Below are 57,671 nucleotides of genomic sequence, written 5' to 3'. Positions count from 1 at the left end.
AGGTTTCGAGCACGACAGCCGGCGTTACCTCCACCTTATTGCTCCCGTAATAGCCCGTAAATTGCCCCTCGCTGTTAAACTGCATGAGACCGTAGAACTGCCCTTCGGACAGCACATAAATGCGCCCGGCTTGATCGGCAGCCACCTTCGTCGGCTTAAACTTAAAGCCCGCTGGAATGAGCGGATCGGTTGGCTTCTCAATGACCAGCTGCACCTTCTTATCCGCGCCAACTCGCAAAATGCGGCCGTTATCCTTATCGGCGATATACATCGTGCCGTCACCTGCAACAAACAGTCCCATCGGCGAAGCAAGCTTCATCTCTTTGCCGCCTAAATCCAGCTTGTCAATGATGTCGACGGTCTCAAACCGGTCATTCAGCTTTACGATCCGTTTATTTCCGGTATCCGCGATGTAGATATTGCTGCGCTTGTCAACGAACAGATCCTGCGGCTCGCTGAAGGTCCCGGCTCCTATCTCGTTTCCCGAATACGTGCGCTCGGGCAAATAGCTGGCGGGGGCCGCCTTCGATGTATTCCATTCGTCGTAAACATAAGACTGGTAAGGCGCCTCCGCCTTTACCACTATCGGCGCTGCGGCCAAAGTCGGGAGAAGCAGCGCGGCAGCCAGCACAAGTTTGATTTTCATGGCTTCACCTTTACCCTCCATCATTTGATCCCGGCGAAGGTCATCGTCTCAACAACCTTCCGCTGCAGTAATATAAATACGATAATGGGCGGAATCATCAGGATGACCGCTGCGGCTGCTCCGGCACCCATCCTTGCTATAGGGTCGCCTGTTACGATTTGCTCAAGCGCCATTCGGAACACCTTGAGCGATTCGTCAAAAATGAGCTCCTTCGGCGCATAGTTCCATAAATTAATAAATTGGAAGATGACGACCGTCATAATGGCAGGCGTCGAATTCGGCCAAATGATCGAGAAGAACGTACGAAATTCGCTCGCCCCGTCAATGCGCGCCGCCTCCAAAATCGCGTCAGGAAGCTGCTCGATGAACTGCTTCATGAGGAACAGCCCAAGCGATGCGCCAATCCAAGGCAGCACTAACGCCACATAGGTGTTTACAATGCCCAGCTGCGACATGAGCACGAACTGCGGAATGAATGTCACCTGCGGAACGAACATCAGCGCCATGACGATGATGGAGAACAAAACATTTCTTCCCGGGAACTTATGCTTCGCGAGCGGATAGGCCGCCATTGCCGCGAACAGCACATGCAGCGCCGTACCTACAATCGAGATAAAGGCCGTATTAAAAATGTACCGGGACAGCGGCACCCACATATTGGATGCCAGCTGGAACAAATCCGTAAAATTATTGAATGTCGGCCTCATGACGATTAGGCGAGGCGGGAATTGCAGCAGCTCGTCAATCGGCTTCAGCGATGTTATGACAGCGAAGATGAACGGAAACGCGGAGAAAATACCGAGAAGCGCCACGAATCCGAATATCGCGATGTTGCCGGCAAGCGAGCGCCTTGCTTTCGTGCCGGATTTTTTAGTAGTAATCGTGAACATGGATGTCCTCCTGCGATCAAATTCCGACCTTCTGCAATATTTTCGTAACGAGCCGGTTCGTAAATACCATCATGAAAAACAAGACGACCGCCATCGCGGATGCATAGCCCATCTCATAACGGATGCTGCCGTAATCCATAATGTGGGTGACCAGCGTTTCGCCTGCATACTCCGTGCTTGGAAAGCCTGCAAGCTGTATGGAAACATCGGCGACGCTGAAGGAGATAACGATTTGCATAACCGCTCCGAAGATCAACTGCGGAATCATCGAGGGCAGCGTAATATACCACAGCTCCTGGAACCGATTTTTGATGCCATCCATAACGCCCGCTTCATAGAGGCTGCGGTCCACCGTTTGCAAGCCTGCCACGAAGGCCAGGAAGCTTATGCCTAGACTCATCCAAAGCTGAACGACGATCAGAATGAGCAAAATGTACTCCTTATCAAGCAGCCATGCGATAGGGTCGCTTATGATTCCTAGCCCCATCAGCATGCCGTTCAAATAGCCGTAAGCATCCGGGCTGAATATGAGCCGCCACATCGGGAATACCGATATCCCAATAATAGTCGGGATATAAAATACCGTCGTCGCGATGGAGCGCAGCGTCTTCGACAGATCGTTAATCATCCAAGCGACCAGGAAGCTAAGCAGGTAGCTTAGCGGACCCGTCACGAAGGCGAAGAACAATGTGTTTTTCATCGCGACGATAAAGATGTCATCATCCAGAAACAACCGGATGAAGTTATACCAGCCGATAAAGCGCGGCGGCTCAATCATGTTGTAGTAGGTAAAGCCCAGCACGATCGATAGAACGACGGGAAGTATGGTGAAGAGCAGAAAGAAAATCATGTACGGCGTCATCAGCAAATAGCTTTCCTTATGTCTGCCGATCGTTTGGCTTATTGACCTTTTCATTGCTCCACCCCGAATTCATACCTTTTTCGTTTAATTTCTTCATTGATGCCCTTATTCCAATAGAAGAGGCTCTCCCTCGCATTGCCCATTTGGAACACGACCTCGCGGAACGCATTATCGATGTTTCGTGACGTATAATAGCCCCCCGGAAGCTCTGGAATTTCGTTGACCTGCTTCCACTGCTCGGTTAGATTTGCCTGCTCGGCGCGGCTCCAATTGGTCGATTCGAACGAGATCAGATTGGCTGGCACTCTTCGGCCCAGCACGCCCATCTCGTTTTCCAGCTCGCTTGCGAACTGGCTTTGGATCTCCGGCCGGTTGAACCATTTCATGAATGCCCACGCATCATCCTTGTTTTTGGCATCCTTCAAAATGATCGAAGCCGTACCCGTCGCGCCGGTCGAGCGGTCAATCGTTCCGTCCGTTCTTTTCATGCCCGGTATCGGCACCATATCCCATGTGCCGGTTATTTCAGGCGCTGCTGCCGCCAAGCGGGTATACAGCTTATAGGTCGAGACGACGATCGGCATCTCTCCTGTACGGAAACGGTTAAAGTCATCCTTGTAGAGCGGATAATCGTAAAGGTTATAAAAGTCCGTCCACTGTTTGAAAGCGGTGAACGCCTGCGGCTCGTCGAAGCGCGTACCGTCCTCCTTCTCATTGTAGATGCTGCTGCCGTTTTGCATGAGAAGCGTCGGGAACAGATTAAGCGAGCCAATCCCTTTCGTCAGCAGCTGAAAGGCATCCAGATTCTCGTATGGCAAGCCGATTTGCATATTGTTGTTTTGCAGTACGGGAGCGATTTTGAGCAGCTCCTCCCAGGTTTGCGGAGGCTCGATGCCAAGCTCCTTCAAGACGTCTTTCCGGTAGAACAGCATAAAAAATTCCTGATCATCCGGTATGGCGAAGGTACTGTCCTTGTACTGGTACGGAATGAATGCCGTATCCATGTATTCCTTCCTCATCGAATCGAATTCGCTGAATGAATCAAGGGGAGTCAGCGCTCCGCGTACAGCTAAGTTCATCGTATCGCCGCGGCTTGTGAATAGATTGACATCCGGCCCTTCTCCCGCCATTACGGCAGTCACAAGGGAGGTTCCGACCAAATTCAAATTGACGCTAATGCCCGTTTCGGGAATGAATGACTCATCAATCAATCGCTTTAATACAAACGCTTGGTCGCGGCCGAGTCCCGTCCATACTTGAATGGAGCGCTCCGCGTCCTCGCTGCCTTCCATGGAATCGTAGTTTTGCAGAAACGAGCCTGCGAATGCCCGAATTTCATGCATGCTTTGCGCGATAAGTCCCGCTTCCGCCTGCGGACGTTCCTGCTCCTTCGAGGCAATATACAAATAATCAAGCTCAAGCGGCTGCTTCATGGCGCTTAGCATCCAATCGGCTAGCGCCGTAATGTTTGTTTTGTAATTTTCCAAACGCTTCGGTATTTGGTCCGGCCGGTCGATGAACCCATCCAGCTGAAGCGCAAGCAGCTTTAAATTGCGGGAGCCTGCATTCGCTTGCCCTGACAATTGATCAAGTCTGACTGCTTCCTCTTTCATTTGCGCGGACAGTTTTTCGAACTGCATGATCAAGCCCGGTACGCTTTTGTCGATTTCATAATCGCGGTAGATATCAGGCTTGACGCCCGTAATCATCACGATTTTGCGGTACAGCTGATTGAGGTCGTAGACCATTTGCTGAATGCTTTGCGCCGCCGGCGCAAGGTCGCCAAGCGTAACCTCCAGCTTAAGCTCATGCTCGCCCTTCGCCATATAAAATAAGTACGGCTTGCCAGCCTCTTCCCCCAGCTCCTTCACATCCCATTTCAATTCATAGGGGAAACGAACCGCATTCAGCTCTTGGAACGGGACGCTGCCGTCCAGCTCGATCTTCCTGGAGACGAATGAGCCCTTCACCTCATTCTGATGATAACGAACGCCGATTTTGTAAAGTCCGTCCGCCGGCACCTCGAATTTATAGCTGATCCATTGGCCGGGGGCATCCCAGTTGCTGCCGCCGATCGTGTTGATTCGAAGCTTCGTCGGGCTATAAGGAGTCGTCAACGGCGATGTTCTGTCGGTCGTCGGAAACAATCCCGATGCCGACTTGGCATACGCGTGCTCCGCTTGAACCGTAACGAAGGTTTTGCCGCTTCCATCGGAAGCATTCGATGCAAGTGATGCTTTGTACTCCGCATAGTTTTGCGTATTCGTTACCTTCGTCAGCTGGAGGTAATCCACAACCGCGCTCTCCCTCACATTTTCAAGCCGGATCACATGCTCGCCCTTCTTCAGCGAGAGGCGAAGCGGCCCATCCTCCAGCTCTCCTGCGGCCGCCACTTTCGTGTTCAGCCATACTTCTCCTTCAAGCTGCTTCGGCCGAAGCTCGTTCCCGCCGCTTCTCTTCAGCGCGCCCGGCTCGTCGTAGAACAACCGGTTCAGCTCAAAGGGCGCATACGGATCAGAAATCGCCTCACCGTCGACATAGAGCATAAACTCGATCGGCTGCCCATTTCCTTTAAGCGGATAATAGCCGAGGGATAGCTCAAAATCGGCATCATCCGCTACGTTAACCGTCCATTCAAGCGTCTCGCCCTCATTCCACTGCGCGACTTGCTCTCGTCCCTGCCACTCTGGCAGAACAACCGCACTCGCTTGCGCAGCGTTTATGCTGCCCGCACCGAGCAAAATGCCATCTGTCGGACGCTTGGCACCCGTAAGCTTGTATGCTGTTGCGCTAGCGGCCTCCTCCTCGGAATAGGAGAACACTGCCGCCGCGCCTATCGTTACAATGAGAAGCAAGCACATCACGCTGTAAAAGATCCAATTTTTATTCACGGCCAACCCCCGAATTCGTTTTTTCCGCTCTCCCGCCCTGAATAATCAGGGTGAGGGCTCCTTGAATTTCTGCTGCACGATCACTATATCAAAAAGAAATCGGCACTAATTTCACTATGCTCGGGTTCGGACTTTCAAAGTTTTTGGTTCAAACAAAAAAAAAAGAGGCTATCTCAAAAGTAGTAAGCTCACTGGAGAGATAGATTCGCTTTGAACGGAAATGTTGGAAAACATGAAAAATAGCGGTACAGGGGGCTATTCCTGTACCGCTATTTTTCTATTCTGGTCTATGGTTGCTTGCTTCATGAGATTATGGGCATGCGAAAGCCACCCCACTTCCAAGCTTACTTTTGGCAAGCCACGAAGCAGGAATCGGCGGAATCCGGTTATTCTTTATTTGCCGAATACACTTTCGGGTTCAATCATTCATGCCAGTTCCTTTCGTAAGCCGGGAGAGGTATTTGACGCTGATCCTTCTTGAAGGGCTTCACGCGGCCTTAGTGACCGATTGCTTCACTTTAATTCCTTATTACAATCAAGAAACACCTATTCAGAGGTCATTCATTATTTTAGAGAAAATTACAATGCGAAGCTGCAAAGCCTTCTATTCATTTTACTCAATCGAAACGGTTGAGGATGCTGGTTAATACGAATCACTTCCCCGTCTTAACCCTATTATGCAGCTGCACTGGCGATTGATGTGCTGAGAATGGGGCTGCGACCTCTAGAGACAGCATTAACGTGAAAAACTCCCGTTATTTCAAGTGTTTTTGAGCGAAAGTCAGGTTTAGATGGATTTTCTCCCGTTAATTTATCGCTTTTGACCCTCTTTCGGTGAAAGTGAGCCGATTAACGGGAGTTTTTCCAGCTAAATGATCGATCTGCCATCTCAAAGGGAAAATAGATGGAGCTTTTCCTGTTAATTCCACAAAAATGAAATAATTTGGGGTTTCTTTTTATTTCTAACTTATGAATTAGAACAATGAGCGCTAGAATAAGCGAAAGATCTCGTGGAAAGTAAGGTTAAGGAGCGAATGACAGAGACTCAAGGAGCTCCGGGGGCTCTCAACTAACTGGTTAGAAAATTTTATAGTTAGGAAAAGGCAATGGAGCAGAATAGGGCTGTCCCAAAAGCCAATTCATGATTTTTTATGCTCCACTTCGACCTCGTCCCCACTTAGCAGTGGGTTAAGAGGTCCCTTCGCTTATAAATCGGGGTGTTCCCACTTTTGAGACAGCCCTTTTCATTAATGGGTATATCGCATATCTCTATAAATCTGTAAGGCTTCGGAGAGAAATTTTTTATCATATCCCGTTTTTTGATTTATTCTCAAACACCATTGTTCAATATCTTCTGTTTTTGGCTCATCAACTAATCCTTCTGTTGTGCTTAGAATACTTCCCCAATTGTAAAATTCCCAATGTGCGGTTTCAGCCTTATAGGGAATCCTGCATTCTAACAAAGGTATCGTTTTTATCGTATTTTGGGATATTTCAGCAGCTCTCCATAAATCAAAGCTATTAATCTTGGTAAGATCAAAGCTTTGCTTACTCATTTTCCCGTTTGGTCTATGGTAATGAACGGTGAACAAATCACCTTCTGCATTCACTTGGATTTCTGCCGCAGGAAAGAAACCTTTATATTTATGCTCACTGCCCGCTTCTATTTGGATTGGGTTTAGCCACTGGTCTCCTAAATCGCAAAAATAACGTTTCCCTTTCTCATCTTTCGCTATTACAGCAACGTGTGCATCCGGTGTTCCAAGATCATGACCAACGGGATAAGCTTCAATACCCTCATTTTCAAACTCATGCAGCAGCCAAATGGTGAGGTCAAAACAATTGCCCGTTATGCCATATCGCTCGTAATGCTCCTTCATGAGAGTTACTTCTCTTTGTTTTTTTGCGGTATTCTGTTTATAGAACCAAGCTTTTGTTAATGTTTCCATTGGAAACCTATCGAATTTTCTCCATACTCTTAAAATTTCATCAGCAGCAAACATATGCGGTTCTCCTTTCTAAGCGTTTTATTTCAGCTTATGATATTACTGCGCCTCGCCTTTATGCCTACTAAAAAATACGCAAGGTAGCCCAGCACATTGAATAAAGCAAAACCGATGATCCAGCCGGCGTTCAAGCGTTGATGGTGATAGGCATTGATCGTAGCCCAAATCGTAAATAAAACCGCATAAATCGCAATGCCTGCTGTGAGAAGGTAACCAACTAGCGTAGCCAGATTTTTGGACTCCAAATGGATAAACCATTTATCGCTCTGCGCATAATAGAAGTCCATTACGGAAGAAGGCCGCATTTCTCTAACGTACCGATAGATAGGCTCTGCTTGATGATTGAAGTAAGATACGCTGCCCTCAGCTGTTACTGTTTTGACCTCGCTCGTCTTATAGATTTGAACGTTTGTAATTTGTTTTGCATCTCTTACTATAGCTTTAATGGTCTTGTCCGTCTGCTCTGAAATGACTGCTTGTTTGTCTAGCACATCATACAAGGATCTAGAAATAGCAGCGTTTTCAGCTCTATTATCCGTTTCAACCTTCCATATCACGCCAGACGCCACCAGACTAATAAGAAGAAAGGCAAAAGCGATATACAGCACCCTTTTAGCGAAAATTTTCTGTGCTTTAAACAATTGGCCGACAACAACGCGCATTTCCTTTTCCCCGCCGAATCGTTCGATCGCAATCGCTATCGCATCCTGCTCTGATTTTCCTTCTATTTTCAATTCATGGACGGCCTCTAGCAAATGGTTTTTCATTTCCGCCTTTAATTCTTGGATCTCTTTCTTGTTTCCTCCTGCATTTTTATAGACCGAGTCTACAAACAGCTCAATTTGACCCATCTTATTCTCCCCCTCCTATAAACGAATCCATCATTTTTTTCAAAAATTGCCACTCCGAACGTTTTTGTTCAAAGCCCTCTTCACCAAGCGAAGTTAGCTTATAATATTTCCGTCTTCCCCCGGGACCCTGTTCTTCGCCCCAATAAGATGTGATCCATTTATTGTTTTCCAAACGCTTTAATGACAAATAAAGCGTGCCTTCTTTCAGATCAAATTGACTTTCGCTTTTCTCCCGAACAAGCTTTGCCAGCTCATACCCATATCTGTCCTTGCTATGTAACAACGAGAGGATTAGCGTATCGATATGACCCTTAAGCACCTCTTTGTTCAATTCCATCCTTTTCACCTCCTAGTTGTACTTTAAAATATAATACTCTATAATGCAAGGTATTCATTCAAAAAAACACTTCAGCTGTCACTAAAGCAAAAAAAACAGCCTAGGCTTATGCCTAGGCTGTTCGTTATTATGATCTTGCGGTATTGCTCCGTCCCGGCAGCACGATGTTCCGATACAACCTCACCGTTAAGAGATAGTAACCCGAATAAATAGCAGCAAATAATGCGATTGGAATCCAGATGCGATAGTACGGCTCGGCCAAAATGAACGAAAATAGGTTCATCCCGACTAGTACATGCAAGAGACCGGCGATCCCAGGGAACAGAAACACGAGGAACAGCTCATGATAGATCGAGCGTGACAGCTTCTCCCGCCTTACGCCCAGCTTGCTTAGCATCTCATAACGCTGGACGTCTTTAGCAGCGCCTGACAAAATTTTAAACATCAAGCAGCTTGCCATCATAGCGAGGAAAGCTATGCCAAGGAAGAAGCCCATGAAGAGGGTGCCGGTCGCATTGCCAAGGGCATACTGGTAATACTGATACTTGCTCCATGACATGTAATCATCATTATTTTTATCAATTGCAAGCTTGTCGAGCGCTTCCCAGGAGGAGCGGTTAGCCAAAAAATCGCTCGTCTTTCCGATGACGATAACCTTTTCGTCTGATTGAAGCTTCTGCAAGGATTGCTCATCGACAATACGGTAGCTTAATGACTGGTCCGGAGTTATCCGCGACAAAAAATCTTGCCACTCCTCACTATAAGGCGTCGCCCTATCGTCCGCACCTGTCGGAAGCGCCTCTGTAATTCGATTGAGCGGATCGCCGTATTTCTGATTACTTGTCAGACTTGCAAATGGGCGGTGGCTTTCGAGATCTTCCTTTGCGAAATAGATTAGCTCATTCTCGATTTTATAACGGTATTCCAGCCGCTCCGTGAATGGGATTTCAGCAAGAACAGCCTCCACTTCAGCTGTTGGATCATGCACAATGGCGTCATATACGCTATAGCTCTCGCCCTTAATTTTGGCATCGTTTACGAAAGCCATTCCACCGGAAATTGCGCCCGCGCCGAGCGCGATCAGCATGGCAACAGTTGCCAGCAGCTTCGTTAGGCCATTGATTCGGAAGGATAGCTGTCCGTAAGTAAATGCCTTTATTCCGCGCGTGTTGTTGCTTTTTTTCCATTTTGCTACAAGCGGCGGGAGCAAAGTCATGAACAACAGATAGGTGCCGAGCGGTGTCATGACGGTCGCGGTATACAGACCAATTTCCCGCAGCTGCTCCATAAAGGTCAGAGAAACATAGCCTAGTCCCAAGGCGATGAGCCCTACAACAGCAAGCAGCACTTTCCAGAAGCTGCTCTGCCACATCCGGTCCGCTTGAACACTGCCATGCACAAGCTGCAGCACCTGCAAACGAGCCAGCTTCAGCTGGTTCCAAATGGCAGACAAAGCGAACAGGATGACAAAGAAAAAGGCTGTAAACAAAACAGCTGGCATATACACTGCGTGGTAGCCGGATAAGTTCGCATTCAGCTGCTTCGCAATCAGCTGTCCGACAAGCTCGGACAACCCGAACCCAAGCGCAAGTCCGGCCGCGAGCGAGATAAAACCAAGCGCGATCGTCTCGATAAACATAAGCGAGCGTATTTTGCTTTTTCTCGCACCGAGCACCATATAAAGACCGAATTCACGCTGGCGCAGCGAAAGCAAAAATCCGTTCGCATAAAGAATGTAAAAAAACGTAATCGACGAGAGCAGCACCGAGCCTAGTATATACACTAACTGTATCGAATTAATGATTGCGTTCTCTTCCGTGAAGCTGCGGTTCCACGCCATCGTCTGAAACATATAAAAAATGGAGATCGACATGACGAGTCCCGCGAGAAGCACGATATAATCCTTGTATTTGCTTTTCATACCGGATAAAGCTAATTTCATTAACATGATGTCATCTCACTGCCTTTCCGATCCATGCCACTGTACCGCAGCCGCTGCAGCAGCCGATGCCCCATAATCGCCGAGCATATCAAGAATTTGCTTGTAAAAGGACTCCCGGCTGCCCGTGCGGTGCAGCTCCTTCACCAGCTCTCCATCCTGTATGAACAGAATTCTGCCACAGTAGCTTGCGCTGAACGCATCATGGGTCACCATAAGAATCGAAATGCGCTGCTCCTCGTTCAGCCTTTTCATCGTCTCCAGCAGGCCGACCGCATTTTTCAAATCGAGCGCTCCCGTTGGCTCGTCGCCGAGCAGCAGCGCTGGTTCGTGAACGATTGCGCGCGCCGCAGCCGTTCTTTGCCTTTGGCCCCCGGAGATCATCGCCGGATATTGCTCCGCCAGCGCTAAAATGCCGAGATTCTCCATCACACGCTGAACCCGGCTGCGTATCTCGCTCGCTGGCACGTTCTGCAAGGACAGGGGCAGCGCAATATTTTCAAAAACCGTCAGATTGTCGAGCAGATTAAAATCTTGAAAAATAAATCCTAGCCGCTGCGCCCGAAAGTCAGACAACTCATGAGCTTTCATGCGCGTAATATCCGTGCCGGCAATGGCGATCGTCCCCTCCGTCGCATTATCAAGCGTTGATATAACGTTCAGCAGCGTCGTTTTGCCGGAACCGGACGCGCCCATGATGCCAATAAATTCCCCTTCCTGCATCGTGAACGAAATATGGTTTAAGGCATACACCTGATTCTCTTTCTTGCTTCCGTATATTTTGGATATTTGCCTTATATCGATAACTGGCGCTTTTGTCGTCATTGCTGCATCTCCTTCTGTCTTGGCGCTTGAAGAGCTCCGCCATAATATTCAGTATAAGGAAGACGCCTAAAGCAAACGTAATGTAACACTAAAGAATTCTTAAAGATTTCCTTAATATGAGGAGTGCGGCGCATCAAACGAAAAAAAAACCGAAGACAGCGGCTCGCGCTATCGTCGGGTTAAAGCGGCTTTCAATAACTCCTTTAAAGCCGTCCTGCTCATCTTCTTAAAGTCTGTGTTATCTGAAATCTGGTCTATGCTGCCAATCAAATGATTTTGCGATAGCCGTTGAATATCCGTATCTTTAATTTCGTTAGCAATCAGCCTTGCGATTCCTTCCCCGTTCATCACTTTAAAGGGGCGATCATAAAAAAAGGATACGTCATCAGCAACCTTTTCAGTGATCCCCAGCAGGTTGTGCATGCTGGATAATTGCCTGTAAGCATGGTTTAAGGCAAACTCCCGTTCTCTCCATACTGCTGCCGTTTGAACGGTCCAAAGGTAAGGCATCATTTGCTCCGAGCATTTTAAACGCTTGAATGCAGTGCCGAACCATTTGGGGTAAGGGGCATATTGACGCTCGATGAGAAAGCAAAGATTCATCATATCGCGCACTAGGCGCGATGCGATAATCGATGAGCCAAGCTCGTCGCCGATAAAGCCTGCACGAAGCATCAAATGCTCTTCTTGGCCGATCCGCTGCCAGGTGGATGCCATTAAGTACAACCAAATATCGTGAGGGTAATACGCGTATTGCTTACGCAATGCGGCAAGCTCGCCATTGTCGTCCCTGTATACTTCGCCTCTCGTTATTTCAAGAAGGGACTGCGAAGAAAAGGTCAGCCAATCCAATCGTTCTAAGCATTCATCCTCGTCGACAGCTAGATAACTTGCAATAAAACTCGGAACAGTTGTAATTACGCTAGTGCTCAGATCAATGGGGAAGCCATAAAATCGTTCTGGAGCCCGCTCCCGCAGAGCGGATTTTATTCGGTCCGCATACAAGCTATCATGTCGGCCCAGAAACAAATAGACACGAGGCCCCCAATCATGATCAGTGGACATCTCCGTATCATAACCAAGCACCTCGCTGCCTGGACCGATGAGAGCTGACGAATAATTCAAGCACGGGTAATTGTCCGCCATGACGGGCTCTACGATTTCCTTATGAAATCGACGGCACAGCTCTATTCCATTGATAAAGGACATCGCTATTACCTCCAAATCGATGGACATCTGTCCTCATTTTTATTCATTTTGCCGCTCCCGGTATTCCTTAGGGCTCAGCCCATAGAACTTCCTGAACGAAGTGCTGAAATAGCTGGAGCTGGATATGCCGACAAGCATCGCGATATCCGTCAGCTTGAGGTTGCTTTGCGCCAGCAGCTCACCCGCCTTGTTCATTCGTAAGCTCGTCAAATATTCGCTGAACGTTACGCCCACATGCTGCTTGAACAGCCCTGACAAATACGTTTCGTTCAGATGGAACATCCCAGCCAGCGAAGTCAGCGTAAGCTCATACGCGAAGTTGTCGTCTACATATTTTTGGATCGCTTTAACGATCGTCTGGCCGCTTGAGCTGCGCGTTTTCATCGCTTCCTTCATCACAAGGCGGGCAAGCTCCTCCAACTGCTCTAATACTTGCTCGCGCGAATGCAAGTCGCCGATCGTCATTTGGCAATCCCAAAGCCGCTTTTGCAGCACCGTGTCCCCCGCCTCATACTTTTTGGCGATGGAATGAAAGAGCAGCAATATACGCGATGCGATAAACGTAAAGGAGAACATCGGATAATCAATTCCGCGCGGAATAATGTGCTCAATGAGTGCGGAATAAGCTTTATAGTCGCCGTTTTCAACGGACACGACAAGCTGCCTCTCCATTTCCGGCGAGAACGCCGCGATCAAATCCTTTACCTGCTGATCGCCCGCTCCATTCGTGCCATGAATCGTGCTGCGGCTCCACGAGAGCATGCTGGACGAGTAGCCGTTTTTGAATTGCTTTACGCCTCTGACTGGCTCTCCGACCCCGATCACGGAGTCGAGCCTCAAATATTTTAGTATATTCGTTTTAATTTGGCGAACAAACCGTTCCGTTAAGTCTGCTCCTAGGCATGCTTCCTCCGCCTGAGTCTGCACTAGGAAATGCATCATCGAAGGGTGGCTGGCATCGTAAAAAGGATGAATGCCTGTATACTTGTTCGCCGTTTCCCGGCATAACATCTGGAAAGCCATGTGCAGCAAATCAAGATGCTCACGCTCATCGCCGAGCCTTCCATGAGGCACTCGCATTTCCACGGCAACGAAACGGACTTGAAGCAGTTCATCGATGAAAGCCGACAAGCTCAGCTGCTCCAATCTTTCCTTTATGACGAATAGACTGTAGAACTCCTCCTTCACAAGCCGAAGCAGCATTTGCTCCTGCAATGCAAACATCTGCCGCTCTCTTTGAAGCTGCTCCGCTCTTTGCAGCAGTTCATCAGACTGCTCCAACGCAATTTCCGCCGACAGCTTCTCCATCAATGCAGTCAGCTCTCTTCGCCCAACCGGCTTGAGCAAATAATCCTTAACGCCAGCTTGAATAGCTGCCTGCATATAGGCGTAATCCGAATAGCCGGACAATACAACGATCTTGAGCGACGGGTACAGCCGCTTGCAGGCAGCAATGAGCCCAATGCCATCCATCTGAGGCATGCGGATATCCGTAATGAGTACATCTGGAAGCTTTCGAGCCTTCAACAGCTCAAGCGCTTCCTCGCCATTTGACGCTTCAGCCTCGATTTGATAGCCTGCCGCGTTCCAATCTATTTTTGCTTTTATGCTGTTTCGTACACCCGCTTCATCATCAACCAATAGTATGCTGTACATCTGTCTCACCCCTTAACTGCGGGAATACTGATTTGAATCTCCGTTCCTTCGCCACGCTTTGATTTGATGCTGACAACAAGCTGTTCCCCATAATAGAGTCGACAGCGTGACAACACATTACGAAGTCCAATGCTATCCCCGCCGCTGTACAAAATATCAACCGAATCGCTGCTGCCGCTAAGCTCCCCCATCAATTGGGATATCAATTCAGCATCCATGCCAATCCCGTTATCTGCAACGGCGATGTGAAGCCTATCCTGCTCCGTTCTGACACGAAGAGAAAGGTTCGCCACACCGCTCACCTCCAAGCTATATTTAACAGCATTCTCTACGATCGGCTGCAATATAAACTTAGCGATCAGCAGCTGGCTCGACGCCATATCCTCTTCGATCTCGACATGCAGCCTCTCCTCGTACCGCAGCTGAAGGATAAACAAATAATCGCGGATGTAGTTCATCTCTTCCTTCACTTTAACTAAATCGCTATTTAAGTTCAGCGAGTAACGCATCATTTGGCCAAGCGCTTCCGTCGCGTCCATTAATACATCATTTTTTTTCATCGCAGCGAGGCCGCTTATAATTTCTAGCGTGTTATTAAAAAAATGCGGATTGATTTGCAGCAGCAGCGCTTTATACTCGGCGTTTTTGCGGCGCAGATTCGTCTCGAATTCCGTCTCGATCAAGTAACGCAGGCGAGTCGTCATATTCTCGAAAATTCTCGTCACATAGCCAACCTCGCTATGTCCGGTGCGAACGGACGGCATCATGCTAAGCGCCTGCGCGAACTCTCCACGCTCAACATGCTTCATCGCTCTAGCCATCGACGTTAGCGGCCTCGTAATGCCAGAGGAGAGCCAATAGGCAACAAAAATGATGAGCAGCAGCAAAATGACGCTAACAAACAGCATCATGCGGCGGATTTGATCGATCTTAATGAATAGCTCTTTCTCAGGCACCTCTCCAATGACATACCAATCCTGCTCCTCAAAATAACGATAAAACAATAAATAGCTGTCGTTTTCCTGCTTAATCGGAAACACGCCGCTCGTCGCATCGCTCTGAGCCGCTTTAATTTCTGCTAAGCCTGCCGACAATATTGACAGGCTGTCCTCCGGCACCTGCTGATTAAGCACGCTGCTTCCGTCTGTATCGAGCAGGAAGGCACGTCCGGTTTTGCCGAAGCGGATTTTCTCAATCGCATCACGCAGGACGGAGGTCGGATAATTGATTTTTACAAATCCTGATTTTGTAAACGATTGCAATTGTACCAACGGCAGCAAATAACTGTTAACTAGTCTGGATTTCATGATCGTATCCGCCTGATCGGGGTCCGAATGCGCCTTCGTCCAGCGCTTGTCCTCCTCTGTAAACCACTTATACCAATCCTGCTCCAAGTATGTTCGATCCTGCGTCCATACGCCGCCCCCGAAGTCAGAGAAAACGCCGATTGAAATGCCGCTGGAATTGTTGATCGAATAGGAGGATACATATTCCATTAGCCTCTGCTTGGCGAGAAGACGCTCCTCCACCGTGCTTTCCGGGCTCATTTGAGCGGTTATCCACTCCTGCGTCACCCTGTTGCTCATCACTTGGTTGCCAATCTCCTCAACCTGGGTCATAGACGTATTGAGATGCGAGCCAAATTGCTCGATCGTCTGCGAGGTCGAGGTCTCGATGGACTGCCGGATAAGCTTTGCCGATTCTTGACTTAGCACGAGCACAAGCGTAATAAAAGGGACGATCAGCAGCAAAGAGAAAGCGGCCATTAGCCGGCTTCTTAATGAGAAAAACACTGGGCAGCCCCCTCTCTATCTATCTTCTTTATTTCATTAACGCTTCTGAATCGGCGTACGCTTTATCAATGGTGCTGATCGCAGACTGAATCGCCTCATCCAAATCCCGCTTCTCCAGCGCTACTTCCTCGAACAAATTTTTGACAGCCTCCGATACTTGCGGAAATACGGGCGTAATCGGCCGCGGCCTGCCATATTTCTGGTTTTGGATGACAAAAATATTTTTCGGATACTCATTGAGCTCCGTAAATTCCTTAGCGACGGAGTACCTCGCTGGAATGTCATGCGTAATGCTTGTATACATTTTCAAGCCCTCATAGCTGGTCATCCAATTCACGAACAGCCAAGCCTCATCCGGATGCTTGCTCTTTGTCGATATGCCTAGTCCCCAGCTCCCATTGGCAACCGCTTGCTTCTTCCCTTTCGGCAGTGGAGCAACGTCGAAGTCCTTGCCCAGCCTGAAGTCGGGAAAGTTCTCCGCAATATGCGAGAGCGTCCATGTCCCGTCTATCGTAATGCCCAGCTTGCGGTTAGGGAATGCATCTACGGGATATTCAAATGATGCCACCTTATATTTCGTGAACAGGTCGGTATAGAAGGTTAGCGCCCGCTTCGTTTCAGGCGAGTCCAAATAACCCTTCGCCGATGTTCCTTGCGGATTCATCACTTCTCCCCCGAATTGCCAAATGATCGGATATTTGAAATAAGCGGTCGCTCCTGCGTTCTGAAACCCCTGCGCAGGATCAATGCCATAAATGCCATGAGCCGGATCATTGATTTTTTTCGCTGCCTCCAGAACCTGATCCCAAGTCCACGCTTCGTCCGGATTGCGCGAAGGCAGAGGAATGCCGGCAGCCTCAAACATTTTTTTATTATAAAACATCGCGATCGACGATTCTGTTACCGGAGCCAAATATATATTTTGCCGATACGTATAGCCATCGATCGTCGTTTGCGGAATATCCTCCATATGCCCATTTCGATTGAAGCTTTCGGTCAGCGGCAGCAATGCGCCAGCTTCCGCGTAGGACGCTAGATTCGGCGCATCGATAGCCATAATGTCGGGCGGATTGCCCGCTGCGACCGACGTTCTAAGCTTCGTATCGTAATCGCTGTACGGAAATGGCATCATTTCTATTTTTATCGCCGGATGCTTCTCCATAAATGAGGCTATCAATTGGTCATATGCCGAATTTTCAGCTTTGTTGCCGGAGTTTCGCCAAAAAGTAAGCGTTACCGGTTTTTCAATCTCGACCTTCTCTTGCTGTCCGTCATTTACCGAAGGAGTGCCGCCGCCTTTCGTGCAGCCTGTCATAAGCATCATTGCTAACGTTATCGCCAGGCCGATTGTATATTTTTTCCTTCGCATGGCATGACTCCCCCTTTGCTCCTTGCGATCTGCTGCATCATTTCATCCATTCAGAATAACAGATTCCGAGACTAATATCCTTTTCATTTTTTCTGTATTTTTATTTAAATATGCTCTGGTTAGCCGTGCTGGCAGATTATTGTACTCGTATAAAAAATAAGCCAACCGGCCCGCTTGGGGCTGAATTGGCTTATTTAAGCAAATGATAGCTATTCATGTCGCAGAGCTTTATTGCTCCATGAAGAAATGCTGCTGCTGCCAGCCTAGCATTTCTTTGAGCTTGGCGTTGGACAGAAAGCTCGCTCGTCCTGGCAATTGCTCGGCATACTCCGCGAGCTCAGGCATGAACTGATTGATCAGCTCTTCGCTTGGCAGATTGGTCGAAGTGTCATCCGCTGCGAGTATAATCGCCTGAGCGCCCAAACCATCCTTCTCCACCGCTAATCTGCAGGCAGCAGCCATATCCCTGACATCGATATAGCTCCAAAGAATGCGAACGCGCTCTTCAGGCGTTTCAAAGGTTTGCCTCACTCTCGGGTAATCCTTAGGCTCAAGAATATTGCCAAGGCGGAAGGAAATGACCTGCATGCCTGTTCTTCTGTGGAACGCTTCCCCCGTCATTTCATTGACCATTTTGGATAAACCGTAGCTATCCTCGGACAATTGCGGATGGCTTTCATCGATTGGCAAATAGTTCGGCGCAAAAAACTGATTCGCAAATACGATCCCATAGGACGACTCACTGGATGCTAGGACCACCTTGCTAATGTTCAAATTAGCGGCAGCCTCCAAAATATTGTAGGTGTTCATCACATTATTGCGGAACGTGACATCGTTCGGATAAATGAAGGCTTCCGGTATAGCGGCAAAATGAATCACAGCCTCAACGGGCTGCCTGTCCCTGATGCTCAATTGCGATAAAGCATTGTGAACCTGACCCAAATCGTTAAGATCTACAATTAGCGTCTGGCATAAACGCTCTTCCGGCAGCTTCCAATCCAAATTCAGCACCTCATATCCGTGCTCAATCAAATCTTTAATGATCCATTTGCCTGCTTTCCCGCTGCCGCCGGTTACAACTATTCTCTTTTTCATCCAAACATCGCTCCATCCATCTTCATTTGAACAAAACGTTATATTTTAACGGCTCTTTACCAGCAGTTCCATCGCTTCTTTGACGACTTTTTCGGTATCTTTGCCAGCCGCTATTTCCTCAAGTATACATTTCTCCAAGTTTACCGCTACGATATAGGCAATTGCTTTATCTGCTGCGCTTCGAATGGCGGACAGCTGACTCACAACGTCCTTGCAGTGCTTCTCCTCTTCCATCATGTTCAGAACGCCTCGCGCTTGTCCTTCGATCCGTTTTAGTCGTTTCTTTACATCATCATCATATTTCATCCTTACACGCTTCCTTTCCGTTTCTTTATTATTTCATCGCATGCTTTCCACGTGCAGGCTTTAAACCCTTATATCGAATAGGCAATTTCCATATCCTGTTGACATGAAATAAATTATATACCTAGTTAGGTATGGAGACAATGGAATTGAGCTTCCATGACAAGAAGAAGCTATCACGCGCAGTGATAGCTTTTCGAATCGGCGATGCATCCATAATCAACCTTTTTTAATTAAAAAGGTAAACACGCCATTCTCTTCTTTCGTCTCTAGAAGCTCATTCTGCGATTTATTGACCCATGCTTGAAAATCGATAAGCGAGCCTTTATCCGTTGCTTGAAGCTCCATAATCTGTCCCGTTTGCAGTGAATCCATTCCTTTCTTTGCTTTAACAATCGGCATCGGACAAGCAAGTCCCTTTGCATCTACAAAAAGATCAGCCATTTCATTATTCCTCCTCAAAAATGATATAACGCTAGCTTTCAACCTTTTCTATGGAACCCGTCCACTCTGCCATGCCCGGCTTCACATTTTTCACTTTTGCGAATCCTCTTTCCAAGAGCAATTGGCAGGCCAGATCGCTTCGGATGCCCGTTCGGCAAACGACCGCATATTCATCGTCCGGCGAGAGCTCGCCAAGCCTGCCTTCCAGCTCGCCAAGCGGTATCGATATGGCACCGGTCATATGTCCAAATGCATATTCCGCCGGCTCTCGCACATCGATAAGGTTGATTTTGTCCCCCGCCTTCAGCTTCTTTTGAATATCCTCATTCGTCATGATGTGGGGGTATTGAAGCTCGGCATTCCTATCGGCCGCTTCCACCTTGCGGATAAAATGATGGAAGACGCCATTTACTTCCTTCAGGCCTATATATTGATGCCCGATCCGTTTTGCCCAGCCTTGAAGATCGGCAACGGAGCCTTTATCTGTAGCCGTCACCTCCAGCACCTCGCCGGCATTCATTTCGTCCATTTTCTTTTTGGTTTTGACGACGGGCAGCGGACATGCAAGACCAACACAATCTATGCTCAGATCAACTTTTATAGCTGACATTTGCGGTTTGCCTCCTCTACTCATTTCAATAATATATCGAGCCAGATTTTGACGACTGTAGCGACAATGAGAACAGCAAGAATCCACTGCAGCAGCTTGGCATTCAGCCCTTTGCTGATTTTAGCCCCGATTGGTGCCGCAATAATGCTTGCAATGATCATCACAATTGACGGGGCAAGCAGCATATGCCCACCCATCACCTTACCTGCTGTTGAGCCGATGGAGGAGATGAAAGTAATGGCTAAGGAGGACGCAATCGCGATGCGAGTAGGTATTTTCAAAATGACCAGCATGACTGGAACGGTTATAAAAGCGCCCGCTGCTCCAACAATGCCCGATACGACCCCAATGACAGCGGCAAAAAATGCGGCGAGCGGCTTATTGAACGTCAGCTTGGCATAGTCCCTTTTCTCTTCGCCCTTTTTCGGAAGAAACATCATTATCGCGGCAATAAGCGCCAAAATCGCATACGTCATATTGATGAACGAGTCCGTCAAAAACTGGGAGCCGTAGCCTCCGATAAAGCTGCCGATTACAATCGTTGATCCCATAATCGCTACAAGAGATTTATTGATGTAGCCGCCCTTTCGGAAAGCCAGCATGCCGGAGAGTGTAGCAAAAAAAACTTGAACCGCACTAATCGCCGATACCTCCTGCGCGCTGAATGCTGCAAAGCCCAGCGCTGGCGGGATATATAACAGCATAGGATACTTGATGATGGAGCCCCCAATGCCAACCATCCCGGAAACTAATGATCCAATAAACCCAATTGCGAGCAGCAGGATAATCCATCCATAATCCATAACGATCTCCTTATACATATACCTGTACAGGTATAAGAAATAGCTAAAAAAAATCAACAATCAGTCCTTAACTTTTGCTCATTGTTCTACCTTCGATCAAATAAACAAATTAACCCTCGCATCTGCCGCATCTCCCAGATAGGCCGCAACGCCCGCATATTCGATGCCATCAAGCAATTCGCCCTCTTGCAGTCCTAACAAATCCATCGTCATCGTACAAGCGACCAATTTCACGCCTTGCTCACGAGCAAGCTCAATGAGCTGCGGCAGCGTTAGCGCATTATGCTTTTTCATTACGTGCTTGATCATTTTAGGCCCCATTCCGCCAAAATTCATTCGAGAGAGACCAAGCTTATCTGCCCCTCGCGGCATCATCCAACCAAACATTTTTTCCAGCCAGCCTTTTGGAGCAGCTATTGCTTGATCTTTGCGCAGCGTATTTAGACCCCAAAATGTAAAGAAGATCGTTACCTCATGATCATAGGCAGCAGCCCCATTGGCAATAATAAACGCAGCGATCGCTTTATCCAAATCTCCGCTAAATAGCACAATTGTTGATTTTTCCTTTGTATTACTCATTCATGAGCTCCTCCTCAAATCGAACCATTTATTTATCGTGAATGGCGCAGCGATTAGGGCCGAGCTCCATCTCTCGCTGCTCTTCATCCGAAGGAAATGTTTTTCCCATATTGGTTTGTCTTATCGCTTCATACGCATTGGGCTGAGGCGGCAAGCTTTCCGTAACCGCTGCTCTGAACTTAGCTTCATCTTGGATGTTTAATCCTGGATTCATCCGATATAAATCACCCAAGCGGGCTGATACTTTGCCTCCATCTCCAAGCTCGGTCGCTTGGCCAAAATGAGCAGGTAATACGGTCAAATCCTCCGATAATAATTTATAGCGGTTATATAAGGTGTTTCGAAGATCGCCGACCCAGTCCTCCGCCTTGCCGGCCAAATCAGGACGACCTATCGATTGAACAAATAAGCTGTCGCCTGTAAGCAAGTATTGATCGTCAACAATTAGCGAAGTGCTGCCAATCGTGTGGCCTGGCGAATAGACAGGCTGAATGCTGATCGTTGATTTTCCAACCGTAATCGTCGAGCTTTGGCCAAGCTTGTGATAGAAAAATACGACTTCATCCGCGTCTTTTGGCGGCAGCCAGTAGGAAGCGCCCGTTGATTCCGCTAATTTGCGGCCGCCTGATATATGGTCTGCATGAAGATGCGTATCGATCGTATGTTTAATCAACACACGGCGATCATGGGCGAAGCTCTCATATACCTCCGTCATACGAACCGCATCAATGATTGCTGCTTCATCCCCAGATATAACCATATAGGAAAGGCATCCCTTTCCTATCCGTACAAATTGATAGATGGTGCCTCCATCCTTCAACTCGCCCACTTTTACTGGCTCCAAATGCTCGCTCCATGCTTTCATCCCGCCATTTAGAAAAGAAACATTAACCTTTCCTTGCTCGGTCAACTGCTCCGCTACAAAGATGGATGAGCCTTCTTTCGCACAAACGACTAGCACCTCTCGGTCGTCCGGTATTTGATCCAAAATATTTTCTACGCCATCCAGAAGCTCAAAATACGGGATATTTACCGTCTGTATTTGCTTGCCTTCTATTTTCCAATCGTTAAAATCCGCTTCATTTCGCACATCTAAAATAAATAATGGCTGATTGCCGAGTATCTTCTTCGTTAATGCTGCTGCGGTCATGCCTCGTACTTGAGATGGATTTGTCGTCATATTCTTCTCCCCTTTCTTGCATCTATGCTATATACGTATACCCGTATGGGTATAAAATGAATATAAATGATTTTGTTCGCTACGTCAATCCCGCATCGGCTGAAGCTCATGGCAAAGCCCATCCTATGGCAGATCGACTGCTTTAGTTGAATTGGGTTTCCTTTAAAAAAAGAAAGAGACTGCCCTCAGCTCCGTTTAGACCTGATTGGGCAGTCCCACACTCGTATCGTTACTAAGATAAACCTTGCCATTATTGCTGCTCGGCTTGCTGCTTCTCTTTTATCAACATGACCGAAATGTACTGAAGCACAGCTGTAGTGAACAGCACAATCGGCATCCATATCGAACCCAAATCAGAAGCAAGCAATATAAGGACGCTTATTGAGATGACCCTCCCTACGTTCAAGAACAGCTCCCTCATAACAACGGATTCAACGCGGAGCTGTCCTTTGAGCGGAAGCGTTCCAATGAGACGATAGTAATAGGAGGTAAGCGTGTTGACTGCGAGCGGATTGCAGATCGAGAACAATATCATAAATACGGCAACAGACCAAAATGCAACTTGGAAGAGCAGCAATGCGGAGCCTATCGCAACGCCAGTCGTAGACAGCATCAAATATTTGCGTACCTGCTCCTTTTGTGCCTTCCTTGAAATGACATAGCCGGTCGCAACGGTCAGCGAAGAGAAGAAAACGCCCATGTAGCCTACCCAATCCTCACGGCCAACCGTTTGATAGAGCATAATATTGGGCAGAAACAGCATGATTCCTTGGAACAGCCCGAGCACAAAGAAGCTGAACAACGCCTTCAGCCAGCGCCGGTTTTTGTTCATCACAAGACCCATAAACTTTAAATAATAGGCTTTATGGTGAGAAGGCACCATCGGAATGCGGAAGCTGACGAACGCAGCTATAAGAAACATGATGAACGCAAGTGTGAAAATAACCACATAACCGTGCAGCCCCTCGCTGCGCTGAATGATAAAACCGGCAAGTGCTGGACCTGCTAGCCCCGACGCATTAAAGAAGATCATATTGATTGCCAGAAACCGAATCCGGTTCGCTTCCGTCGAGACATCATATTGAATGACTAAGTATCCGGTCCAATACAGCCCGGCAGCTACGCCGTTAAAGATGGCAAACCATATGTAATATTGAGCGACATGCTCCTGTGCAATTACGACCATTAAGTAAAAAATAGCGATCATGACGATGCCCAGCCGGTATGTCACCATTCGGTCACGCTTCTTGGCAATCCAGCCTCCAAGCGCGAATGCAGGCGGCGTCAGTAAGAAAACTACGATGTTATAAATCCCGTTTACCGTTAAATCCTGTGTCAGCCTCCACAAATATAAGTTGAGAAACAAGCCTGACATCGATGCGCCGAACTGAAAGCAGCAATGAATCGTTAAGGCAGTTACAGCGTCCTTGCCGAGCCTGCTTTCTGGCGGAATCTGCGAACCTTTGAATAGATTAAATCTGCTCCAAAATCTGGTCTCCGTCTGCATATGCTGCATCCCCCGTTGTTTCTCAACTAATTAACCTATCTTTTTAATTAGTTTATCACATGGATATCATATACCCTCGGCTTTAGAAAGCGCTCTCTCCTTCAAATTAGCCGCTATCCTTGCATATGGAGCGATCAAGTAACCGTATTCATTGTTTTTGTCCATCGTTCGCATGATTAGACTTGCCGACTCGACTTGAAAATGGTAGACATCGCAGTTAAAGGATTTAGACTAACAAATATTAACATATATTCAATCATGGATTGCCTTATCGGGGCTGCTTATAAAATTAAAAATAGGGTTAGCCATCCTTTTGTTGCTGGCTGCTGGATGCATCCCTCCTATTCTTTTGCCTAACCCTGAATAGACAGCTCCCCTCCAATCACAAAATACAACCATTACTTCGAAAGGGGGGAACCTACAATGGCGAAGCAGCAAGGTCACGCGACCAAAAACACGACGACAAAAACTTCTGATAAAAAAAGCAACGGATCCGGCAACAACCACTAACCGATTCAGAAGCTCCCGCTAAAACACAAACAACCCATTACCGGCTTAATAAGCCCTGGTAATGGGTTGTTTCGTTTGCGCAATAAAAGGTTTTTTATCTTTTTTGTCGAATTATTTCATAAACGATAGTACCTTATTACAAAAAAAAGTGGTGAATCTACTATGACTAATTATTCTTATACTGTTATTGATTTTGAAACGAGCGGCCTTGATCCGAAGAAGGACCGGGTTATAGAAATGGCAGCTATCCGCTGCGTGAATGGCGAAATCGCCAGTGAGTTCAGCACGTTAGTCCAATATGACGGCAGGCTTTCCGCGAAAATAACGGAGCTGACCGGCATTACCGACGAAATGACCGCTACCGGCATGGATGAGGATACCGCATTTCGTATATTAAACCGCATGCTGGGCGACAACATCTTGATTGCACATAACGCTGCCTTCGATCTCGGCTTCCTGCACCATTCCTTGCTGCGCATCGCCGGCAGATCATTTACGAACAGCTTTATCGATACGCTGACGATTAGCCGTACAAGGCATGTCTATCCGCATACGCTCAAGGACATGTCGGATCGTTATGGCATTCCGTTAATTGGCGGCCACCGCGCGCTAAATGACGTGATCGCCTGCTGGGAAATTTTCAAAAAAATGAACGATGAGCAATCGGTTGATAGCTACATAAATACACTGGGATATCTGAAAAAGTTCGGCCCGCCTGCTTGGAGCCCGCCCGGAACAAGGCTCGAGGCTACAGAGCTGAAATATGCGCGCTAGACGCGCTCCTTCCCCTTATCCGATTCACCGGCATTTTTGTTTGCGGCATCCCGGTCCTGCTGCATTTCCTCCACCGTCTTAACCTTGAGGCGTGCCGCTCCGGCATAATCGCGCGTAGGAATCAGCGGGCCTTCCGTTAGCCGCTTTTTGGCTGCGGCGATCGAATCCGAATACTGCGGCAGCCACTGCTCCTGCGCCACAAGCATTTCATCAACCATTTGCCAAATTTCGTTTGGATTGCACACGGCCCCAACCAACGGGTCCATCATAAAAGCCTGGCGCAGAAGCTTGTCATCACCATGAATGGCTGCCTCAACGGCTAGGCGCTGCACCGAAATGCTCACATTGCATACGGCTGCGGCGCCAAGCGGCAGCTCGCCAACCGTCGGCATCGATATGCCGTTGCGGTCAACGTAGCCCGGTGCCTCGATAATCGCATCGTTTGGCAAATTCGCGATGACCCCTTTATTTTCCACATTAAAATGTCCGCGGTACACTCTGCCCGTTTCAAGCCCTTCGATGATATAAGAGCCATGCTCGTGGCTTCGCAGCTCGTTCTTGAATTCATTCGCCTTGTCCTTCATCCAATTTGGAAAATCGGTCTCGAACCAATTGCGCCCCTCCGTACAAACGCGCAGATAGCCTCCCGTTTCCCCATTAATCCACGAGCTAAGGTCGATCCAATCGTTGATTTCCTCTGGACGCTTGCGGTACCATGGGACATACTCGCTCAAATGGCCGTTGGACTCCGTGCTGTAATAGCCAAAGCGGCGCAGCATATCGATCCGCACCTTCTCCGTGCGGCTGAAATCAGGGTGCTTCTCGAATGCCTCCAGCAGCTTGCCGGTTAAATCCTCACCATTATGCTTGATTTGGATGTACCAGGTCTGATGATTGATGCCCGCGCAAATAATATCGACTTCCTCCTGCTTAAGGCCAAACGCCTCGGCAATTTGCCAGTGTCCGCCCTGAACGCCATGGCATAAGCCAATCGTACGCACGCCGCCATACTTGTTGCATGCCCACGTCATCATCGCCATTGGATTCGCATAGTTGAGAAGCATCACATCCTCTGCCGCTACCTCACGAATGTCTCGGCAAATGTTCATCATTTCGGCAATGCCGCGCTGGCCATACATTATGCCTCCTGCGCTTAGCGTATCGCCCACGCATTGGTCAACGCCGTATTTGAGAGGAATATCAACATCCGTCGCGAACGCCTCCAGGCCGCCAACACGAATGGTACAAATAACATACTTTGCATCCTTCAATGCTTCGCGCCGATCGGTAGTGGATTGGATCGAGATCGACAAGCCGTTCTCATGAATATCGCGCTGGCAAAGCGCGGTTACCATCTCGAGGTTATGCGCATTAATATCAGTAAAAGCTACTTCAATGTTGCGGAATTCCTCAACCGCGAGCAAATCGCGCAGCAAGCCCCGAGTGAATCCAATCGAGCCTGCGCCGATAAATGTAATTTTAAACTTAGACATGTCAAACCGCCTCCGATTATCGTTGAATAGAGTCGCTTAATCTCCTCTACATTGTAACAACGATAAAACGGAAGCGTTATCAAAATAGTGACCAACTCGCTCTCCTGGTGTCAGAAATCGTCACTTTTATTATTCCGGCTTCAAACCCCTGCTATCCAAAATTTGCGTATCCACCGCGTTTCTGTAAGCAATCGGTGTCATTCCGGTATATTTTTTGAACATCGCATGGAAGTATTGCCGGCTCCCCACGCCTACATAATCACAGATGTCCGCGATCGCAACATCCGTCTCGCGCAGCAGCATTTTCGCCTTCTCCATCCGCAGCTCGGTTAAATAGCCGGTTAACGTCTTGCCATAGTGCGCGCTGAATATTCGGTGCAAATAACCGGGATGCAGGCTGACTGCCGCTGCAATATCCTTGACCTGAATATCCCTATCATAGTTGTGATGCATGAATGCAATGGATTGCTTCACATAGAGCTCTACGGCGTTGATCCCCTGCGTACCGGATTCGCCGTGCAATCGCGCAATCGCCAAAATCAGCTGCGCAAACAATAGCTCCGCTTTCAAATTAATGCTTTTGCCACGGCTATCAAGCTCCAGCACCAAGCTCTTAAGCACCTGATAGACCTCGCTTGGGTCGCGCAGCAACAAATAAGAGGACGGTTCTGTGATCAACTTGGCCACAAATTCGTCCTCCAAAGCAAGCTGACGCATAGAAGGGAACGCCGCCTGGCGCTCCCTAAAATCAAATTCGACGTTTAGCATCCGGCACGGCCCGCGCTCGTCAACGATCAGGCGATGAGGAACATTCGCATCTAAAATGATGAACTCGCCCTTCTTAAGCGTCATCTCGCAAGCGGCGCTCGCTGCTGTCGCTTCAACCTCGATGCCGCATGCCCCGGAAATGACATACATAATTTCAATCGCATCATGCGTATGAAAGGTCATGGAATAATCTGCCCACTGCTTAAAATAATAAGCGAACACATGCGGATGCAAATCCCCATTCAACCAGTCTCGTTTGAAAAGCGTTCCGCTCACGAGATGTTCCCCTCCTAGCTCAGCAACAAATAATAATTACACGGATGCAAGCTTAACGACAGCGCGCAGCGCCGTATTGATTTCCCGCTCAACGGCCTTCGCCACTACATCGGTATGTGGATCGTACTCGCCCGCCAAATCGGAATCCGCATATCCATCCAGCGCCAAAATCGCGCCTGCCCGCGCTCCGCGCAGCGAAGCTATAACATACAATGCGGCAATTTCCATCTCTACGGCAAGCACGCCAGCTTGCTTATATTGGCGGTGCGGGATTTCCACAACACCATTGAAGAACACATCAAGCGTTACGGTAATGCCTTTCTTTACGATGCCTTCGCTCTCAAGCGCCGATTCATACAGCGCGGCCGTGACCTCGCTGTCCGCAACGGCTGGGAAGCCGGCAGGAACGAGCTGATGCGTAAGGCCTTCCGCACGGACTGCCGCCGTACTGACGACGAGGCTTCCCGCAGGATGGTCGGCCGAATAGGAGCCGGCAGTTCCAACGCGGATGAGCGTCTTCACGCCGCCGCGAATGAGCTCCTCAAAGCAGACAGCCGCTCCCGGCGAGCCTACTCCGTGGCTCACTACCGCAAGCTGCACGCCTTCGTACTCGCCCACGAACGTCCGGTATTCACGGGCGAACGCGAGCTCTTTTACATTTGCAAGCTTCTGTGAAATCGTCTCCGCACGACGCGGATCGCCGCATACGATTGCAATTGACGGCAAATCTTCTGGATTGACTTGTAGTATAGGAAGCATCAATTAATCAAACTCCTTCTTCATCCATTCATCCTCAGGCATCGAGTTTTCCTCGCTGCTGAAGCGCTGTTCCTTAAACGGATCCGCGTAGTTGTGAAAGCCATTGCGCTCCCAGAACCCTTCGCGATCCTCCTTCATAAATTCAATGCCCGTAATCCACTTCGCGCTCTTCCAGAAATATAAATGCGGAACGAGCAGACGCATCGGCCAGCCATGCTTGTCGGTCAATGGCTCCCCGTCGTAGCGATGTGCGAGCAATATGTTATCGTGCAGCAAATCCTCAAGCGGCAGATTGGTATCATAATCCTCGTCCGCGTGAATCATTACATATTTAGCATCCGGCTTTACGCCGAGCAGAGGCAAAAGGTCCTTGAACTTAATCCCTTCCCACTCTGTATCCAGCTTCGACCAGCGCGTAACGCAGTGAATGTCGCATGAGACTTTGGTTTGAGGGAGCGCGAGAAGCTCGTCGAAGCTGAACGAGCGCTCCTCCTCCACTTCGCCAAACACCCGAAGCAACCATTTGCTAATATCGTAAAGAGGCACATCCCCCTCATGCAAAATCGGAAACCGTTCCGTCAACGTTTGGCCTGGCGGTACGCGACCGGCAAGCTCAGGAGCAACCTCCGCTTGTCTGATCGCAGTTATTTTTTTCAGACGATCTGCTTTTTTGTGCATCGTGATTACCTCCATATTGATAACATTTTAGCGTGAGCTTTCATTCGATTTGCGAGCTTCCTGCATATAGCCTTTATCCTTAAAGAAGAGCATAGCGGCAATCGTCACGATGTAAGGCAGCATCATCGTAAAGTGAGTCGGCAAGGCAAAGCCTTGCAGCCTAATGCTGAGCGCGTCCATAAAGCCAAACAACAAGCTTGATGCCGCAACGCCAAGCGGATTGGATTGGCCGAGCATCGTTGCAACGAGAGCGATGAAGCCTCTTCCCGAGGTCATCCCCTCTGTAAACATCGTTACATTGCCAAGCGACAGCTGAGCTCCGGCAAGTCCGCATAACACGCCGCACATCAGTACTGCGCCATATTGGAGGCGAGTTACTTTAATGCCTAAGCTCTTTGCCGCAGTCGGATTCTCGCCTGCTGCCAGCAAGCGGAAGCCAGTGACCGTTTTGAACAAAAACCACTGCAGCGCAATAACGAGCACAATAGATAAATAAACGAGCGGCGAATGGCCAGAAAATACATCTCCAAGCCAAGGAATATCCTTGAGCACCGGAATGTCCCATTTCGGAAGCCCGATCATGTCCTTATTGTAATATGCCCCTTTAACATCAAAGATCGCACGCAGCGAGAAGGTCGTCAGTCCTAGCGCCAGAAAATTGAGCGCAATCCCGACAACGATTACATTGGCCTTGAGATGGATGCTCATATAGCCAAACAATATTGAAAATACGAGCGAGCATAATACCGCAAACAGCACCGCGGCAAAAACATTGCCCGTAAAGTGGTTGCCCACGATTGCAGAAAATGCTCCAATCAGCACCAAGCCTTCTAAGCCTACGTTAAACAAGCCAACGCGCGCACATATGGCGCCGCCAAGTGCTGCTAGAAGTATGGGCGTAACCATCCGAAGCGTCGAGGCATATAGCGAGACATCCAATAAAAAATCCATATTATGACCTCGCCTTCTTGCGTTTAATGAACGAATAAGTGATTTTGGCCGATACGAACAAAATGAGTACCGCTTGGATGATGCTAGACACCTCTAGCGGCACTTCGGTGTTGCGCTCCATGCCCATGCCGCCTGTTTGCAGCGCGGCAAGCAATATAGCCGCGAACGCCGTACCAAGCGGATGTGATCCGGCAAGCAGTGTTGCCATGATGCCTGACCAAGCGTAACCCGGTGATGTTAATGCGCCGTCCAAATAACGATATTGCGTGCCTAGCACCTCGACGGAGCCGGCTAGTCCGGCAAAGCCTCCGCTGACGAACATGCTTAGCAGCATCATTTTGCCACGCTGCACGCCCCCATAGCTTGCGAATAGCGGATTGCCGCCAAGCATTCTAATTTCATAGCCCTTAACCGTGTAGCGCATAAACAGGAAGAGCAGCACCGCACACGCTCCGGCAATGATAAAGCCCGCATGGAGGCTCATTCCTTTAAACAGCTTTGGCAGCCATACGCTCTGGTCGATCATGACCGTTTGCGCCATTGCTGCAGAGCCAGTCCGGTCCTTGAGCGGATACGATACGAAGTAGCCCGCGAATAACGTAGCAATATAATTGAGCAATAATGTCGTGATGAGCAAATTCATGCGAAATCTCGCATCTAGCCAGCCGGCAAAGGCCGACCATATTCCCCCGGAAATAATACCGGCTATAATAGCAGCTACAAGCTTAAACCATCCAGGTCCAGGCAAATAAATAGCAGTAACAGCGGCGCTTAGCGCCCCAAGCACCATCTGCCCCTCCGAGCCCATATTAAAAAATCCAGCACGAAAGGCAAGGGCAACGCCAAGTCCGATCAAAATAATAGGTGTAGCCCTGCTTAACGTATTTGTGAAAAAGTAAAAGCTGCCGAAGGCGCCCTTCCACATTTCCGCATAAGTCTCCATGACGGAGCCTCCGACGATTGCAATGGCGATCGCGCCTGCTGCAAGGCCAACGATGACAGCTAGCAGCGGCTGCAGCAGCGAACGTCCATATTGTAACAGCTTATCCAACTGCTTTTCCTCCCGCCATTAACAAACTAATTTGCTCCTCTGTTGCCGTGTCGGCATCCAGCTCGCCGACGATCTCTCCCTCGTACATAATCAAGATTCGATCTGAAAGCTTCAGAATTTCTGTCAGCTCCGAGGAAATGAGCAATATCGCCCCTCGCTCATCCCGCTTTTTAAGGAGCTCACCGTGAATAATTTCCATCGCGCCTACATCGACGCCCCGCGTCGGTTCTGCCGCAATGAGAAACGGCGTTTTCTGTGCAAGCTCACGGGCAACGATAAGCTTCTGCAGATTCCCGCCAGACAAAAACTGGGCCTTCGTAGACAAAGAGCCCGTTTTGATTCCGAATCTGTTTACCCATTCACCGATCATTTGCTTGATGCTCGTACCGTTCAAGACGCCATATTTCTGATGCCTGCCTGTATGTCCCATTAATCCGTTCTCGGCAACGGTCGCATCCTTCGCAACACCCCATTGATAGCGGTCCTCGGGAATATGGGCTAGTCCGCGCTCTCGAATAGCCCCAACCGCCGCACCCGTTACGTCTTGTCCAAGCAGCTTGATCGATCCGCTATCCGGCTTCATTAGACCTGAAATCGTTTGTATAAGCTCCGATTGGCCATTGCCTGAGATGCCGGCGATGCCAACGATTTCTCCTTCATTGACATGAAGGCTCACGTCGCTCAGCAGCGGCTTCGTCTTCGCACCTTTCATCGACACGCTCGATACTTCCAGCACAGGCTTTCCGCTGTCTGCCTCATTACGCGATATATGTACTAAATCCCGGCCTACCATAAGCCGCGACAGTTCTTCCGCATTTGTGTCCTTGGCGCTAAGCGTTCCTGTGACCTTGCCGTCTCTAAGCACAGTTATCCGATCCGCCACTTCCATAATTTCCTGCAGCTTATGGCTGATCAAAACAAAGCTCTTTCCTTGCGCAGCTAATCCTTTGATCGCGATCAGCAGCTCTTTCACTTCAAGCGGCGTTAAAACGCCTGTCGGCTCGTCCAAAATAATGATTTCCGCTCCCTGATAGAGCACCTTCAATATTTCAACGCGCTGCTGCATGCCCAAGGAGCAATCTGCAACCTTCCTCCACGGATCGACAGGCATCCCGTATAGCTTGCCAAGCCTTTCGGTTTCTGCGGCTGCAGCCTTCCGATCGAAGCCTACACCTTTGGATGGCTCACGTCCGATCACAATATTTTCTGCGATCGTAAACGTCGGGAATAACATGAAATGCTGGTGTACCATCCCGATTTTATGATGGATCGCATCAGCAGGGCTTGCAAAGGAAACCAGCTTTCCATCCAGACGAATCTCGCCGCTAGTCGGGCTTTCCATGCCGTATAAAATACGCATCAGCGTCGTTTTCCCTGCACCATTCTCACCGATCAAAGCATGAATTTCTCCTCTTTGCAGCGAAAACTGCACACTGCTATTTGCGGTTACGCTACCATATGACTTGGTTATGCTATCCATTTGCAGCAACATACAAGCGCCTCTCCTTTCATGGCCGTATAAACAAAAAAAACCACTTCCTCCAAAATGGAGGAAGCTTCCAATCAACAAGCAAGCCGGCTGCATAGGCAGCCGGCATGTCAATCTATTGCGCTAGCGGGTTTACGACTACGATTTTACCAGATTTAATATCTTCAGCGATAGCTTTTACTTTATCAACGTTCTCTTGGCCGATGAACGGGCTAAGCGCTGATTTGCTGTCTCTTGTTACGAATGTTAGGCCTACGCCGTCTTCTTTCAAGCCGTAGTCGGCAACGCCGTAAGCGAAGCTTCCTTCTACGAAAGTTTTTACCGTTTCATAAGCAACAGCATCCGTACCCTTCAATTGCGATAAAACGATATGCTCTGGATCTTCATCGGTACGGTCAGTATCTTGGCCGGATGTGAAGAAGCCTTTTTCCTTCGCTGCGTCGAATACGCCGTTGTCGCCGACAGCCGCCATACCTGCGATGAAGTCTGCGCCTTTTGATTGTTGAAGCAGCGCAAGCTCCTTGCCTTTAACCGGATCTGTGAAGCTGCCTACATAGTTGATAAGGAATTGCGCATCTGGATTCGTGCTTTTCAAGCCTTGCTCGAAGCCGGAAGTATATTTGCTTAGCAGTGGCGCGTCCATAGCAACGACAGCACCAACGATGTTTGTTTTAGTTGCAAGGCCAGCAAGTGCTCCCATCAGGTAGGAAGCTTCATGCTCGCGGAAGTTAACGCTGCGAACGTTCGGGAGATCAACAACTGTATCAATGATTGCAAAAGGCTTGTCCGGATTTTCAGCAGCTACTTTTTTAAGAGCATCCTCTGCTTGGAACGTTGCCGTGATGATAAGGTCATAGTCTTCAGCAACCGTTGCGCGAAGATTTTGTTCAAAAGCGGCAGGATCTGTTGATTCGATCGTTTTTACTTCAGCGCCGAATTCATCGCCTGCTTTTTTAAAGCCTTCATCCATCAATACGAAAAACTTGTTAACGCCAATTTTTTCAGGAAGCACGAGAGCGATTTTTTTCTTTTCAGCTTTGTCGCCTGCCGCATTATTTGTCGCTGCGCCGTTATTCGCTGCGTTGCCTCCATCATTTTTGTTAGATCCGCAAGCTGCCACAATCGCAACCATTAGAAATAACGATACAGCTAAAGCTAGTGCCTTCTTCATCGAAATCTCCCCTAAACGTTGAATGTAATATTTCCTTTTAACCCTAGTTGTTTTATCGGAATTTGTCAACCTATTTCCATTCGACAAATTTCTAGTTTATTTTACACTAGTTTTAAATGGATTAAAAATAAAATATGTAATTAGTCACGAATTCGCAACATTAGATTCCATATTTTTACTCATATGTTCAAAGATATGCAAACCTTGCTCCATATTCGCAATCGACATCCCATCAAACAGCCTATGCATGATCTTCAGCCGGACCGTTTCGATAAGCTTAACGATTTCAAGCCCGGATTCCGTAATATCGAGCATGACCACGCGCCGATCCTTCTCGCTCCGCTCCCGCTTCACATAGCCCAGCTCAATCAGCCGATCGGCAATTCCGGTAACGCCTCCGCTTGTAATAAGCAGCTGCTCCGCCAAAGCCGATGCCTTTTGCGGGCCTGCTAGCGATAAAATCGTAAGCATCCTGCCATGTGACATGCCTAACCCATGTACGTTATAGGTGTTCCATTCCGCATTAATTTGTCGACGCACCTGACGAAAGGACTCGTCCAGACGTCTCATTAAATCCAGCCTTTCCGCACTTGAAGCTTCCAATCCATCACCAACCTATCTCCTGTTTCTAATATCTCAGCTCTCCATATTATAACGTTCATTTATAAGATTAACTAATACTGTCACTAAATATTTGTTTTTGTCGGCTTACAGCAAAAAAAAAGCCCGCCAACTAAAGTTGGCAGAGCTCATTTTGCTACATTCCCTTCCTTATCCCTGCAAAAAGCGAAGCGGAGGCTTGCCCAGCAGTCCTTCGCGCGCCGTCTGCCAAAGCTCCTGCATAAGCTGCTGCAGCGGCCAAGCAGCCGTAGATGCGGCGGATACCGCTATTCCAAACCGATGCGTCATCGATGCTCCTGCAAGCACCTTGTGGCCTGCTGGTGCCTCGAAGCTATCCAGCTTCTCCTGCAGCTGCTCCAAATGTGCGCGGCTCACAAGATCAGAGAACAAATAAAAGGCAGCCAAGTGGGTCATTTCATCCCAGCAGCCAGGAGCCGAAATCGCTTGCTTAGCCGGCTCGATCCGCTGCCGCTGCGAGAATATGAGCTCTTCTCCGTAATGCACCGAAAGCGAATTATGGTAAGAGCGATAATCGAAGCGCTCGCCGCGGAGAGTTCGCCCGGGACATAGGACATCGGCTTGCATCCACGCTGAGCCCTCCTTCAAGCGAACGATCGACTCATTTCGAAACGCAGCGTCCTTATACAGCATAACCGGCTCAGGCATATGCTCAATAACAGCACCCTCCTCAAGGGTAAAGGTCTGAAGCATGGAGGAGCCTCTGTTAGGCGTGCTTGGGTGCACCTTCGTATACGATTGGTTCGTAATCATGGCATGGGCAGCATTCTCGGCGGTCCATTCCATTTCATATCTGTCGCCGTCCAGCAGGCCGGGCGATACGTCCATGACGATAACGCCAAGCTGGCCTTCCAGCGGAAAAGCTTTCGCTATTTTGATCGGAGCGGTGTGGTATTTTTTCCCGATGATCGTTTGCCCCCGCGAACTCGCAAAGGAAGCGCGCAGCACCGAAGTCCTTATCTCCGATGAACTGTCATGCAGCCTTGCTGTTTCGGAAGCTTGCGTACGCTCCATTAGGATGCGGAGTGACGGTGCTCAGCAGGAATGCTCGTTAACTGGATCGCGTGTGAATGCTCCGTACCGCGTGCATGAGCAATCTCATGGGTCAGCCAGCTTACGATTTCATCCACGCCATCTCCGCCGAACAGATTAGAGAATACGAATGGACGGTCGCCGCGCATTTTCAGCGTATCCGCCTCCATCACTTCAAGACTTGCGCCCACGTAAGGCGCCAGATCGATCTTGTTAATGACGAGAAGGTCCGAGCGCATAATGCCGGGACCGCCCTTGCGCGGAATTTTTTCTCCTTGGGCAACGTCGATGATATAGATAAAACGATCGACAAGCTCTGGGCTGAAGGCCGCAGCCAGATTATCGCCGCCGCTCTCAATAAAGATCAGATCCAAAGCTTCAAACCGCTGCTCCAGCTCCTCAATGGCTTCAAAATTCATCGAAGCATCCTCGCGAATCGCCGTATGCGGGCAGCCGCCCGTCTCTACGCCGATAATGCGCTCCTCAGGCAAAACGCCTGTGTTGAACAAAATACGAGCATCTTCTTTCGTATAAATATCGTTCGTAATAACCGCCACGCTAAATTTCGTGTGAAGCTCGCGCGTGAGGCGTTCAACAAGCGCCGTCTTGCCCGAGCCTACCGGCCCGCCAATGCCGATGCGAATCGGTCTTGAGCTGTCAATCGCTTTGCTTTCCCATTCTTGATGCGTATGTCCTTGTCCTTGGCACATTTGTCATTCCTCCAATTTATATAGTTAAGACATAAATAATCGCGAATACAAACGTTCATGGCGCATCATCGAGAGCTCCGCCATTGGCATATTGGAATACGCCTCCTCCGGCGCAAGCTCCCTCGCGATCTCCATCGCTTCCTCCGTCAATGGAGTCAGCCTTGCAATCAACGATTGCCCCTCTGTCTGTCCCATTGACATTAGTCGCAGAGCGCTGTTGATACAGGTTACGATGCACGTATAAAAGTAGCCCTGTATCGCCTGTTCTTCCGATACGCCCAGCTGCCAGCAGGCATAGCCATGCGCTAGCGGATGGGAGGCGAAGCATTTGCCGGCGCGCATCGCCTCCGTCAGAGGCGAAAAGTCCAGCTGCGGATGAATGGCTGATGCAAGCTGCAGCAGCCGCCGCCCCATTTTTTCAACACCGATACGGGTTTCCGAAGCCACTCTCTGCAAATGAACTATCCGTTCAATTGACCATAGTCGCTCCCAATCCGCTTGCGGCGCATCTCGGTAAACCGCTTTGATGATCATCGCATCGGCGCTTGCCCAGCTTTGCATCAGCATAGCGGACGCATAAGCATAAAGCTGGCCGGAGTTGTTCATCCTGCCGTCCTGCACCATCGTCTCGAGGCCAAACGAATGCGAGAAGCCTCCGATCGGCAAAGCCGAATCGAGCAGCTGCTGCATGGCCAGCCATCTAACATGATCCTTCATTATCGTTTGCCCCTCCTATCCTCTGAGGCACTTATTCGCTAAAACAAGAAATAACGCTGCGCCATCGGCAGCACCTCTGCCGGCTCACAGGTCACATGCTCGCCATCCACCAGCACATGATAGGTTTCTGCATCCACCTCTAGTTTAGGCGTTGCATCATTATGGACCATATCCTTCTTCGTTACCGAGCGGCAGCCCTTCACCGGCTCAATCCGTTTCTGAAGCCCCAGCTCCTTTGCGATGCCGCGGTCATACGCCGCCTGTGAAACAAACGTAATCGAGCTGCTGTACACCAGCTTTCCGAAGGAAGCGAACATGGGACGGCCAAAAACCGGCTGCGGGGTTGGGATCGAGGCGTTCGGGTCGCCCATTTGGGCAAACGCGATGCTGCCCCCCTTCAAGACGAGATCAGGCTTGACGCCAAAAAACATCGGATTCCAAATGACGAGGTCAGCATACTTGCCTGCCTCCAGCGAGCCAACCAAATGCGAAATGCCGTGCGTAATCGCCGGATTGATCGTATATTTCGCTATGTAGCGCTTAATGCGGAAATTATCATGCTGCTCGTTGTCCGGCAATAACGGTCCCCGCTGCTTTTTCATTTTATCAGCGGTTTGCCATGTCCGAATAATGACCTCTCCGACACGGCCCATCGCCTGCGAATCGGAGCTGATCATGCTGAACACGCCCATATCATGCAAAATATCCTCTGCAGCAATCGTCTCCGGTCTAATCCGCGAATCGGCGAAAGCGACATCCTCCGGTATGCTGCTGTCCAAATGATGGCAAACCATCAGCATATCCAGATGCTCTTCGATCGTATTGATCGTAAAAGGGCGCGTCGGGTTCGTCGAAGACGGAAGCACGTTCAGCTCGCCTGCCGCGATAATAATGTCTGGCGCATGGCCGCCGCCCGCACCTTCCGTATGATAAGTATGAATCGTTCTTCCGCCGATTGCGGCGAGCGTATCCTCTACAAAGCCCGCTTCATTCAACGTATCGGTATGGATCGCAACCTGAATGTCATACTGGTCCGCCGCCTGCAAGCAGGCATCAATTGCTGCTGGCGTCGTGCCCCAATCCTCATGCAGCTTCAGCCCAATCGCACCCGCCTCGATTTGCTCAATAAGCGGTGCAGTAAATGAGGCATTCCCTTTGCCTGTAAAACCGATATTCATCGGAAAATGCTCAGCCGCCTCCAGCATGCGTCTCATATGCCAGGCGCCAGGCGTAACCGTCGTAGCATTCGTACCCGTTGCCGGGCCGGTTCCGCCTCCGATCATCGTGGTTACGCCGGAGGAAAGCGCCGTCTCGATTTGCTGTGGGCAAATAAAATGAATATGCGAATCAATAGCCCCAGCCGTTACGATTTTGCCCTCTCCTGCGATAACCTCCGTGCTTGCGCCAACGATCATGTTCGGATGAACGCCATCCATAATGTCTGGATTGCCCGCTTTCCCGATGCCGACAATAAATCCATCTCTAATGCCGATATCGGCTTTCACAATGCCGGAATGATCGATAATAACTGCATTCGTAATAAGCGTATCCAGTACGCCCTCATCACGTAAGGCACCGCTCGATTGCCCCATGCCGTCGCGAATAACCTTGCCGCCGCCGAATTTGCATTCATCTCCGTAAACGGTATAGTCATGCTCGATCTGTGCCCATAGCTCCGTATCGGCTAGGCGAATCGCATCACCGGTGGTAGGTCCGAACATAGCCGCATAGCTTCGTCGATCCATCTTCGTCATCCGCCTTCCCCCTCCCATTCCGCCAGCCGCTCCCGAACCGCTTCAGGCATCGCGCCCGCCTCAGCTTTCCCTTGGCTTAAGCCGTTCAAGCCATATGACAGCTTCGCGCCGCCAAGCTCTACAATCGTTACGGGCTTCTCCTCGCCCGGCTCGAAACGCACCGCAGTGCCAGCGGCAATGTGAAGCCGCATGCCGAACGCTGATTCGCGATCAAACTTCAGCGCGCGATTGACTTCAAAAAAATGAAAATGAGAGCCTACCTGAACAGGTCTGTCGCCTGTATTGACTACGATTAGCTGCTTCGTTAGTCGTCCTGCATTTAACTCAATTTCACCAGCGGCCGTGCGATATTGTCCTGGTATCATCCTGCCAAGCGCTCCTCTCTCCTATGTTCTCGCTCTAGCCTGTATGGGTCATCTATCGATATGCTGTCCTTATTGCCGTTTGTCTGCTTAACCCGAAATGGGGTAATGGATGGTGACGAGCTTCGTCCCGTCTGGGAAGGTCGCTTCTACCTGAACCTCATGTATCATTTCGGGGATGCCGGGCATGACCTGCGCAGGCTTCAATATTTGCGTTCCGAATTCCATTAATTGCGCAACCGTCAATCCGTCGCGCGCGCCTTCCATAATTTCAGAGGTGATGAGCGCTACACTTTCTGGATAATTAAGCTTCACGCCGCGGTTCATCCGGCGTCTTGCCAAATCCGCCGCGATTGTAATGAGCAGCTTTTCTTTTTCACGTTCAGTCAACTGCATGTTGTCACCTCTCTACCCGTAATAATTTCATTATAGACAGCAAATAATAATAAGTAAATCTTCTTGCGTCATATATTGTGACATAAAATAAAAAAAATCCAGAAAAAGCGCCCTGCGCTCCCTCTAGATTTAACATCATCCTTACACTATTAAATGGGTAGGAATAATCGACTAAAATCGACAACCTTTGATCGTTAACTTGCTATACATCTCCGTCTACTATCCTACCTGAATACCTAGCTTGCTTTGGATATGGCCAATCAAGCTTGTCAAACCATCTGTCTTAAAGCCAAACTGAAACAGCTTTCCCGTTTCAATAAAACGCTGCTCCGGCGTGTCGGCGCCCATAATGACCGATACAAGGCGCCGCCCGTCCTGCTTAGCCGTTCCAGTGAAGCAATAACCAGCCTGCACGGTATAGCCCGTCTTTAATCCATCATTGCCCGGAAAAGCAAATGGCTTGCCGCTGAGCATCAAATTGGTCGATTGCAGTCTCTTCGGCTGGTTTGACAGCTTAACGCTGCTCCGGCTTGAAACCTCCAGCACCTCGGGATATTTCTTCAATAAATAGGCTGCCAGCATTGCGGTATCCTTCGCAGTCATTACCGTATCGCGCTCCGCTGACGCTTGCGGGAAGGGATGCAGGTCTTCCGAGCTTAGCCCGGTTGCATTGGCGAAAAGGGTTTGGCTGGACAAGCCCAGCTTCTCTGCCCGTTTGTTCATTAAAGCTGCGAATGCAGCTTCATTGCCGCTAACATGCTCCGCCAGCGCAACCGCTGCATCGTTCGCCGAGTGAACCGCCATCGCTTCGAACAGCTCTCGAACAGAATAATGCTCTCCCGCCTCGAAACCGATTTGCGAGCCTGGCACCCCAGCGGCGTAAACACTCGTCAAGACCTTCTCGTTCCAACCCAGCACGCCCTCGCGTGTCAGATCCATAATAATGAGCTCCGTCATCAGCTTGGACATGCTGGCGGGCGGCAGCGCTTCATTCGCATTTTTTTCATACAGCACCTCGCCTGTCTGCAGGTCCATCAAGATCGCCGAGCTGGCATCCAGCTCGAGTTCAGACACAGCCGGGCTCCTATTTAATGAAATAAGATACAGGATACAGGCAATTGCGCCGGCAGCTATAAGCAAAAATTTAATGGCTGGATTGTACTTTCTCCCATATGATCTTTCGTACATCGTAAACGATCCCCTTCCGCTGTCACTTCCATACGACAAAGTATAGAAGCTGGAGCTTAAGGAGACCGTAACCGAATCATAAGAAAACCTTAAATATTATTTAATGATAGGTAAGGTTACCCGAAAAGCGGTTTGTTCGATGTCGCTAGTTACCGAGATTGTGCCGCCATGCTTTTGAATGATGCTTTTCGCTATCGCAAGACCAAGCCCCGATCCACCAGACCACTGCGTGCGCGATTTGTCCACTCGATAGAAACGATCAAAAATATACGGCAGATCGGAGGTTGGAATCGGTTCGCCGTAATTGATAACCTCAACGACAGCATCCTTTTCCTCCATATGAACCGTTACTAACAGGCGCTTGCCTTCCTTGCCGTAGTTCATTGCATTAGCGATCAAATTTTCAAATACGCGCACGAGCTTTGCGGCGTCCCCTTTGACCATGACGGACGTCTCCTTCGCATCCAGCTTGCTCACCATACCCGCTTCCTGAAGCGGCAAATGGAATTGCACCAGCAGTTGTCCCAGCATTTCGATTAAATTGAAATTTTTCACCTTAAGCTCTGCCGAATCGTAACGCATTCTTGTATATTCAAACAAATCATTGATCAATACATTCAAACGCTTTGATTTATCATAAGCAATTTGAACATAATGGCGCAGCTCTACTTCATCTCTATAGCGATCCTGCTCTATGAGCCCCAAATAACCAAGCACAGACGTAAGGGGCGTGCGAAGGTCATGAGAGACATTCGTAATTAATTCATTTTTTGTCTGCTCGGCCTTTCGCTCCTCTTCAAGCGCATGATGAAGGCGATCCGTTAAGCTGTTCACGTTAGCAGCCATTGGGCCAAAGATGCTGCGTTTGCGCACTTCCATTTTGTAATCCAAGTCAAACGTCCCATCTGCAATCCGCTTAACCGTCATATTCAATTCGCTAAGATATTGAAACAAGCTCCACTGGAAAAGAATAAAATAGAAAAAAAACAATAGAATGCCTGTTCCAAAAAAAACAAAGCTGCGACTAAATACAGATAAAACTAAACGAACAATATCGCGTGCTAGGCTTACATTGTCAGCAAGCCACATACCGATATTCATGATGATGTAAATCGTAATAATCGAGAGCAAAACGCTTCCGAACAAATGGAGCAGCGAGCGTCCAACTATTTTTCTAGCGAGATTATCCTTCAATTTTATAGCCTACCCCCCACACGGTAACGATCATTTTATCGCCCAGCTCCTTCTCGAGCTTATCCCTGAGCTTGCTGATATGAACCATCACCGTATTATTGGAATCAAAATATTTCTCTTTCCACACCTGCTGGAATATATCCTCCGCGCTAAACACTCTGCCCGGCTGTCCCGCCAGCAAATACAAAATGCCAAACTCGGTGGAGGTCAAATGAAGCGATCTTCCTTCAACCTCGGCGGTATGGCTCAGCTTATCGATGCGAAGCGGCCCAAGACGCAGCTCTTTATCCGAACGGGAAGCGCCGATGCCTTCCGCTTTACCGCTATACTGATAGGAACGGCGAAGCAAGGAGCGGACACGCGCAATAAGCTCAAGCGGATTAAAGGGCTTGATCATGTAATCGTCAGCACCGGTCATCAGTCCCATTATTTTATCCATATCCTCCGCTTTCGCGCTAAGCATCAGGATAGGAACCGATTGGTCCCGCCTTAAACGTCTTGTCGCCTCAAGCCCATCCATATTCGGCATCATAATGTCCAAAATAACCAGATCAAACGGATTTTTCTCATATGCAAGCAGAGCCTGCTCGCCGTCATAAGCCTTTTCGGTTACAAAGCCTTCGTTCTTCAAATATATTTCAATGAGATCAGCAATTTCCCGCTCGTCATCTACAATTAATACTCTTCTTTCCATCATCGATCTCCTCCTCGATCTTCATACCGTTATTCTCATTGTGTCCGATGAGCCTACTATACATGAATATCGTTCGACATGTCCTGACGTTTAGCGCAAATTCACAATGTTTAAGTGTTTCTTAATGTTTTTTTAACGTTTGGCAGATAAGCCCTTACCTGCTGCCGTTATAGCCAACGCTTGTCCATTGTGATAAAATCGAGAGTATTAATATTTTAATAAGCATATAGGGGGCACTTACATGGCGGCCAAAAGAATGCGTTCTGACATGATCAAAAAAGGATTCGACCGCGCACCGCACCGGAGCTTGCTTCGCGCCGCAGGCGTAAAAGAGGAAGATTTCGACAAGCCGTTTATCGCGGTTTGTAACTCGTATATTGATATTATTCCTGGTCACGTTCATCTACAGGAGTTCGGCAAGCTCGTTAAGGAAGCCATCCGTGAAGCAGGCGGCGTTCCCTTTGAATTTAATACAATCGGCGTTGATGACGGTATTGCGATGGGTCACATCGGCATGCGTTACTCCCTTGCCAGCCGCGAAATTATTGCGGATTCGATCGAAACAGTCGTTAATGCGCACTGGTTCGACGGTATGGTCTGTATTCCAAACTGCGACAAAATTACGCCAGGCATGATCATGGGCGCGCTTCGCGTCAACATCCCGACTATGCTTGTGAGCGGCGGACCTATGAAAGCGGGCAAAACCTCCGACGGCCGTTCTATCTCGCTCTCCAGCGTATTTGAAGGCGTAGGCGCTCACCAAGCCGGCAAAATCAATGACGATCAACTGATGGAGCTTGAGCAATTTGGCTGTCCTACTTGCGGCTCATGTTCGGGTATGTTTACAGCTAACTCGATGAACTGCTTGGCAGAAGGTCTTGGCCTTGCATTGCCTGGTAACGGCACGATCCTTGCCGTATCCCCAGAGCGCAAAGAGTTCGTTAAAGACGCAGCTCGCCAGCTAATGAAAATTATTGAGCTTGGCATCAAACCGCGTGATATCGTTACAAAAGATACGATCGACAACGCATTCGCGCTTGATATGGCGATGGGCGGATCGACGAATACCGTGCTTCACACGCTTGCTATCGCGCATGAAGCCGGCATCGAGTATCCGATTGAGCGCATCAACGAAGTAGCAGAGCGGGTACCGCATCTTGCTAAGATCGCTCCAGCATCGGATTACCACATTGAAGATGTCCACAATGCAGGCGGCGTCAGCGCTGTTCTTAACGAGCTGTTCAAGAAGGAAGGCGCTTTGCATGGCGACTGCTTGACGGTTACAGGCAAGACGCTTCGTGAGAATGTAATCGGCTGTGAAATTCAAGATACCGATGTTATTCACACGATTGACAACCCTCACACTGAGCGTGGCGGACTTGCGGTATTGTTCGGTAACCTTGCTCCTAACGGCGCAATCATCAAGACAGGTGCAGTTGATAAATCGGTTGGCGGCTACCACAAAGGCCCAGCGATTTGCTTCGATTCACAGGATGAAGCGCTTCACGGCATCGCAAACGGCAAAATTAAAGAAGGCCATGTCGTTGTCATCCGTTATGAAGGACCGCGCGGCGGCCCAGGCATGCCGGAAATGCTAGCTCCTACCTCACAAATCGTAGGTATGGGTCTTGGCGCGAAGGTTGCTCTCGTAACTGACGGACGTTTCTCTGGCGCATCTCGCGGAATAAGCATCGGCCATGCTTCGCCAGAAGCCGCTGAGGGCGGACCAATCGCATTCGTACAAGATGGCGATATCATCGAGATCGATATGAACAACCGTACGATGGACCTTCTGATCAGCGACGAAGAGTTCGCGAAACGCCGTTCCGAATGGAAAGGCTTCGAGCTTAAAATCAAACGCGGCTACCTAGCGCGTTACGCTCACCTTGTTACTTCCGCCAGCACTGGCGGCGTAATGAAAATGTAAGGATAGCGATTTAAACAAAAAGTGGAGTACGAGCTGGAAACAGCCTGTACTCCACTTTTTTATGCTGCGCTTGATCAAATTGAATCCACGCAAGAAGCTCCTCCAAATAACAAAACAGCCATTCAAGGATAACCTTGAACGGCTGTTTTGTTATTTTTCTCTCTCGTTTATATAGCTGTTGTTTTCGTACCTAGCTGCGCAGCTTCGTCGGCTGCCGCGCTTATTGTTCTCTCTACTGCATCGCTTAATCGCTCTGCTTCCTCTTGCATCTTGTTCAACTGTACCGTCGCATAACGCCTGATCGTATTGACTGGCATCAGCAGCATACGAGGTGAAATCGTTTCTCTTCTTTTCTTGCCCTTTGCTGACTGCTGCGTATTCGTAAGCACTCTGATCAGAATGCGCAGATAAATGCGTGTCGATTTGGCAAACAAGCCTTCAGGAAGCTGAAACACTTCAAAACCGAGTCGATCGGCTCCGCGATGGATCATCGTCACGCCATAGACGGCTTTAATATCGTTCGCCTCTTTATCTGCAGCCAGCTGATTGGCAAGCAGCGGAAGCGCCTGCTCGACTTCACGAAGCATGCGGATTCCGGTAGCTACCGGCGATTTGGACGTCGCTGCGATCGAAGACAGCTTTTTGTTGTCAAAATGCAATTCTGCAATGCGGTCGCCCTTCTCCACGCGTCCGCCTTCTGCCAGCTCAATGTTTTCGCCATAGTAAGTCGTCACGCGATAATGAAAGGCGGCATCCTTAACATCGCCCACCGTTTTGAGTCGGAACATAACATGAAACGCCTTCTCCCACAGCAGCCAAAGCGATATTAGCGCTTTTTTCCAAATGGAGGTGCTTACCGATCTCGCTGCGTCGGTCAGCTTCATCATTTCCTCTATGCCTACAAATCGATAGCCGCGTCTTGCGCCTTCCTCTAAATAGGCTTCAAGGGCGATAAGCATATTTTGGGGCGCCTCTTTATCCGCTCCAAACGTCATGCCGCAATCATGCAGGAGCATGACTTCACCGGGTCTAAGCTTCTTCAGCATCCGCTTCTTCAGCCTATCCGGACCAAGCCGAATCCGCCAATCGCCGAACATAGCCGACCATAAAATAATTTGCAAATAACCTAAGTTCGCATAATCAAATACGTTTACGATTCCCCATGGCGGCCGATAATAAGCCGAACGCACACCCGTTGCATTCTCAATGATGTCAATGGTACGCTCGATTTGACGTTTGACCGTTCGAGGACGCATCAGCCAATTCGATTTATGAACATAATTATGAATGCCCAGAATATGGCCCTCTTCCTTCATCCGGCGAAGCAAAGCTTCTTGCCCTTCAGCATGCGAGCCTACAATAAAGAAGGTCGCCTTCGCATCATAACGGGCGAGAAGATCGAGCAGCTTTGGCGTATAAACCGGATCTGGACCATCATCAAACGTCAGGGAAATTTCCTTTTCTACACGGCCCTTCTTAAAAACGCGAAAGCCAAATGTGCGGCTAATAAGTCCTGGAAGAAACGCATAGAAGGTTGCGACGTATAATCCCCATAACAGCAAATTTTCCATTTTGTTTTCCCCACCGTTATATGATTTAGTCGACGAATGGATAGCGGTACAAAACAACAACAGTAGCTTTAATTGTAGCATAACGCAATAAAAAATAGGCATCTTTTTAAAAACTATAGTACAATCTTAAATGGAAATATGATTATGGAAAAAGAAGGAGTATTACTATGCTGCCCTTTTACAAAAAGTATTGGCGAACCGCTTTCGACATTGCACTCATTGCTTTAACCGTCTATCTAATAATGTATTCCTTCAGCTACTTGTACCGCATCGCAACTCCCATATTTTTTTCTTTTCTTATCTTTTTATGTATCGAGCCGCTGGCAAGGCGGTTGAACAAGCTTGGCATGAAGAAATCAATCGCATCCGGCATTTCCATTTTGCTGTTTACGCTTGTTATACTGGGTGCCTTCTCAGGTGCCGCTTATCTGATCACGAAGCAAGGTCAGGAGCTGTACACGAACTTCCCGAAATATCAAGAAATACTTGCTGTTCAAATTGCAAATATTACCGAAGAAGCGCAAAAACGACTCGGCACGATGCCGGATGATCTTGATCTGGTGCAGCGTTCCAAAGATTTAATCAAAGGGGCTTCATCTACATTTGCAAAATTCGGCCAATCCGTATTTAGAAATCTAGTCGATTACGTATCGTCTATCTCCACCTTTGTCTTTAATTTTGTGGTCGGTATTATACTAGCTTATTTCTTAAGCATCGAAATTACGACATGGAAGCAAACCGCGGAGGACAAAACGCCAAACACGTTTAAATCAGCCTTCTTTTTCCTTCGCAACAATGTATTCAAAGGCATTGCGCTCTACATTAAAGCGCAGGCCAAAATGATCAGCATCACCTTTATCGTTATCCTGATCGCGCTTATTTTGCTAAGAGTTGAAAATGCGTTCGTCATAGCCGTCGTATCCGCCATCTTCGACATCCTGCCGCTGCTCGGCGTTGGCACGATCTTCATACCATGGATTATTTATTTGATCATCGTAGGCAAAATCACGTTAGCGATCTGGTTATCCGCCCTGTTTCTTGTAGTCGTGCTTACCCGTCAAATTCTTGAACCAAAGATTACGGGCGATTCCTTGGGCGTATCCGCCTTCACAATGCTTGCCTTCATGATCATATCGCTTTCGTTGTTCGGCGTTGCCGGCGTCATTTTATCTCCGATCCTGATGATCCTAATCAAGGCGCTGTATGACCAAGGCTACTTCCACCGCTGGATTCATGCACCGCTTGGTGAATTCGACAACCCCGCGACCGGCTCGTATGTTGACAGCTTGAAGCGTGAGGAAGACAGGGAGAAATAATGGAATAATAGTATAAAATTAAAGCCAAGCCCCCGCAGCAAGATATATCGCTGCAGGGGCTTGGCTTTTTTGAACGTTTGACACTTTTCTCATCTGTCCCAAAGGCAAACAAGAAAATTTACCCTTCTTTTTAAGTCAGCCTTACAAGCCCTCCAAATTGCTTTACTCTACGCTGCAGTTTGTGCAGCGCAAGATGTATAAGGCAGTAGTTAGGGAAAGCGGCCTAACTGCTGCCTTCTTGGCTTCGGGCGGCGATATCCATGACGCCTCGGAAAAGCTTTGTCGCCTGATGCGAGCTGCCAGGCGGCTTGTTTTCAACGAGCACGGCTATTGCGTAGCGAGGCTTTTTGACCGGGCCGTAGCCTGCAAACCACTGGTGGTTGCGGGCGCTTCCGGCCCGAGTCGTCTCGGCGGTGCCGGATTTCCCGGCTACCGCCCACAGCCCTTGGCGGATCGAGCGACCGGTTCCATGGTCGACGACCGCCTCCATGCCGCGCCGCAGCGCATATGCAGTGGCCGGCTTGATCCGGCCACGTATCGCTTGCGCACGCTGCGCGGGCAGCTTTACCATCCGCTGGCCGTTGGCATAGCGGATTTCACTTACCAGGCGCGGCTCCATTACGCGCCCATCGTTCAGCAGCGTTACAATCAGATTTGCCGCCTGAAGCGGCGACATCCTTACATCACGCTGCCCAATCCCGCTCTGCGCGAGCACGCCGCCATCGACAGCCGCAAGCATCGCGGCTTTCTCCTGCGCCTTCAGCGCAGCGTCCTTCTTCCCGCTTCGCTTCTCGCTCTTTTCGCTCATTCCGCCCTCTTCGTTCCCCCAACGGCTCCCTCTTTTCTCCTTCTTTCCACTGTCTCCGTTCATTCCTCTCATCTCGCTTTTATCGCTTTTCTCGCTTTTTCCTTTATCTCCGCTCATCTCACTCATCACGTGGTTTCCGCTCTCACCACTGTCTCCGCTCTCACCACTGTCTCCGCTCTCACCGTTCTCCTCCCCCACCAGTCCTTCCCTACCCGCCGCACCATTCCCATTGCCCCTAGCAGCTGCAAACAGCTGTCCGCGCTCTTCCTCCTCCAGCAGGCGCAGCGGACCTGAGAAGGGCCCAAAAGCCTTGTCACGATGCCAGCCCGCCTGCCTGCCAACACCCAGCGCATCTGCAACTTGCTGCAGCTCGGACGCCTTTAGCCGTTCTGCAATTGTAGCAAACGCAATATTGCAGGATTGTGCCAACCCTTCTTGTAGGGTCAGGCGCCCATGGCCGCCCTCCTTCCAGCAGGACAAGCCGTATTTACCGTATTCCCCGTTGCAAGTAAACGTTTCATGCTGCGTCGCCACGCCTGCCTCCAAGGCAGCAGCCTCTGTAACGAGCTTGAACACGGAGCCGGGCGCTACAGCCTTAAGCGCATGATTAGACCACTCAGAGCCATCGGAGCTTTGGAACTGCCCTGGCTTTAGCTGCGGGCGCGACACCATTGCAACTATATCCGCATTGCTTGCATCTAGCACCACGATCGCGCCCTCTTTCATGCCCTGATCATCCACGTAATTCTCTATCTCATTTTGCAGCTTCAAATCGATCGTCGTTATCGCCTTCAGAGGATAATATCGGTTGCCCGGCTGTGTAATGCGCATATCAAGCCCATGCATAGGTGCGTTTTGCCCGTCTATAAAATAAGAAACAGACGTCGCTCCCACTCCATGCAGCAGCTTGTCTAACGATTTCTCGAGCCCAGAGCCGCCAACCTGTTCCGCCAGCTTTCTTTTGCCGCTAGCCAATTCCTTTGCATGCTCTGCTTGCAGCCACTCCGGGTGTTGGCTCGTAAAGCCAATCACATGTTTAGCATCAAACTGCGGCAAATATCGATTGCGATAAGGAAGGACGCGTATGCCATTTAAGCTAAGCTCTTTTATCCGCTTCGTTTGGGCATCGGATAGACGCATGGGAAGCGATTGTCCTTCTTCTTCCCAAAACACAGGCTCACGCACCGCATCCCACTTTTGCTGCAATAGCTGCTCGCTCACGCCTAATAAACGGCTTAGCTCGCTTAAATCCTCCGGCTGTCCCCGCAAATCTCTCCTAACGGGGAATAAGGCGACAGCGGAATACGTTTCGCCTGTTATTGGAGCGCCATGGCGATCATAGAAATCGCCTCGTCCGGTATCAAGCACCAGATTACGTTGACGCTGCATAACCGAAAGCCTTTGCCACCCGCCACGGCTAGCCTGCGGCGAAAGAACAGCCGCCGAAGAGCTTCCCGGCATGAGCTGCAGCCAAGCAAGACGACCGATATAAATAAGCATGACTACGCTGATTAAGCAAGCAGCCAGCCATATGCGTTTAAACATCACCATTCACCATAATGACGGATCTCCTTTTGTTCGCGGCTTTAGCTCATAAGCTGCTGCTTGCGATATGAACTTATTATTTCCTTCATCCACCTGCCTCCAAACGTCAAGCATCATTTCTGCATAAAAAAAGAGCCGTTCAGCAGTAAATGCCTGAACAACTCTTCTTCCGAACTAGCGTTATCTCAACTATTCAATCTTAAACTGAGCAAGGGAATCCTTCAGCTCGCGCGATACCGTATCCAGCTTCTCGGATAGACGGACCATGCCATCGCTGATGCTTAGCTGCTCTGTGCTAAGCGAAGCAACCTCCTCGGAGGTTGCGGACGATTCTTCTGCAACCGCGCTTACGTTCGTCATGGCTTCCGACAAAACGGCTTGCGACTCGTCTAGCTGACCGATCGAATCTGTAACGAGCTCCAGCTTCTGAGCCAGCTGCCCCATTTGACCGGATACCGTTAAGAAAATTTGATTCGCTTCCTTTACCGAACCAATCTGCTCTTGGAACAACGGATATGCGTCTGACAAGACATGTACAGTCTCGTCGATCTCGCCTCTGATTTTCGCGGTAATTTGTCCAACTATATCAATAGACTGACGGGATTGGTCGGCAAGCTTGCGAATTTCATCGGCCACGACCATAAATCCTTTGCCGGCAGCACCTGCACGAGCAGCCTCAATTGTAGCGTTGAGCGACAAAATATTCGTTTGCTTCGTTAAATTGTTGAGCACGTCCAAAATTTTGACGATGGAGCCCGTGCTTTCCTTGAGCGCATCAACCTTCTCAACCATGGAACGCGTCATTTCTTCCGTCATGCCTGTTTTCTGAATAAGAACGCCCATATATGCCATTCCTTGCTCACTTGCCTTTTCAACCTCTTGTGCGGAACGGACCATCTGCTGATTGGCATCAATTACTTTTTTCATCTGCAAGTCGATGTTCCCAGTCAAATCAGTTCCACGCTCAGCTTCTACCGCAAGGCTTGTTGCTCCGCCAGCAATCTCCTCCGTAGCGACGGCAATTTCCTTGGCTGAGATGGCTGTTTTTCTAGAAGCATCGCTGAGCTCGGTTGCTGTCAGTAATACATCATCGGCGGAACGCGTCGTTTGAACAGCTAATGCTGTAATTTGCGTCATCATCAGGTTAAAGCTTTTGCCTAGCTCACCGATCTCATCCTGACGATTGTTTATTTCCGAGCGAACGGTCAGGTTGCCGCTAGCACCCTCAGTCATCAGGTTGCGAAGCTTCACAAGCGGCTTAGCAATCGTCATAATGACGAGAATTCCGATTGCGATTGCGATCAGCGCAGCGACGAATACGGTGATCCAAGTCAAATTCTGAATCGCTTTAGCATCTTTTACAAGCTCCTTGACCGGTAAAGTGCCGACAAGCTTCCAATCCATCCCTTTAAAGGTTTTGTAAGCTGCAAGCACTTCCACTCCATCCGTATTCGTCATTTTAACGGAGTCTTCTTTCGATTTGTCACCTTCTTTAGGAAGCGTGATGTTAGCCGCTTTGCCGATCATGGCTGGATCAGCATTCGTAATATAATTGCTGTTCGTGTCTAAAATCGCAATCTGGCTGTCTTTGCCTAGGATGACATCGCTGTAGCGGTCCGAAATGGATTCTGCCGGTATTTCCAACAGCAATACGTAAGAGGCTTCACTTGTTGTCGTATCCTTAATGAGACGGCTTAATCCGATAGTAGGAACGCCGCTTGAGCTAGCCAGCCCTTCCGGCTGAGGCGGAATCCAATTCGATTTACCCGCTTTTTCCACCGTTTCCATGAACCATGCGGTTTTCATTAATCTTTCTGCGCTGCTGTTGTTTGCAGAACCAGCGGTTATCACATCCAGCTTCGGATTGATCGGCAAAAGCATCATCGAGACAATCGTGCTGTTGCCCATTAAATAATTTTGCATTTTGTCGCCTAAATTACGCGAAGCTTCAAATCTCGCATATTCTTCATCACTATCCGTCATTTTCCGAACAAGCTCATGAAAGCTCTTATCGATTAAGATTTGCAGTGATAAATCCTCATATGTCGTATAAATAACGTCCAAATTATTCGTTACTTGCTTGATCGTTTCAAAGCTTGCATCCGATACCTTATTCTCAATGATCGACTTCGACTTGGAATATGCCATTAGACCTACAGTCAAAACACAAGCAATAATGCTGCAAAAAATAATTAAAAATAGCGTCGTGCCAACCGATTTAATCGGATTTGACAATTTGGTCCCCTTTAAAGAACTTGAAGCCGATTTTGCTGCTTGAGAAATCGCCTTTATCCCTGATTGCGCTTTCAAAGCTCTATCAGATTTTGTCTGGTTTGAGCCAGATTGTCCTTCTTTGTTTTTTTTCTTCATGAACTTCTTCTCTTTTTGCTCTTCTTCGTTTTTCATTTGAAAAGACACCGCCTTAAGAATTGGGAGTATGAAAAAATAGTTCATTTGATGGTAGCCAATCTTGCCGGAATATGTATTTACAATATACTATTTTATATCGACAGCATCCTGTCATTTTATAATAATAAACTAAAAAAAAAAGAGTCTTATTTTAATGGTAAAATAAGACTCTCCGTTTTTTTCATTGTTCTTACTTTTTAACTATTTTCTTCCGCATCATATCCATTGTCTTAACCGGCTTTAGCGTGCGTATTCGAATATGCTGCAAGGGATGCCTGGCCGCTTCAAGCGCTGAACCATCGGCATCGGTAATTTCAGTTATCGTTTGCTTGAAGAAAGTGCCGCCTGGACCAACGAATTCAATTTCTTGGCCTAGCTTAAAATGATTGCGCTGCTGTACAGTAGCAAATCCCGTTTTCGCATCGTAATCAAGCACAACACCAGCAAAATCGTAAGGGGCCGCTTTTTCCTCCGGCTCATAGATATGGTCCTCTGCTCCTGGTGTATCAAGGAAAAACCCTGTATTAAGCGGTCGATTCGCTGCTTTGTTGATCTCTTCTACCCATTCCCGCTTCAGCTCAAAATGCTCCGGATCGGCAAAATAGGCATCTATCGCTTGTCGATACACATTAACGACTGTTGCAACATAATGAATGCTTTTCATTCTTCCTTCGATCTTGAAGCTGTCGACGCCAACCTCAATGAGCTCGGGCAAATATTCGATCATGCATAAATCCTTTGAACCCATCGAAAACTTATCTTCATCCTCGGAATACATCGGCATATCATCAACAAACAAATCATACTTCCAGCGGCAAGATTGGCAGCAGCCTCCGCGATTAGAGTCCCGATCTGTAAAATGGTTCGAAAGCACGCACCGTCCTGAAAATGATGAGCACATCGCCCCGTGGATGAAAGCTTCGATTTCAATATCAACATGCTTCTTGATTTCAGCGATATCTTTAAAGCTTGTCTCACGGGCAAGCACGACACGCGGCAAGCCTTCATCCTTCCAAAATTGCACAGCCTGCCAATTAAGGGTCGATTGCTGCGTGCTTAAATGAACCTCAAGCTTAGGTGCTACGCGCTGCGCCGTTTCTATGATAGCAGGATCAGCAGCAATGATAGCCGATATGCCTGCTTCCTCTAGTGCCCGCAAATAGTCCTCTAGACCTTCAACATCCTCATTATGCGCATAAATATTGGTAGCGACAAATACCTTTGCGCCATAGCGATTCGCGAACTCTACGCCTTCTTTCATTTCTTCGAAGCTAAAGTTATCCGCATTGGAACGCAAGCCGTACTTTTGCCCGCCGATGTATACCGCGTCAGCCCCATAGTGGATGGCGAATTTCAGCTTCTCCAAATTGCCCGCTGGAGCGAGTAGCTCCGGCTTATCCAGCCGATTCCGCTTTCCTTGGTAACGCGGTGTCGTCTTCTCGATTGTCGTCATTTATGTGCACCTCCTAAAGTTTTGCGTAAGCAAAACTCTCTTCGTAAGCATTATCTTAGTTTTGCGTAAGCAAAACTCTCTTCGTAAGCATTATCTTAGTATTGCGAAAGCAACTCTCTTCGTAAGCGCTAAAATATCTATTAATACACTTGCTCTTTGTAAAAAAAGCCATAGCTCAGCTCGCGATTCGGGTCCTGAACCTGTTTAATCGCATCCAACCATTCTTCTTGAAACACATATCCTGCCGGATCAGCCATATAAGCATCAATCGCCTGCCGATATGCTCGCACGACAATTTCATTGTACTCGGTTGACTTCATTAAGCCTTCTATTTTCAAGCTGCTCACTCCAGCCTCCAGCAGCTCATGCAGATTCTCAACCATGCAAATATCGTCAGAGCTCATAATGTGAGTCCCGTTAGCATCTTCATAGATCGGATACCGTTCATCCTGCCGTTCTGCTTCCATCACGTACAGACCGCGATCCTTATCCTTCACGGGCAGCCGATCCGCTTCCGACTGATGATCCATATAGCTGCCCACTAATGAGCGCTTCGAATGATAAATGTTCGTCATGCCATGCACCTGAACCTGTACTTCGAGCTCTGTGCTTGAAGCCGTCTCGATGACCTGCTCCATGTTCAGCTCCCGTGCCAGCACATACCTTGTAGCGCCTCTGCGGCCCCAATAATTTGCTGTAACATAGTTGGTTGAGGTCATCTCCGCATTCCAGTGCAAAGCCATTCCCGGAGCATGGATTCGTGCCGCCATTAGAACGGCGGGATCACCGAACACAATGGCATCAACCCCTGCTTCGGCAAGCGAGGATACATACGAATCTAAAGTATCCGCCGCTTCATTGTCGATCAGGTTATTAAGAGCCGCATAAATCCGAACGCCCTGCGGCTTCGCGATCTTTACCGCTTGAGCAAGCATTTCTGTATGGAACTCACCTGCCAAACGCATACCGTAACGTGCTTCGCCGATGACAAAAGCATCCGCACCTGCTGCAATGAGCCTCTCAAGCTCCTCTAATGATGCGGCGGTAGCTAACAATTCCGGCTTGTACGTCATGCTATAAACCTCCTCAAAAACTGTAACTTGCTGTCCTGCCTATATTGTCCTACCCAGCCGTTTGATTGCTCTTCTCGATGTTCCTCAAATGCTCCTTGTAGGTTTTTGCGAACAAATGAGTCTGGCTGCCGTCTTTTTTCGTCACATAAAAGAAATATTCGGTCTCCTCCGGGTATAACGCCGCCTGAATCGAATCAAGGCTTGGACTCGCGATAGGTCCCGGCGGCAGCCCTTCCACTTTGTACGTATTATAAGGGCTCTCTACGAGCAAATCCTTCTCATACAGCCTTTCCTTCGGCTTATCAAGTGAGTATTGTACGGTCGCGTCAATTTGGAGCTTCATGCCATCAGCGATACGATTATAGATGACGCCAGCAACAAGTGCTCTTTCCTCATCGACAACTACCTCGCGTTCTACTAGCGATGCAATTGTCAAAAGCTCATGGAATGACATTTTTTTCTCTTCCAGCACATCCATCCAACCTTCAGGAAGCTCGCCCAGCTTCCGGTCAAGCTCAGATACCATCCGCTTGATAATGTCCTCTTCCTTGCTTTCCTTCTTCATTTCATACGTCTCTGGGAAAAGATATCCTTCTAGACGCTTGTGCAGTTTTTCGGATTCTGGGATAGAGCGTACAGCCTCGGCATCTCCCCATGCTTTTTGCGAGGCGATGAGCCCCATAAACTTATCCTTATCAATCAGCTTCTCCGCCGCAAGCTTATCTGCAATTTGCAGCACGGTAAAGCCTTCAGGTATCGTGAAGCGAATCGTTTCAGCAGCTACCGTTTCACCGGCATTCAGCTTCGCGATGATCGCATCGTTGTCCATTCCCGGGCTAAGCTCATATACACCCGCTTGAAAGCGAGCTCCTTGGTCATTCAACTTCAAATAATATTTAAATATAAATGAGTTCTTGATGATTCCTTGATGTTCAAGCAAATCTGCAACCTCGTTCGCCGACGTTCCTTTCGGAATTTCCAGCTTCTGCACATCGCCAGCCTTCGTAGGTTGCAAGCTGTTCCATACGTAAAAAGCTGCGCTGCCGGCACCAATAATGATAATGCCAAGCAAGCTTAAAATAACCCATAACGTTATGCGGCTGCGCTTCGGACCGGATGATTGCTGGTCGCGATGCTGTGATGAGTTGTCCAACCTTGAACCCCCTCTTTATCATTATAAATTTTCCTTCATAGTGGTGCGCAGGCAAAAACGGCTGAGACCATATGCTGGCGGCTCAGCTTGCCTAACCATAAAAATGATGCATCACGCTGTTATTTTACAATTAACCCTAAACATGGAACAAAAGAGCGGTTATAAGCCGCTCTCTTGCTTCATGCCTATATGCTTCCTGCTACTTAAGGACGCTCGTCAGTCGCAAACAACAAATCGTCATAGGCTTCTGAAGCCGCTTCCCATTCTTCATCATCCTCGATGTTTTCCAGCTGCGGTTCACCGTCAACTTGGATAACGCGGAAAAGCTCTACATCTTCTTCGCCGCGCATCGGGTCCGATTGAAGGGCTGCATAAATTCGATCTCCAAGCTGAAATTCAGCTTTGATATCGTATACTTCTACGCTGCCGTCATCTGCTTCCAATTCTATTTCATTGCCAAAAGCAGTTCTCAAGCTATTGAGCTTCTTTGGCGCTTCCTGCTCTGTGCCAGACATTAGTTCTCTTCCTCCATCTCGCCAAGGAGAGTATTAAACGTTTCCTCGACCATGTTCCATTCTTCTTCATCTTCGATGGTATAAAGCTTCAGGTCATCGCCTTCTTCTTCATAACGGAAAGCGTATACTTCATCTTCCTCGTCATTTTCACCTGCAAGCGGCACAACCATCATATATTTCTGATCGGAACCATCAACCTCAAACTTCATGATGACTTCGAATTCCTCTTCATTGCCTTCTTCATCCGGAATATAAATAATTTCCGGCTCTTCGAATTCCAGATCTTCTTTTGTCATGTTTACCCTCACCTTTTCGCTTTAGAATCGAGATAATTTTGCAAAATGAGCGTTGCCGCCATTTTGTCTATTACAAGCTTTCGCTTCTTCCGGCTGACGTCCGCTTCAATAAGCGTTCGTTCGGCAGCTACCGTAGTCAGCCTTTCATCCCAAAGGTGAACAGGTATGTTTAGTTTCTGCTTAATCTGTTCTGCGAATTCCATACAAATTTCGCCACGTGGACCGATGGTACCGTTCATATTTTTGGGCAGACCGACAACGATCTCACTAACCTCATGCTCCTTAACCAGGTCGGCAATGCGGTCAAATTCGCTTCCATCGCGTCTGCGTTCTATGACTCCGGTCCCTTGAGCGGTCCAACGAAAGGCGTCGCTGACTGCAACTCCAATGTTGCGGTCACCGTAATCCAGTCCCATCAATCTCATGTCTTGTCCGGCTCCTGCCTAATTTGTTATTGTTTCTTATGGTTTAGATAAAACCGGACAAGCTCTTCAATTAATTCGTCTCGTTCCTTCTTGCGAATTAAACTTCTGGCGTTGTTATGCCGCGGAATATACGCGGGATCTCCGGACAGCAAGTACCCAACGATCTGGTTAATCGGATTATACTCTTTCTCTAGAAGCGCTTCATGCACCGATAGCAGAATGTCTTGAGAAGATTCAACCCCCTCCGCCTTCACGTTAAATTTCATTGTATTGTCCATGGAACTCATCGCCAGCACCTCGCTTTCCAAACCGCTTTCTTATCGGATATACATTTATATCATATCACATTTGATTGATTAAGAACTAGTTCTTCCGCAAGTTTCAATGCTTCATCGAGCTTAGATGTATCTTTTCCGCCCGCTTGCGCCATATCTGGGCGCCCGCCTCCGCTGCCGCCACAGTGCACAGCAGCTTCTTTTACGATTTTCCCAGCATGGAAACCTTTCTTAACGAGGTCCGCCGAAACGGCTGCCGCCAGATTCACCTTGTCATCCGCAATAGCCCCCAGAACGATTACGCTGGATGGAAGCTTCACCTTCAGCTCATCAACGATGCCGCGTAGCGCATCCATGGAAGGAGCACTTACTTTCGCGCACAGCACGGTAATGCCATCAACTGTTTTCGCAGATTGCTCGAGCGAGCCCGCTTCGATGCGGCTCAGCTTCGCTTGCAGCGACTCATTGTCTCGCGAGAGCTCCTTAACTTGCCCAAACAACGCT

The 57,671-nt window shown here is 48.7% G+C and carries 53 protein-coding genes and 1 pseudogene (2 of these 54 cut by a window edge); 3 read left to right on the top strand and 51 right to left on the bottom strand.

Features of this window, described 5'->3' with window-relative positions:
* The 22 genes and pseudogenes from HI950_RS22305 to HI950_RS22205 form a co-directional block, all read right to left on the bottom strand.
* On the bottom strand, positions 1-646 hold the 5' portion of the coding sequence (locus HI950_RS22305) for a hypothetical protein (RefSeq protein ID WP_169082658.1). Its footprint begins 821 nt before the window's first position; the window shows 646 of its 1,467 coding nt (coding positions 1-646); its start codon is at positions 644-646; its stop codon lies beyond the left edge, outside the window.
* Positions 647-666: 20 nt separating this feature from the next.
* The gene (locus HI950_RS22300) at positions 667-1,536 is read right to left on the bottom strand and encodes a carbohydrate ABC transporter permease (protein WP_169082659.1); all 870 of its coding nucleotides are present in this window, start codon (positions 1,534-1,536) and stop codon (positions 667-669) included.
* A gap of 16 nt (positions 1,537-1,552) precedes the next feature.
* Complete coding sequence (locus HI950_RS22295) at positions 1,553-2,452, bottom strand: carbohydrate ABC transporter permease (protein WP_169082660.1); 900 nt, start codon at positions 2,450-2,452, stop codon at positions 1,553-1,555.
* Entirely contained in the window at positions 2,449-5,289 is a 2,841-nt protein-coding gene (locus tag HI950_RS36800; RefSeq protein ID WP_169082661.1) for an extracellular solute-binding protein, read from the bottom strand. The genes HI950_RS22295 and HI950_RS36800 overlap by 4 nt, the downstream gene beginning before the upstream one ends.
* Before the next feature lie 255 nt (positions 5,290-5,544).
* Positions 5,545-5,715: pseudogene (locus HI950_RS37295) on the bottom strand (transposase); the annotation flags it as partial.
* Positions 5,716-6,536: 821 nt separating this feature from the next.
* The gene (locus HI950_RS22285; RefSeq protein WP_169082662.1) at positions 6,537-7,292 is read right to left on the bottom strand and encodes a hypothetical protein; all 756 of its coding nucleotides are present in this window, start codon (positions 7,290-7,292) and stop codon (positions 6,537-6,539) included.
* Positions 7,293-7,321: 29 nt separating this feature from the next.
* On the bottom strand, positions 7,322-8,146 hold the full coding sequence (locus HI950_RS22280; protein WP_169082663.1) for a permease prefix domain 1-containing protein: 825 nt from the start codon (positions 8,144-8,146) through the stop codon (positions 7,322-7,324).
* A gap of 1 nt (position 8,147) precedes the next feature.
* On the bottom strand, positions 8,148-8,483 hold the full coding sequence (locus HI950_RS22275; RefSeq protein ID WP_169082664.1) for a PadR family transcriptional regulator: 336 nt from the start codon (positions 8,481-8,483) through the stop codon (positions 8,148-8,150).
* 127 nt (positions 8,484-8,610) lie between these two features.
* Positions 8,611-10,431, bottom strand: a complete 1,821-nt coding sequence (locus HI950_RS22270; protein ID WP_169082665.1) for an ABC transporter permease — start codon at positions 10,429-10,431, stop codon at positions 8,611-8,613.
* Between the two features lie 9 nt (positions 10,432-10,440).
* Positions 10,441-11,247 carry an ABC transporter ATP-binding protein gene (locus HI950_RS22265; RefSeq protein WP_169082666.1) on the bottom strand — a complete coding sequence of 269 codons (807 nt, stop codon included), beginning with the start codon at positions 11,245-11,247 and terminating at the stop codon, positions 10,441-10,443.
* Between the two features lie 168 nt (positions 11,248-11,415).
* On the bottom strand, positions 11,416-12,456 hold the full coding sequence (locus tag HI950_RS22260) for a DUF4037 domain-containing protein (RefSeq protein ID WP_169082667.1): 1,041 nt from the start codon (positions 12,454-12,456) through the stop codon (positions 11,416-11,418).
* A 39-nt stretch (positions 12,457-12,495) separates the two neighbouring features.
* Positions 12,496-14,112, bottom strand: coding sequence for a response regulator transcription factor (locus tag HI950_RS22255; RefSeq protein WP_169082668.1), 1,617 nt, complete (start codon positions 14,110-14,112; stop codon positions 12,496-12,498).
* 5 nt (positions 14,113-14,117) lie between these two features.
* Positions 14,118-15,905, bottom strand: coding sequence for a cache domain-containing sensor histidine kinase (locus tag HI950_RS22250; protein WP_169082669.1), 1,788 nt, complete (start codon positions 15,903-15,905; stop codon positions 14,118-14,120).
* Between the two features lie 28 nt (positions 15,906-15,933).
* Entirely contained in the window at positions 15,934-17,274 is a 1,341-nt protein-coding gene (locus HI950_RS22245; RefSeq protein WP_169082670.1) for an ABC transporter substrate-binding protein, read from the bottom strand.
* Between the two features lie 228 nt (positions 17,275-17,502).
* A complete protein-coding gene (locus tag HI950_RS22240) occupies positions 17,503-18,369 on the bottom strand; it encodes an NAD-dependent epimerase/dehydratase family protein (protein WP_169082671.1) in 867 nt (288 codons plus the stop codon).
* 45 nt (positions 18,370-18,414) lie between these two features.
* A complete protein-coding gene (locus tag HI950_RS22235; RefSeq protein ID WP_169082672.1) occupies positions 18,415-18,675 on the bottom strand; it encodes a metal-sensitive transcriptional regulator in 261 nt (86 codons plus the stop codon).
* A 216-nt stretch (positions 18,676-18,891) separates the two neighbouring features.
* Positions 18,892-19,116, bottom strand: coding sequence for a sulfurtransferase TusA family protein (locus HI950_RS22230; RefSeq protein ID WP_169082673.1), 225 nt, complete (start codon positions 19,114-19,116; stop codon positions 18,892-18,894).
* 31 nt (positions 19,117-19,147) lie between these two features.
* Complete coding sequence (locus HI950_RS22225; protein WP_223285432.1) at positions 19,148-19,726, bottom strand: sulfurtransferase TusA family protein; 579 nt, start codon at positions 19,724-19,726, stop codon at positions 19,148-19,150.
* A 20-nt stretch (positions 19,727-19,746) separates the two neighbouring features.
* Positions 19,747-20,529: a sulfite exporter TauE/SafE family protein gene (locus tag HI950_RS22220; protein ID WP_187768144.1), complete on the bottom strand. Its 783-nt coding sequence runs from the start codon at positions 20,527-20,529 to the stop codon at positions 19,747-19,749.
* 96 nt (positions 20,530-20,625) lie between these two features.
* On the bottom strand, positions 20,626-21,108 hold the full coding sequence (locus HI950_RS22215) for a DsrE/DsrF/DrsH-like family protein (protein ID WP_169082675.1): 483 nt from the start codon (positions 21,106-21,108) through the stop codon (positions 20,626-20,628).
* Between the two features lie 28 nt (positions 21,109-21,136).
* Positions 21,137-22,288: an MBL fold metallo-hydrolase gene (locus HI950_RS22210; RefSeq protein ID WP_169082676.1), complete on the bottom strand. Its 1,152-nt coding sequence runs from the start codon at positions 22,286-22,288 to the stop codon at positions 21,137-21,139.
* Between the two features lie 250 nt (positions 22,289-22,538).
* Positions 22,539-23,795, bottom strand: coding sequence for an MFS transporter (locus tag HI950_RS22205; RefSeq protein WP_169082677.1), 1,257 nt, complete (start codon positions 23,793-23,795; stop codon positions 22,539-22,541).
* Positions 23,796-24,467: 672 nt separating this feature from the next.
* On the opposite strand from HI950_RS22205, the gene HI950_RS22200 reads away from it, so the two are divergent.
* The gene (locus HI950_RS22200; RefSeq protein WP_169082678.1) at positions 24,468-25,079 is read left to right on the top strand and encodes a 3'-5' exonuclease; all 612 of its coding nucleotides are present in this window, start codon (positions 24,468-24,470) and stop codon (positions 25,077-25,079) included.
* On the opposite strand, the gene melA is transcribed toward HI950_RS22200, so the two are convergent.
* The 18 genes from melA to HI950_RS22110 all read right to left on the bottom strand — a co-directional run bounded on the left by melA (position 25,076) and on the right by HI950_RS22110 (position 42,401).
* Positions 25,076-26,572 (bottom strand): alpha-glucosidase/alpha-galactosidase, encoded by a 1,497-nt coding sequence (melA, locus tag HI950_RS22195; RefSeq protein ID WP_169082679.1) that lies wholly within the window; start codon positions 26,570-26,572, stop codon positions 25,076-25,078. The genes HI950_RS22200 and melA overlap by 4 nt on opposite strands.
* A 129-nt stretch (positions 26,573-26,701) precedes the next feature.
* Positions 26,702-27,616, bottom strand: coding sequence for a helix-turn-helix domain-containing protein (locus HI950_RS22190; RefSeq protein WP_169082680.1), 915 nt, complete (start codon positions 27,614-27,616; stop codon positions 26,702-26,704).
* A gap of 36 nt (positions 27,617-27,652) precedes the next feature.
* Positions 27,653-28,378: a nucleoside phosphorylase gene (locus HI950_RS22185; RefSeq protein WP_169082681.1), complete on the bottom strand. Its 726-nt coding sequence runs from the start codon at positions 28,376-28,378 to the stop codon at positions 27,653-27,655.
* The gene (locus HI950_RS22180; protein WP_169082682.1) at positions 28,379-29,053 is read right to left on the bottom strand and encodes a sulfite oxidase-like oxidoreductase; all 675 of its coding nucleotides are present in this window, start codon (positions 29,051-29,053) and stop codon (positions 28,379-28,381) included.
* A 27-nt stretch (positions 29,054-29,080) separates the two neighbouring features.
* Positions 29,081-30,004 carry an ABC transporter permease gene (locus tag HI950_RS22175; protein WP_169082683.1) on the bottom strand — a complete coding sequence of 308 codons (924 nt, stop codon included), beginning with the start codon at positions 30,002-30,004 and terminating at the stop codon, positions 29,081-29,083.
* Position 30,005: 1 nt separating this feature from the next.
* Entirely contained in the window at positions 30,006-31,055 is a 1,050-nt protein-coding gene (locus HI950_RS22170) for an ABC transporter permease (protein ID WP_223285431.1), read from the bottom strand.
* The gene (locus HI950_RS22165; RefSeq protein ID WP_169082684.1) at positions 31,048-32,547 is read right to left on the bottom strand and encodes an ABC transporter ATP-binding protein; all 1,500 of its coding nucleotides are present in this window, start codon (positions 32,545-32,547) and stop codon (positions 31,048-31,050) included. The genes HI950_RS22170 and HI950_RS22165 overlap by 8 nt, the downstream gene beginning before the upstream one ends.
* 112 nt (positions 32,548-32,659) lie before the next feature.
* On the bottom strand, positions 32,660-33,715 hold the full coding sequence (locus HI950_RS22160) for a BMP family lipoprotein (RefSeq protein ID WP_169082685.1): 1,056 nt from the start codon (positions 33,713-33,715) through the stop codon (positions 32,660-32,662).
* Between the two features lie 144 nt (positions 33,716-33,859).
* On the bottom strand, positions 33,860-34,318 hold the full coding sequence (locus HI950_RS22155; protein ID WP_169082686.1) for a MarR family winged helix-turn-helix transcriptional regulator: 459 nt from the start codon (positions 34,316-34,318) through the stop codon (positions 33,860-33,862).
* Between the two features lie 168 nt (positions 34,319-34,486).
* Positions 34,487-35,302 carry an urease accessory protein UreD gene (locus tag HI950_RS22150; RefSeq protein WP_169082687.1) on the bottom strand — a complete coding sequence of 272 codons (816 nt, stop codon included), beginning with the start codon at positions 35,300-35,302 and terminating at the stop codon, positions 34,487-34,489.
* A 65-nt stretch (positions 35,303-35,367) separates the two neighbouring features.
* Positions 35,368-36,096, bottom strand: coding sequence for an urease accessory protein UreG (ureG, locus tag HI950_RS22145; RefSeq protein ID WP_169082688.1), 729 nt, complete (start codon positions 36,094-36,096; stop codon positions 35,368-35,370).
* Between the two features lie 24 nt (positions 36,097-36,120).
* Complete coding sequence (locus HI950_RS22140; protein ID WP_223285430.1) at positions 36,121-36,813, bottom strand: urease accessory protein UreF; 693 nt, start codon at positions 36,811-36,813, stop codon at positions 36,121-36,123.
* A 38-nt stretch (positions 36,814-36,851) separates the two neighbouring features.
* The gene (gene ureC, locus HI950_RS22135) at positions 36,852-38,567 is read right to left on the bottom strand and encodes an urease subunit alpha (RefSeq protein ID WP_169082689.1); all 1,716 of its coding nucleotides are present in this window, start codon (positions 38,565-38,567) and stop codon (positions 36,852-36,854) included.
* Positions 38,564-38,932: an urease subunit beta gene (locus HI950_RS22130; RefSeq protein ID WP_169082690.1), complete on the bottom strand. Its 369-nt coding sequence runs from the start codon at positions 38,930-38,932 to the stop codon at positions 38,564-38,566. The genes ureC and HI950_RS22130 overlap by 4 nt, the downstream gene beginning before the upstream one ends.
* An 87-nt stretch (positions 38,933-39,019) precedes the next feature.
* Positions 39,020-39,325 carry an urease subunit gamma gene (locus tag HI950_RS22125; protein WP_169082691.1) on the bottom strand — a complete coding sequence of 102 codons (306 nt, stop codon included), beginning with the start codon at positions 39,323-39,325 and terminating at the stop codon, positions 39,020-39,022.
* A 219-nt stretch (positions 39,326-39,544) separates the two neighbouring features.
* Positions 39,545-40,513 carry a D-alanyl-D-alanine carboxypeptidase family protein gene (locus HI950_RS22120; protein ID WP_169082692.1) on the bottom strand — a complete coding sequence of 323 codons (969 nt, stop codon included), beginning with the start codon at positions 40,511-40,513 and terminating at the stop codon, positions 39,545-39,547.
* Between the two features lie 96 nt (positions 40,514-40,609).
* Complete coding sequence (locus HI950_RS22115; protein WP_223285429.1) at positions 40,610-41,707, bottom strand: sensor histidine kinase; 1,098 nt, start codon at positions 41,705-41,707, stop codon at positions 40,610-40,612.
* Positions 41,697-42,401, bottom strand: a complete 705-nt coding sequence (locus HI950_RS22110; protein WP_169082842.1) for a response regulator transcription factor — start codon at positions 42,399-42,401, stop codon at positions 41,697-41,699. Before HI950_RS22110 ends, HI950_RS22115 begins: the two co-directional genes overlap by 11 nt.
* A 241-nt stretch (positions 42,402-42,642) precedes the next feature.
* Here HI950_RS22110 and ilvD point away from each other — a divergent pair, with 241 nt between their 5' ends.
* Positions 42,643-44,328, top strand: a complete 1,686-nt coding sequence (ilvD, locus tag HI950_RS22105; protein ID WP_169082693.1) for a dihydroxy-acid dehydratase — start codon at positions 42,643-42,645, stop codon at positions 44,326-44,328.
* A gap of 167 nt (positions 44,329-44,495) precedes the next feature.
* On the opposite strand, the gene HI950_RS22100 is transcribed toward ilvD, so the two are convergent.
* Positions 44,496-45,899 (bottom strand): polysaccharide deacetylase family protein, encoded by a 1,404-nt coding sequence (locus HI950_RS22100; protein WP_169082694.1) that lies wholly within the window; start codon positions 45,897-45,899, stop codon positions 44,496-44,498.
* Between the two features lie 167 nt (positions 45,900-46,066).
* Here HI950_RS22100 and ytvI point away from each other — a divergent pair, with 167 nt between their 5' ends.
* Positions 46,067-47,215 (top strand): sporulation integral membrane protein YtvI, encoded by a 1,149-nt coding sequence (ytvI, locus tag HI950_RS22095; RefSeq protein ID WP_169082695.1) that lies wholly within the window; start codon positions 46,067-46,069, stop codon positions 47,213-47,215.
* A gap of 223 nt (positions 47,216-47,438) precedes the next feature.
* On the opposite strand, the gene HI950_RS36005 is transcribed toward ytvI, so the two are convergent.
* The 10 genes from HI950_RS36005 to alaS all read right to left on the bottom strand — a co-directional run.
* A complete protein-coding gene (locus tag HI950_RS36005) occupies positions 47,439-49,568 on the bottom strand; it encodes a peptidoglycan D,D-transpeptidase FtsI family protein (RefSeq protein ID WP_223285428.1) in 2,130 nt (709 codons plus the stop codon).
* Between the two features lie 189 nt (positions 49,569-49,757).
* The gene (locus tag HI950_RS22080; RefSeq protein ID WP_223285427.1) at positions 49,758-51,974 is read right to left on the bottom strand and encodes a methyl-accepting chemotaxis protein; all 2,217 of its coding nucleotides are present in this window, start codon (positions 51,972-51,974) and stop codon (positions 49,758-49,760) included.
* 193 nt (positions 51,975-52,167) lie between these two features.
* Positions 52,168-53,430: a peptidase U32 family protein gene (locus HI950_RS22075; RefSeq protein ID WP_169082696.1), complete on the bottom strand. Its 1,263-nt coding sequence runs from the start codon at positions 53,428-53,430 to the stop codon at positions 52,168-52,170.
* Positions 53,431-53,570: 140 nt separating this feature from the next.
* On the bottom strand, positions 53,571-54,503 hold the full coding sequence (locus HI950_RS22070) for a peptidase U32 family protein (protein WP_169082697.1): 933 nt from the start codon (positions 54,501-54,503) through the stop codon (positions 53,571-53,573).
* Between the two features lie 49 nt (positions 54,504-54,552).
* Complete coding sequence (mltG, locus tag HI950_RS22065; protein WP_169082698.1) at positions 54,553-55,656, bottom strand: endolytic transglycosylase MltG; 1,104 nt, start codon at positions 55,654-55,656, stop codon at positions 54,553-54,555.
* Positions 55,657-55,859: 203 nt separating this feature from the next.
* Entirely contained in the window at positions 55,860-56,171 is a 312-nt protein-coding gene (locus tag HI950_RS22060; protein ID WP_169082699.1) for a DUF1292 domain-containing protein, read from the bottom strand.
* Positions 56,171-56,467 (bottom strand): DUF1292 domain-containing protein, encoded by a 297-nt coding sequence (locus tag HI950_RS22055; RefSeq protein WP_169082700.1) that lies wholly within the window; start codon positions 56,465-56,467, stop codon positions 56,171-56,173. Before HI950_RS22055 ends, HI950_RS22060 begins: the two co-directional genes overlap by 1 nt.
* Before the next feature lie 8 nt (positions 56,468-56,475).
* A complete protein-coding gene (gene ruvX / locus HI950_RS22050; RefSeq protein WP_139990931.1) occupies positions 56,476-56,892 on the bottom strand; it encodes a Holliday junction resolvase RuvX in 417 nt (138 codons plus the stop codon).
* Between the two features lie 26 nt (positions 56,893-56,918).
* Positions 56,919-57,179, bottom strand: coding sequence for an IreB family regulatory phosphoprotein (locus HI950_RS22045; RefSeq protein WP_053377682.1), 261 nt, complete (start codon positions 57,177-57,179; stop codon positions 56,919-56,921).
* Positions 57,180-57,229: 50 nt separating this feature from the next.
* Positions 57,230-57,671, bottom strand: partial view of an alanine--tRNA ligase gene (gene alaS, locus HI950_RS22040; RefSeq protein ID WP_169082701.1) — the 3' portion only. The gene runs 2,192 nt beyond the window's last position; only the last 442 of its 2,634 coding nucleotides appear in the window; the start codon falls outside the window, past its right edge; it ends in the stop codon at positions 57,230-57,232.

This window comes from Paenibacillus sp. PL91, from assembly GCF_012935325.2.
Lineage (GTDB): Bacteria > Bacillota > Bacilli > Paenibacillales > Paenibacillaceae > Pristimantibacillus.
The sequence above is the reverse complement of the archived record's forward strand: the minus strand, read 5'-3'. Positions and strand labels throughout refer to the sequence as shown.

Coding starts and splice junctions, on each gene's coding strand:
- HI950_RS22230 (WP_169082673.1), bottom strand. CDS start 19,116: ATGGCTGATCTTTTTGTAGATGCAAAGGGACTTGCTTGTCCGATGCCG.
- HI950_RS22045 (WP_053377682.1), bottom strand. CDS start 57,179: ATGAGTTCCATGGACAATACAATGAAATTTAACGTGAAGGCGGAGGGG.
- HI950_RS22265 (WP_169082666.1), bottom strand. CDS start 11,247: ATGACGACAAAAGCGCCAGTTATCGATATAAGGCAAATATCCAAAATA.
- HI950_RS22075 (WP_169082696.1), bottom strand. CDS start 53,430: ATGACGACAATCGAGAAGACGACACCGCGTTACCAAGGAAAGCGGAAT.
- HI950_RS22215 (WP_169082675.1), bottom strand. CDS start 21,108: ATGAGTAATACAAAGGAAAAATCAACAATTGTGCTATTTAGCGGAGAT.
- ruvX (WP_139990931.1), bottom strand. CDS start 56,892: ATGAGATTGATGGGACTGGATTACGGTGACCGCAACATTGGAGTTGCA.
- HI950_RS22055 (WP_169082700.1), bottom strand. CDS start 56,467: ATGACAAAAGAAGATCTGGAATTCGAAGAGCCGGAAATTATTTATATT.
- HI950_RS22235 (WP_169082672.1), bottom strand. CDS start 18,675: ATGAAATATGATGATGATGTAAAGAAACGACTAAAACGGATCGAAGGA.
- HI950_RS22280 (WP_169082663.1), bottom strand. CDS start 8,146: ATGGGTCAAATTGAGCTGTTTGTAGACTCGGTCTATAAAAATGCAGGA.
- ureC (WP_169082689.1), bottom strand. CDS start 38,567: ATGACGAAGATGGATCGACGAAGCTATGCGGCTATGTTCGGACCTACC.
- HI950_RS22175 (WP_169082683.1), bottom strand. CDS start 30,004: ATGGATTTTTTATTGGATGTCTCGCTATATGCCTCGACGCTTCGGATG.
- HI950_RS22220 (WP_187768144.1), bottom strand. CDS start 20,529: ATGGATTATGGATGGATTATCCTGCTGCTCGCAATTGGGTTTATTGGA.
- ilvD (WP_169082693.1), top strand. CDS start 42,643: ATGGCGGCCAAAAGAATGCGTTCTGACATGATCAAAAAAGGATTCGAC.
- HI950_RS22285 (WP_169082662.1), bottom strand. CDS start 7,292: ATGTTTGCTGCTGATGAAATTTTAAGAGTATGGAGAAAATTCGATAGG.
- HI950_RS22120 (WP_169082692.1), bottom strand. CDS start 40,513: ATGTACGAAAGATCATATGGGAGAAAGTACAATCCAGCCATTAAATTT.
- HI950_RS22295 (WP_169082660.1), bottom strand. CDS start 2,452: ATGAAAAGGTCAATAAGCCAAACGATCGGCAGACATAAGGAAAGCTAT.
- HI950_RS22130 (WP_169082690.1), bottom strand. CDS start 38,932: ATGATACCAGGACAATATCGCACGGCCGCTGGTGAAATTGAGTTAAAT.
- HI950_RS22140 (WP_223285430.1), bottom strand. CDS start 36,813: ATGAAGGATCATGTTAGATGGCTGGCCATGCAGCAGCTGCTCGATTCG.
- HI950_RS22165 (WP_169082684.1), bottom strand. CDS start 32,547: ATGTTGCTGCAAATGGATAGCATAACCAAGTCATATGGTAGCGTAACC.
- HI950_RS22160 (WP_169082685.1), bottom strand. CDS start 33,715: ATGAAGAAGGCACTAGCTTTAGCTGTATCGTTATTTCTAATGGTTGCG.
- ytvI (WP_169082695.1), top strand. CDS start 46,067: ATGCTGCCCTTTTACAAAAAGTATTGGCGAACCGCTTTCGACATTGCA.
- HI950_RS22110 (WP_169082842.1), bottom strand. CDS start 42,401: ATGGAAAGAAGAGTATTAATTGTAGATGACGAGCGGGAAATTGCTGAT.
- ureG (WP_169082688.1), bottom strand. CDS start 36,096: ATGTGCCAAGGACAAGGACATACGCATCAAGAATGGGAAAGCAAAGCG.
- HI950_RS22210 (WP_169082676.1), bottom strand. CDS start 22,288: ATGACGACAAATCCATCTCAAGTACGAGGCATGACCGCAGCAGCATTA.
- HI950_RS22275 (WP_169082664.1), bottom strand. CDS start 8,483: ATGGAATTGAACAAAGAGGTGCTTAAGGGTCATATCGATACGCTAATC.
- HI950_RS22300 (WP_169082659.1), bottom strand. CDS start 1,536: ATGTTCACGATTACTACTAAAAAATCCGGCACGAAAGCAAGGCGCTCG.
- HI950_RS22245 (WP_169082670.1), bottom strand. CDS start 17,274: ATGCGAAGGAAAAAATATACAATCGGCCTGGCGATAACGTTAGCAATG.
- HI950_RS36005 (WP_223285428.1), bottom strand. CDS start 49,568: ATGTTTAAACGCATATGGCTGGCTGCTTGCTTAATCAGCGTAGTCATG.
- HI950_RS22060 (WP_169082699.1), bottom strand. CDS start 56,171: ATGTCTGGCACAGAGCAGGAAGCGCCAAAGAAGCTCAATAGCTTGAGA.
- melA (WP_169082679.1), bottom strand. CDS start 26,572: ATGTCTAAGTTTAAAATTACATTTATCGGCGCAGGCTCGATTGGATTC.
- HI950_RS22205 (WP_169082677.1), bottom strand. CDS start 23,795: ATGCAGACGGAGACCAGATTTTGGAGCAGATTTAATCTATTCAAAGGT.
- HI950_RS22100 (WP_169082694.1), bottom strand. CDS start 45,899: ATGGAAAATTTGCTGTTATGGGGATTATACGTCGCAACCTTCTATGCG.
- HI950_RS22180 (WP_169082682.1), bottom strand. CDS start 29,053: ATGCACAAAAAAGCAGATCGTCTGAAAAAAATAACTGCGATCAGACAA.
- HI950_RS22240 (WP_169082671.1), bottom strand. CDS start 18,369: ATGAAAAAGAGAATAGTTGTAACCGGCGGCAGCGGGAAAGCAGGCAAA.
- HI950_RS22125 (WP_169082691.1), bottom strand. CDS start 39,325: ATGCAGTTGACTGAACGTGAAAAAGAAAAGCTGCTCATTACAATCGCG.
- HI950_RS22260 (WP_169082667.1), bottom strand. CDS start 12,456: ATGTCCTTTATCAATGGAATAGAGCTGTGCCGTCGATTTCATAAGGAA.
- HI950_RS22200 (WP_169082678.1), top strand. CDS start 24,468: ATGACTAATTATTCTTATACTGTTATTGATTTTGAAACGAGCGGCCTT.
- HI950_RS22270 (WP_169082665.1), bottom strand. CDS start 10,431: ATGTTAATGAAATTAGCTTTATCCGGTATGAAAAGCAAATACAAGGAT.
- HI950_RS22225 (WP_223285432.1), bottom strand. CDS start 19,726: ATGTCAGCTATAAAAGTTGATCTGAGCATAGATTGTGTTGGTCTTGCA.
- HI950_RS22070 (WP_169082697.1), bottom strand. CDS start 54,503: ATGACGTACAAGCCGGAATTGTTAGCTACCGCCGCATCATTAGAGGAG.
- HI950_RS22255 (WP_169082668.1), bottom strand. CDS start 14,112: ATGTACAGCATACTATTGGTTGATGATGAAGCGGGTGTACGAAACAGC.
- HI950_RS22080 (WP_223285427.1), bottom strand. CDS start 51,974: ATGAAAAACGAAGAAGAGCAAAAAGAGAAGAAGTTCATGAAGAAAAAA.